General features: G+C 40.1%; 55 protein-coding genes (2 of these 55 running past the window's edge). 24 read left to right on the forward strand and 31 right to left on the reverse strand.

All coding sequences use genetic code 11. The annotated features are described in order from the left end of the window. Positions 1-495 carry the beginning of a hybrid sensor histidine kinase/response regulator gene (locus CH352_RS04315; protein ID WP_100705765.1) on the reverse strand. Its footprint begins 1,209 nt before the window's first position, so only the first 495 of its 1,704 coding nucleotides appear in the window; the start codon lies at positions 493-495; its stop codon lies beyond the left edge, outside the window. 101 nt (positions 496-596) lie between these two features. Then, positions 597-1,067, reverse strand: a complete 471-nt coding sequence (locus CH352_RS04320; RefSeq protein ID WP_100705764.1) for an LIC13081 family protein — start codon at positions 1,065-1,067, stop codon at positions 597-599. A 75-nt stretch (positions 1,068-1,142) separates the two neighbouring features. Here CH352_RS04320 and CH352_RS04325 point away from each other — a divergent pair, with 75 nt between their 5' ends. Then, positions 1,143-2,009 carry a pirin family protein gene (locus CH352_RS04325; protein WP_100705505.1) on the forward strand — a complete coding sequence of 289 codons (867 nt, stop codon included), beginning with the start codon at positions 1,143-1,145 and terminating at the stop codon, positions 2,007-2,009. A 10-nt stretch (positions 2,010-2,019) separates the two neighbouring features. After that, complete coding sequence (locus CH352_RS04330) at positions 2,020-3,258, forward strand: BaiN/RdsA family NAD(P)/FAD-dependent oxidoreductase (RefSeq protein ID WP_100705504.1); 1,239 nt, start codon at positions 2,020-2,022, stop codon at positions 3,256-3,258. Here the strand turns inward: CH352_RS04330 and CH352_RS04335 are convergent. The 7 genes from CH352_RS04335 to CH352_RS04365 all read right to left on the reverse strand — a co-directional run bounded on the left by CH352_RS04335 (position 3,255) and on the right by CH352_RS04365 (position 8,907). Then, the gene (locus tag CH352_RS04335; protein ID WP_100705503.1) at positions 3,255-3,596 is read right to left on the reverse strand and encodes a VOC family protein; all 342 of its coding nucleotides are present in this window, start codon (positions 3,594-3,596) and stop codon (positions 3,255-3,257) included. The two genes, CH352_RS04330 and CH352_RS04335, sit on opposite strands and share 4 nt — an antisense overlap. Next, a complete protein-coding gene (locus CH352_RS04340) occupies positions 3,593-3,874 on the reverse strand; it encodes a GNAT family N-acetyltransferase (RefSeq protein ID WP_100705502.1) in 282 nt (93 codons plus the stop codon). Before CH352_RS04340 ends, CH352_RS04335 begins: the two co-directional genes overlap by 4 nt. A 64-nt stretch (positions 3,875-3,938) precedes the next feature. Beyond that, the gene (locus CH352_RS04345; RefSeq protein WP_100705501.1) at positions 3,939-5,294 is read right to left on the reverse strand and encodes a sensor histidine kinase; all 1,356 of its coding nucleotides are present in this window, start codon (positions 5,292-5,294) and stop codon (positions 3,939-3,941) included. Between the two features lie 314 nt (positions 5,295-5,608). After that, positions 5,609-6,046, reverse strand: a complete 438-nt coding sequence (locus CH352_RS04350; protein WP_100705500.1) for a DoxX family protein — start codon at positions 6,044-6,046, stop codon at positions 5,609-5,611. A gap of 104 nt (positions 6,047-6,150) precedes the next feature. Beyond that, positions 6,151-6,600 carry a MarR family winged helix-turn-helix transcriptional regulator gene (locus CH352_RS04355; RefSeq protein ID WP_100705499.1) on the reverse strand — a complete coding sequence of 150 codons (450 nt, stop codon included), beginning with the start codon at positions 6,598-6,600 and terminating at the stop codon, positions 6,151-6,153. A gap of 83 nt (positions 6,601-6,683) precedes the next feature. Further along, the gene (locus CH352_RS04360; protein WP_100705498.1) at positions 6,684-7,505 is read right to left on the reverse strand and encodes an aldo/keto reductase; all 822 of its coding nucleotides are present in this window, start codon (positions 7,503-7,505) and stop codon (positions 6,684-6,686) included. A gap of 61 nt (positions 7,506-7,566) precedes the next feature. Next, complete coding sequence (locus CH352_RS04365) at positions 7,567-8,907, reverse strand: hypothetical protein (protein ID WP_100705497.1); 1,341 nt, start codon at positions 8,905-8,907, stop codon at positions 7,567-7,569. A 29-nt stretch (positions 8,908-8,936) separates the two neighbouring features. Between CH352_RS04365 and CH352_RS04370 the strand changes: the two genes are divergently transcribed. Next, positions 8,937-9,530 carry a DUF6962 family protein gene (locus CH352_RS04370; protein ID WP_100705496.1) on the forward strand — a complete coding sequence of 198 codons (594 nt, stop codon included), beginning with the start codon at positions 8,937-8,939 and terminating at the stop codon, positions 9,528-9,530. 52 nt (positions 9,531-9,582) lie between these two features. On the opposite strand, the gene CH352_RS04375 is transcribed toward CH352_RS04370, so the two are convergent. Both CH352_RS04375 and CH352_RS04380 read right to left on the reverse strand, forming a co-directional pair. Beyond that, complete coding sequence (locus CH352_RS04375) at positions 9,583-11,373, reverse strand: transglutaminase-like domain-containing protein (protein WP_100705763.1); 1,791 nt, start codon at positions 11,371-11,373, stop codon at positions 9,583-9,585. 39 nt (positions 11,374-11,412) lie between these two features. Continuing rightward, the gene (locus CH352_RS04380; RefSeq protein ID WP_100705495.1) at positions 11,413-12,300 is read right to left on the reverse strand and encodes an LIC_13029 family protein; all 888 of its coding nucleotides are present in this window, start codon (positions 12,298-12,300) and stop codon (positions 11,413-11,415) included. Positions 12,301-12,437: 137 nt separating this feature from the next. Here CH352_RS04380 and CH352_RS04385 point away from each other — a divergent pair, with 137 nt between their 5' ends. Beyond that, complete coding sequence (locus CH352_RS04385) at positions 12,438-13,460, forward strand: DUF2804 domain-containing protein (RefSeq protein WP_100705494.1); 1,023 nt, start codon at positions 12,438-12,440, stop codon at positions 13,458-13,460. Then, the gene (locus CH352_RS04390; protein WP_100705493.1) at positions 13,420-14,595 is read left to right on the forward strand and encodes an acyltransferase family protein; all 1,176 of its coding nucleotides are present in this window, start codon (positions 13,420-13,422) and stop codon (positions 14,593-14,595) included. The genes CH352_RS04385 and CH352_RS04390 overlap by 41 nt, the downstream gene beginning before the upstream one ends. Here CH352_RS04390 and CH352_RS04395 read toward each other — a convergent pair. Genes CH352_RS04395 through CH352_RS04415 form a run of 5 tightly spaced genes read right to left on the reverse strand, consistent with a single transcriptional unit; the run spans position 14,592 to position 20,040 of the window. Beyond that, on the reverse strand, positions 14,592-14,960 hold the full coding sequence (locus CH352_RS04395; RefSeq protein WP_100705492.1) for a response regulator: 369 nt from the start codon (positions 14,958-14,960) through the stop codon (positions 14,592-14,594). The genes CH352_RS04390 and CH352_RS04395 overlap by 4 nt on opposite strands. An 18-nt stretch (positions 14,961-14,978) precedes the next feature. Continuing rightward, entirely contained in the window at positions 14,979-16,025 is a 1,047-nt protein-coding gene (locus CH352_RS04400) for a protein-glutamate methylesterase/protein-glutamine glutaminase (protein ID WP_100705491.1), read from the reverse strand. A gap of 6 nt (positions 16,026-16,031) precedes the next feature. Beyond that, entirely contained in the window at positions 16,032-17,846 is a 1,815-nt protein-coding gene (locus CH352_RS04405; protein WP_100705490.1) for a chemotaxis protein CheA, read from the reverse strand. Between the two features lie 3 nt (positions 17,847-17,849). Then, positions 17,850-19,466 carry a methyl-accepting chemotaxis protein gene (locus CH352_RS19240; protein WP_100705489.1) on the reverse strand — a complete coding sequence of 539 codons (1,617 nt, stop codon included), beginning with the start codon at positions 19,464-19,466 and terminating at the stop codon, positions 17,850-17,852. A 43-nt stretch (positions 19,467-19,509) separates the two neighbouring features. Continuing rightward, a complete protein-coding gene (locus CH352_RS04415) occupies positions 19,510-20,040 on the reverse strand; it encodes a chemotaxis protein CheW (RefSeq protein ID WP_100705488.1) in 531 nt (176 codons plus the stop codon). A gap of 693 nt (positions 20,041-20,733) precedes the next feature. Between CH352_RS04415 and CH352_RS04420 the strand changes: the two genes are divergently transcribed. After that, positions 20,734-21,267, forward strand: coding sequence for a chemotaxis protein CheD (locus tag CH352_RS04420; RefSeq protein WP_243396222.1), 534 nt, complete (start codon positions 20,734-20,736; stop codon positions 21,265-21,267). A 59-nt stretch (positions 21,268-21,326) separates the two neighbouring features. Further along, on the forward strand, positions 21,327-22,535 hold the full coding sequence (locus CH352_RS04425) for a sensor histidine kinase (protein WP_100705487.1): 1,209 nt from the start codon (positions 21,327-21,329) through the stop codon (positions 22,533-22,535). A gap of 12 nt (positions 22,536-22,547) precedes the next feature. On the opposite strand, the gene CH352_RS04430 is transcribed toward CH352_RS04425, so the two are convergent. The 4 genes from CH352_RS04430 to CH352_RS04445 all read right to left on the reverse strand — a co-directional run bounded on the left by CH352_RS04430 (position 22,548) and on the right by CH352_RS04445 (position 28,806). Continuing rightward, positions 22,548-23,822, reverse strand: coding sequence for a hybrid sensor histidine kinase/response regulator (locus tag CH352_RS04430; RefSeq protein ID WP_100705486.1), 1,275 nt, complete (start codon positions 23,820-23,822; stop codon positions 22,548-22,550). Between the two features lie 347 nt (positions 23,823-24,169). After that, entirely contained in the window at positions 24,170-25,381 is a 1,212-nt protein-coding gene (locus CH352_RS04435; RefSeq protein WP_100705485.1) for an acetyl-CoA C-acetyltransferase, read from the reverse strand. A 113-nt stretch (positions 25,382-25,494) separates the two neighbouring features. Next, complete coding sequence (locus tag CH352_RS04440; protein ID WP_100705484.1) at positions 25,495-26,466, reverse strand: YheT family hydrolase; 972 nt, start codon at positions 26,464-26,466, stop codon at positions 25,495-25,497. A 42-nt stretch (positions 26,467-26,508) separates the two neighbouring features. Then, on the reverse strand, positions 26,509-28,806 hold the full coding sequence (locus CH352_RS04445) for a hybrid sensor histidine kinase/response regulator (RefSeq protein WP_100705483.1): 2,298 nt from the start codon (positions 28,804-28,806) through the stop codon (positions 26,509-26,511). 493 nt (positions 28,807-29,299) lie between these two features. On the opposite strand from CH352_RS04445, the gene CH352_RS04455 reads away from it, so the two are divergent. The 6 genes from CH352_RS04455 to CH352_RS04480 are packed head-to-tail and all read left to right on the forward strand — an operon-like array spanning position 29,300 to position 38,137. Further along, positions 29,300-30,862, forward strand: a complete 1,563-nt coding sequence (locus CH352_RS04455) for a TolC family protein (RefSeq protein WP_207766642.1) — start codon at positions 29,300-29,302, stop codon at positions 30,860-30,862. Beyond that, positions 30,859-34,158 carry an efflux RND transporter permease subunit gene (locus CH352_RS04460; RefSeq protein ID WP_100705480.1) on the forward strand — a complete coding sequence of 1,100 codons (3,300 nt, stop codon included), beginning with the start codon at positions 30,859-30,861 and terminating at the stop codon, positions 34,156-34,158. The genes CH352_RS04455 and CH352_RS04460 overlap by 4 nt, the downstream gene beginning before the upstream one ends. A gap of 5 nt (positions 34,159-34,163) precedes the next feature. Further along, positions 34,164-34,769, forward strand: coding sequence for a TetR/AcrR family transcriptional regulator (locus CH352_RS04465; protein WP_100705479.1), 606 nt, complete (start codon positions 34,164-34,166; stop codon positions 34,767-34,769). 34 nt (positions 34,770-34,803) lie between these two features. Beyond that, on the forward strand, positions 34,804-35,421 hold the full coding sequence (locus tag CH352_RS04470) for a TetR/AcrR family transcriptional regulator (RefSeq protein WP_100705478.1): 618 nt from the start codon (positions 34,804-34,806) through the stop codon (positions 35,419-35,421). 9 nt (positions 35,422-35,430) lie between these two features. Continuing rightward, the gene (locus CH352_RS04475) at positions 35,431-37,845 is read left to right on the forward strand and encodes a hypothetical protein (protein ID WP_100705477.1); all 2,415 of its coding nucleotides are present in this window, start codon (positions 35,431-35,433) and stop codon (positions 37,843-37,845) included. A 25-nt stretch (positions 37,846-37,870) separates the two neighbouring features. After that, a complete protein-coding gene (locus tag CH352_RS04480) occupies positions 37,871-38,137 on the forward strand; it encodes a hypothetical protein (protein ID WP_125169470.1) in 267 nt (88 codons plus the stop codon). Positions 38,138-38,141: 4 nt separating this feature from the next. On the opposite strand, the gene CH352_RS04485 is transcribed toward CH352_RS04480, so the two are convergent. The 4 genes from CH352_RS04485 to CH352_RS04500 form a co-directional block, all read right to left on the reverse strand. Then, the gene (locus tag CH352_RS04485) at positions 38,142-39,578 is read right to left on the reverse strand and encodes a DUF2079 domain-containing protein (protein WP_100705475.1); all 1,437 of its coding nucleotides are present in this window, start codon (positions 39,576-39,578) and stop codon (positions 38,142-38,144) included. Positions 39,579-39,653: 75 nt separating this feature from the next. Beyond that, the gene (gene leuA2 / locus CH352_RS04490) at positions 39,654-40,895 is read right to left on the reverse strand and encodes a 2-isopropylmalate synthase LeuA2 (protein ID WP_243396235.1); all 1,242 of its coding nucleotides are present in this window, start codon (positions 40,893-40,895) and stop codon (positions 39,654-39,656) included. A 365-nt stretch (positions 40,896-41,260) separates the two neighbouring features. Then, positions 41,261-41,872, reverse strand: a complete 612-nt coding sequence (locus CH352_RS04495; RefSeq protein WP_207766641.1) for a tetratricopeptide repeat protein — start codon at positions 41,870-41,872, stop codon at positions 41,261-41,263. After that, positions 41,820-42,635, reverse strand: coding sequence for a hypothetical protein (locus CH352_RS04500; protein WP_100705473.1), 816 nt, complete (start codon positions 42,633-42,635; stop codon positions 41,820-41,822). Before CH352_RS04500 ends, CH352_RS04495 begins: the two co-directional genes overlap by 53 nt. A 162-nt stretch (positions 42,636-42,797) precedes the next feature. Between CH352_RS04500 and CH352_RS04505 the strand changes: the two genes are divergently transcribed. From CH352_RS04505 to epsC, 4 genes are all read left to right on the forward strand, one after another. After that, the gene (locus CH352_RS04505; protein ID WP_100705472.1) at positions 42,798-43,400 is read left to right on the forward strand and encodes a hypothetical protein; all 603 of its coding nucleotides are present in this window, start codon (positions 42,798-42,800) and stop codon (positions 43,398-43,400) included. 61 nt (positions 43,401-43,461) lie between these two features. Next, positions 43,462-43,650, forward strand: a complete 189-nt coding sequence (locus CH352_RS04510; protein WP_100705471.1) for a hypothetical protein — start codon at positions 43,462-43,464, stop codon at positions 43,648-43,650. 8 nt (positions 43,651-43,658) lie between these two features. Further along, complete coding sequence (locus tag CH352_RS04515) at positions 43,659-44,060, forward strand: phage holin family protein (protein WP_100705470.1); 402 nt, start codon at positions 43,659-43,661, stop codon at positions 44,058-44,060. Between the two features lie 11 nt (positions 44,061-44,071). Then, positions 44,072-44,617, forward strand: coding sequence for a serine O-acetyltransferase EpsC (gene epsC, locus CH352_RS04520; RefSeq protein WP_100705469.1), 546 nt, complete (start codon positions 44,072-44,074; stop codon positions 44,615-44,617). Here epsC and CH352_RS04525 read toward each other — a convergent pair. Further along, positions 44,609-45,193: a TetR/AcrR family transcriptional regulator gene (locus CH352_RS04525; protein ID WP_100705468.1), complete on the reverse strand. Its 585-nt coding sequence runs from the start codon at positions 45,191-45,193 to the stop codon at positions 44,609-44,611. The two genes, epsC and CH352_RS04525, sit on opposite strands and share 9 nt — an antisense overlap. Positions 45,194-45,283: 90 nt before the next feature. Between CH352_RS04525 and CH352_RS04530 the strand changes: the two genes are divergently transcribed. From CH352_RS04530 to CH352_RS04540, 3 genes are all read left to right on the forward strand, one after another. Next, positions 45,284-46,306, forward strand: a complete 1,023-nt coding sequence (locus tag CH352_RS04530) for a zinc-dependent alcohol dehydrogenase (RefSeq protein WP_100705467.1) — start codon at positions 45,284-45,286, stop codon at positions 46,304-46,306. A 100-nt stretch (positions 46,307-46,406) separates the two neighbouring features. Beyond that, on the forward strand, positions 46,407-46,772 hold the full coding sequence (locus CH352_RS04535; protein WP_100705466.1) for a hypothetical protein: 366 nt from the start codon (positions 46,407-46,409) through the stop codon (positions 46,770-46,772). Then, positions 46,769-47,923: a hypothetical protein gene (locus tag CH352_RS04540; protein ID WP_100705465.1), complete on the forward strand. Its 1,155-nt coding sequence runs from the start codon at positions 46,769-46,771 to the stop codon at positions 47,921-47,923. Before CH352_RS04535 ends, CH352_RS04540 begins: the two co-directional genes overlap by 4 nt. A gap of 20 nt (positions 47,924-47,943) precedes the next feature. Here the strand turns inward: CH352_RS04540 and CH352_RS04545 are convergent, their stop codons facing one another. Further along, positions 47,944-48,642, reverse strand: coding sequence for a DsbA family protein (locus CH352_RS04545; RefSeq protein WP_100705464.1), 699 nt, complete (start codon positions 48,640-48,642; stop codon positions 47,944-47,946). Positions 48,643-48,700: 58 nt separating this feature from the next. Beyond that, positions 48,701-48,985, reverse strand: coding sequence for an LIC10816 family protein (locus tag CH352_RS04550; RefSeq protein WP_086448304.1), 285 nt, complete (start codon positions 48,983-48,985; stop codon positions 48,701-48,703). 373 nt (positions 48,986-49,358) lie between these two features. Between CH352_RS04550 and CH352_RS04555 the strand changes: the two genes are divergently transcribed. After that, positions 49,359-50,504 carry a M14 family metallopeptidase gene (locus CH352_RS04555; protein ID WP_100705463.1) on the forward strand — a complete coding sequence of 382 codons (1,146 nt, stop codon included), beginning with the start codon at positions 49,359-49,361 and terminating at the stop codon, positions 50,502-50,504. A gap of 35 nt (positions 50,505-50,539) precedes the next feature. On the opposite strand, the gene CH352_RS04560 is transcribed toward CH352_RS04555, so the two are convergent. Then, a complete protein-coding gene (locus CH352_RS04560; RefSeq protein WP_100705462.1) occupies positions 50,540-52,303 on the reverse strand; it encodes a GAF domain-containing SpoIIE family protein phosphatase in 1,764 nt (587 codons plus the stop codon). Between the two features lie 132 nt (positions 52,304-52,435). Here CH352_RS04560 and CH352_RS04565 point away from each other — a divergent pair, with 132 nt between their 5' ends. From CH352_RS04565 to CH352_RS04575, 3 genes are all read left to right on the forward strand, one after another. Then, entirely contained in the window at positions 52,436-53,671 is a 1,236-nt protein-coding gene (locus CH352_RS04565; protein WP_100705461.1) for a metallophosphoesterase, read from the forward strand. Positions 53,672-53,727: 56 nt separating this feature from the next. Then, positions 53,728-54,300 (forward strand): MORN repeat-containing protein, encoded by a 573-nt coding sequence (locus CH352_RS04570; RefSeq protein ID WP_100705460.1) that lies wholly within the window; start codon positions 53,728-53,730, stop codon positions 54,298-54,300. A 128-nt stretch (positions 54,301-54,428) separates the two neighbouring features. Continuing rightward, a complete protein-coding gene (locus CH352_RS04575) occupies positions 54,429-54,857 on the forward strand; it encodes a DoxX family protein (RefSeq protein WP_008595326.1) in 429 nt (142 codons plus the stop codon). 56 nt (positions 54,858-54,913) lie between these two features. On the opposite strand, the gene CH352_RS04580 is transcribed toward CH352_RS04575, so the two are convergent. The 3 genes in view from CH352_RS04580 to CH352_RS04590 are tightly spaced (each overlapping or abutting the next) and all read right to left on the reverse strand, a layout consistent with a single transcriptional unit that may run on beyond the window. Then, positions 54,914-55,999 (reverse strand): hemin-degrading factor, encoded by a 1,086-nt coding sequence (locus CH352_RS04580; protein WP_100705459.1) that lies wholly within the window; start codon positions 55,997-55,999, stop codon positions 54,914-54,916. After that, positions 55,986-56,843 (reverse strand): ATP-binding cassette domain-containing protein, encoded by an 858-nt coding sequence (locus tag CH352_RS04585; protein ID WP_100705458.1) that lies wholly within the window; start codon positions 56,841-56,843, stop codon positions 55,986-55,988. The genes CH352_RS04580 and CH352_RS04585 overlap by 14 nt, the downstream gene beginning before the upstream one ends. Then, a protein-coding gene (locus tag CH352_RS04590) for a FecCD family ABC transporter permease (protein ID WP_100705457.1) crosses the window boundary here: on the reverse strand, positions 56,840-57,671 show its 3' portion. It continues 287 nt past the right edge of the window; 832 of the gene's 1,119 nt are visible here — the last part of the coding sequence; the start codon falls outside the window, past its right edge; it ends in the stop codon at positions 56,840-56,842. The genes CH352_RS04585 and CH352_RS04590 overlap by 4 nt, the downstream gene beginning before the upstream one ends.

Genomic DNA, 57,671 nt, shown 5'->3' on the forward strand with positions numbered 1-57,671 from the left:
TAGTTCCATAAATGAAACTACTGAATTTGCCAATGCTTCTAAAGCTTGTATCTCAGCTTCAGTTAACGTTTTCGGCCGTGTATCTAATACGCATAATGTGCCTATAACATAACCATCGGGAGTTCTTAAGGGAGCACCTGCATAAAACCGAATATTCGGCTCGTTGATTACGAAAGGATTTTGCTGGAATCTAGGATCTTTTTGAGCGTCTTCTACAATTAAGGTCCTATTTTCGGAAAGTGCAAATTGACAAAAGGAACTTTGCCTGGGTGTTTCCTTATCTTCTATGCCCATTCTTGCCTTGAACCATTGTCTTTCCGAATCGATTAAGGAAATCAACGCCATGGGTGTCCCGCAAATGAGTGAGGCAGCTTTTATGATCCCGTCGTATTTTTCCTCAGGAGGAGTGTCTAGGATACTATAACGTTTTAATGCTTGTACCCTTTCTTCTTCATTTTCGGGTAAAGGAGCGACGCTATAAGGAAGATCTTCCATAATGAATACGATATTATTTAGGACTAAAAATAACGGGGCATATTCTCCCTTTTGAAAGTAAAAACACAAGGATTTATCTGCTTAGTAAATTATTTTCAAGATCAGTCATGTATCACCTGAAAATTACGAATTCCTAAGGTTTTGCCCTGAGAAAGGATTTCTTGTAGTTTTCGAATGTCCTTTCTTGTATTTTTGAACGCTTTGGAGAAGATCCAAGATCGAAAAATTTTGGAGAATCCTGATAACTCCATCCGACTTGTAAAAAGGATTTTAGTATCCGTATCCGAACCTTTAGGATCGGGATAAAAGGAGAAGGTTTCAGTCTGATCGGAAAATCTACTTTTGATCCGGAACACCAATCTACTTGGATACTTGGATTCTAAAATTTGGTATTCGAACTTATATGCGAAAAACCAAAACTTAGTTTTCACTTGAAAACCAGAAGTACTTTCATTTTTCTTAAAGGAGAGAATATTTTCAGACCAGTCAGGCAAACGTTCGAAATTAGAAACGTAATCGAACGCTCTACTCAAAGAAATCGGCACAGTAAAAGCAATAGTAGTCGTTGCCATGGAAACTTCTCTCATTCTTTAAAAAGAATTCCCTTAGGATCCTTTTTCGAGTCCAATGTAATATAGAGAGGAAATATGGGTTTTAGACGAATAACCGGAACAAGAATCGCCGAAAAAACTATCGAAGGTGGAGGATTTCCAGTCCGCAGACCGTTTCCAGTTCCGCAATTTTCTTATTGGGACCCGTTCTTACTTTTGGATGAAATGGGACCTGTAGTTTACGAACCAGGCAAAGCAATCGGTGCTCCGGATCATCCTCATAGAGGTTTCGAGACCGTTACGTATCTTCTATCCGGCGAAATGGAACATAGGGATTCCTGGGGACATGCTGGCAAATTGAAAGAAGGCGGCATTCAATGGATGACTGCAGGTGCAGGCCTTGTGCATTCAGAACTTCCTTCTGCTGATTTTCAGTCCAGAGGTGGAAGAATGCATGGATTCCAGATATGGGTTAATCTCCCAAGGGATAAAAAACTTATTTCTCCGAATTACCAGGAAATGGATTCATCCGAGCTTCCAGTCGCAGAAAAAGACGGAGTTTGGGCAAAGGTAATTGCAGGAGATCTTTGGGGAACCAATGCGATCATCCAAACTCAGACACCGATTGTATTCTTTCATTTGAAACTTTCTCCAGGTTCTTATGCAGAAGTTCCTGTGCCAAAAGATTATAATATTCTGGTATATCCATTCGTGGGCGAGGGCACAGTAATCGATACGGATGCTGAGCATGATCTGGTCGAGGGTGAGACAGTATTCTATCAAGGCGGAGAAGGTAGTATAGGCCTTAGAGCTCCTGAAAATTTTGCCTGGGAAGTCTTGATCCTGGGAGGGCAACCTCTGAAAGAACCTGTGGCACGTTATGGCCCTTTTGTGATGAGCACTCCTCAAGAAATTCAACAAGCCTTTGAGGATTATTCCGCAGGAAAAATGGGGACGATATAATTCCCCATTCATGGAAGAAGTCCAAACCAAAAAATTGGCAGTGATCGGCGGCGGAGCCGCCGGTTTTTTCGGAGCCGTCCAAACTAGAATTCTTTCCAAAGGAAGAATATCGGTACAACTGTACGAAAAATCTCCTAACGTATTATCCAAGGTGAAAATTTCAGGAGGAGGAAGATGTAATGTCACTCATTCCTGTTTTGATCCGGAAGAATTATCCAAACGTTATCCAAGAGGAGAGAAGGAGCTTAAAAGAGCCTTCGAGATCTTTCAGCCAAAGGATACGATCCGTTTTTTCGAATCCAGAGGAGTAAAATTAAAGGCAGAAAGTGACGGTAGGATGTTTCCTGTGACTGATAACTCCGAAACCATCATTGACTGTCTGCTGGAAGAGGCCAAAAAATCCGGAGTCAAAATTCGGACCAAAATTTCTATATTAGGAATTTATAAAAATGAAGATCCGAACGGTAAAAGATTCAGGATACAAACGGAAGAAGGAGAAGAATATTTCGATTTTGTTCTGATCGCAAGCGGATCTTCTCGTAAGGTCTGGGGATGGCTGGAAAATATGGGCCATACGATAGAATCTCCAGTCCCTTCTTTATTTACTTTTGAAATTTCGGATCCGTTATTGGATGGATTCCAAGGACTCACAGTCTCGGACGTAGAGATTATATTCAAAAATTCTAAACTAAAACAAAGAGGCCCCGTTCTATTTACTCATTGGGGATTAAGCGGTCCTGCGGTCTTAAAACTTTCCGCTTGGGCCGCTCGTGAATTATTCGATTCCGATTATAAAGCTGAATTATTAGTGGATTGGGTTCCTGATCTTTCCCGGCAAGAATTGAGAGAAATATTTTTGGAAAAGAAGAAGGATAGTCCTTCTAAAAAGCCGGGAAGTCGTTCCGAATTCGGTCTTCCATCCAGATTCTGGGAAAGAGTTTGGGAGAAATCCTGTGGTCTCGATAAAAGATGGTCTGAAATTTCTTCCAAAGAATTACACCAAGCGGAAGAGATCTTAAAAAGAACAGTATTGAAAGTTTCCGGTAAAGGAGTTTTCAAAGATGAATTCGTGACCTGCGGAGGAGTTCGTCGTAAGGAAGTGGATTTTTCTAAAATGGAAAGTAGACTTCATCCAGGGCTTTATTTTGCTGGAGAAGTTTTGGATATAGACGGGATCACTGGCGGGTTTAATTTCCAAAATGCTTGGACCACCTCTTTTATTGCGGCAAAAGCGTTAGCTACAACTTAATCCCAAGGTTCGGGATAAGAGCTAAATCCTATACGATTTCCATCCGGATCTTTGAAATATTTCGTATAATCCGTTTTTTCTATATAATAATTCCCGAATAAAGAATCTATTTTTTGACGTTCTTCTTTTTTAGCTGCGGAGAAGATGAGCGCATGAGGTGCCTTTGCGTTTTCTTCTTTTTCTATCATGATCCTAGTGGCTCCTGCCATAAACCAGGAAGACCTGAGTTTTCCATCCTGGTAAAAATGATCCTTTTCAAAGAACAAGCCCGGGATATTTATATAAAATTTTTTTAATGTTTCTGGATCTTGCGTGGAAATCGCTATATGATGGATCATTCCATAATTACCAGATCAGAATATTCGGGATGTCTTTTTAGATAGGTTTGCACAAAGGAACAGTTCGGAATGATCTTTTTTGTTTCTGCCCTTGCTGTTTTGAGGGCGGCTTCCGCGAGTTGGGACGCTATCCCTTTTCCTCTAAAATCGGTCGGAACAAATGTGTGATACAGATCCCAAACATGGGAACCGATCTCTCTGTAAACTAGATGAGCTTCTCTTCCGTCTTGTAGGATCAGGAACTTTTTGCCGGCCACATCGTGTTGGACTGAATTCATTTTGCCCTCTATGGATTCGACTCTCTTTAGGAAGGTTTAGTAGAGCCAAAACAATGGAATTCGATCAAGTTTTAAAAATCAAGCAAACAGAAGTCCCACCTACGTTTTTAAGATCCAGTTCTGCCTTGAGTTGGTTGCATAATGAACGAATGATCATTAGGCCTAAAGAAGATTCCTGGTCCTGTTTTTTAGAAGAAGTTTGTCCAAACCATTCTTGAATACCGGGCATTCCGACACCGTCATCTTTGACAGTAAGATGGACTTTATTTTCATTTACCTTTAGCTGAACGAAAATATTTCCTTTCGCCTCATTTGGGAATGCATGTTTGAGAGAGTTTGAGATCAGCTCCGTTACGATTAAACCGCAGGGAATTGCCTTCTCCATAGAAAGTCTGACTGGATCCATATCCGCTTCGAACCCGATACGATTTCCGGAAGGGAAATAAGAAGTAACCAGATGTCTTAAAAGAGAATCCAAATAGGTTTTCATATCTACATTCGCAAATTTGTCCTGTTTGTAGAGATGATCGTGGATCATCGCCATTGCAGTGATCCTGTTCTGTGCCTTGGATAAAATTTCAGAAGTGGTGGATTCCGCAGAATACATGTTTTGCAAGTTCAGCATTCCGGAAACGATCTGGAGATTGTTTTTGACCCTATGATGGATCTCATGAAGAAGTACTTCTTTTTCTCTTAGATTTTCTTCTAAAGTCCTTTCGATCTCTATTCTGGCAGCAATCTCCTTTTCTAAAGTACGTTTTGATTTGTATATATGAGCTTTTCTTAATCTAAGATTCGTAAGATATTCATGTCTTCTTTGAACACTTTCCTGTAATCCCCTCATTAAAATAGTCAAAGGAACACAGACTATCGTATTCGCGATCAGAAAGTTCAGGCCTACTACATATAATCTTTCCGGTGTCATATGCCAAGGAAGGCCTATATAAAATTGCACCCTGGATGCTATGAAGACCGCGATCATATTCGCAAAAAGTCCTAGTAGAGAAGGGGTGAGGCCGAAGAGGACTCCAGCGAGTACTGGAAAAGGAAATAACCAAAGTAATCCTCCTCCTTCCGGGCCTACGAATATCAAAAGAGAAAGTCCTAAACAATAATTCATCGTAAGGACCAAGGCTGCTTTGATTGAAAATTTTATTTTTTTAGCAAGTAGAAGAAAATAGACCAGCCCTAATGCGAATGAGTCTACCCATAAAACTTCCGTTTTGCCTTCCGTCCATGCAAGATAAACACTCGGGAAATACACTATGGTTCCGAGTATGGTCATAGCAAATAAGATAGAAGTTAAGATGAGTTCTCTCCAAAAGGAAAGTCCGGAAGAAACCGGAACTTTTGGAGTTAGATATCCTTGGATCGATTTGAAAATTCGATCGAGTTGACCGAATTTTTTTCCTTTTTCCATAGTTGTTATAAATAGACTACAAGAATCTATCAAAACAATGATACTCTAGTTCTAATAAAAAGCGGAATGGAATTTTAATTGTTTCTACTTTCATAATGAATTATGTAAGATCTTATTTTCTCTTCTTTAAGTAATAGCCTGAAATAAATTGAATACTAAACACTTATGATTAGTATTTTGTTTTTTCTGGGATCCGAATCGATTTTTAAAACAATTTTTCGTCGAGGAAATTGCACGTTATTCGACAGACTCAGATAAAAAAAAAGAGGCCCGAAGACCTCTCTGAAGTTGGTAGTTAGGTATAATGGTACGTTTTAGTTTTTGGAGATCGCTCCATCCAAGGAAAGTTTTCCTCCTCCCTTGATCACTAATGCTAAAGAGATCGCTACCATCAATAGATGGAATTCGAAACCTTCTCCCTTTTGGCTTCCCGCCCAGTTCATAAAGAAACCGTGTTCTGCATGAGGAAGTATTGCGACTGTCATCGCGACTCCAATTCCTGCTGCAGCAACTCTTGTAAGAAGACCTGAAAGTAATCCGATAGGTCCCAAAAATTCTGCGATGAATAAAAGTATTACCAAGAAACCTGGAAAGCCTGCGCCGGTTAAGTATGCATAAGTTCCGGAGAATCCATATCCACCGTACCAGCCTAGTACCTTTTGTGCTCCATGCGGAAACATCACGACCGCAAGGGTAATCCTTAGAATTAGGGAAGTTATATCCGCATCTGTTTTGAGAATTTTTTGAATCATGTTCACCTCCTAAATGATTCTTGTTTATATAGTCTATTGTCTAATAGTTTATTATTAAAGTAATGGGCCAAAAAATCCAAAAAACATAGATCCCTCCTTTCATATTACGCGGATTTGAGTCCGACAGTCTTGCAGATCTGTCCTAAATTTTTGAGTTCTTCGTCGCTGAGGCAGGACATCTTGTCCTTCAACTGCTCCAAATAATCAGGGAAAGAAGTTCCGATGAGTTCCTTTCCTTTGTCGGTAAGATTGATAATAAAATAACGTCTGTCTTCTTCGCTTCTGACTCTCACAACTAGACTTCTTTTTTCTAAGTTGTCTACGATCTGTGTGATGTTCCCTTCGCAGGAAAATATTTTTTGGCCAATCTCTTTTTGGCACATTGGGCCGAGATGATAAAGAGTTTCTAAACATCCGAATTGGCCGCTGGTCAGACTGAACTGGTTGAGGAATTTTTCCTCCATCGTGCGGATCGAGTCTGCACAACGACTCAATTTGATGTAGGCATCGAGCACCTTTACATCTCTAGGCTTTCCTTTATAATGAGTGGCCATAATACTTTAAGATTGAACTATTAATGTATAGACTGCCTGAAAAGAAAAAAGTCAACAAAAAAAGAAGTTAAACCTAAGTCTATTTACGCCCCAGTTGGGTCCCAGCAGGTTCGGAAGTTCTCATTCCAGGTTTCCATTTCCGCCAGATCCGATTCACTCAGTTTGAAATCGAATACTTGTGAATTCTCCAAGATCCTTTCTTTTTTGACTGATTTAGGAATGACCACTAGTCCTTTGTCGATTGCCCATCGGATCAAGATTTGGGCGGAAGTTTTCCCATACTTTGAAGCAAGCGCCATAAGTTTTGGGTCGGAAATTTTTTGTCCATGGGCAAGAGGGCTATACGCTTCCAAAACTATATTATTTTTTTTGCAAGTATTTAGAAGTTCGTTTTGATTTAAGAATGGATGGTATTCTACTTGATTCACAGTCGGAACAATCTCCGCGTATTGGAATAATTCTTGTAGATGAGGGATTGTATAGTTGCTAACTCCGATCGCGCGGATGGAGCCTTCTTTATAGGCTTTCTCCAATTCCTTCCAGGCCTGTTTCCTGGTCCCTGCCACCGGAAAATGGATCAGATATAGATCGATTGTATCTAATCCTAATGTTTTCAGGGATTCCTCTAAATACTTGCGTGGATTTCTTTGGTCGCTATTCCATAGTTTTGTAGTGATGAATAATTCTTTTCTGGGGATCCCACTCTTTTTGATCGCTTCTCCTACATCTGACTCATTTCCGTAAATTTTAGCGGTGTCTATATGTCTGTATCCGAATTCAAGTGCGTTCAGAACTGCATCCGTACATTCTTTTCCGGATCTTGTTTTCCAAACTCCCAGGCCGAATACAGGCATCTCCACTCCGTTATTGAGTTGGATGGATTGATTTAAGACTATATTTTGCATACTTGTTCTTAGACTCCTCTGCGCTTAGGTCGGATCTTTCTTCTCTCGAAACGGAGAGGTTTTATTTTTTAGGAGAAGGAACCAAATCCGAGAATGATAAAGATTCTTCTTTTAGGTTCAAAACGGATTCTAATACATTCTCCGCGTATACTAGGTCGCTATATCCGGGGCCTTTAGGTAGCCAAGAACCTAAGGTTATAATTCCTAAAAGTTCCGTATCTCCCGGGAGTTGTTTTCCGGAAAGATTGACTCCTTGGATATTATACAGAAAGTCCAAAAAAGATCTTTGTTTAGTTTCATTAGAAGATTTTAATGCAACACATAAGATTTGATTGTCCTTCTCCATTTGTATCGTGCGAACGTTTCTGATAGAAGAGAGAGGGAAACTTCTTTCCTTATACAATAAACTGCTTAAAATCGGGATCCTTGTTGAATAACGAAGTTTTAATTGGAGTGAATTTGCAATTACCTCCGTTTTCTTAAATAAGCTAAAGATGGTCATCACTGTGACGATCCCCAGGAAGAAAACGGAAAAAGGAATGAAGAAGATCAGAAAGATCAGATTTTCTGAATTTCCGAAGAAAGAATTTAGGATCGCAAACCATGCACCGTAAAATAAGGCCGGAACTAGGATCGTTATGAATGTTTTTCCTGCGGATTTAGGTTCTATGATTTCGATCTTAGTTCCTTGGTCTTTTGATCCTGTTTTGACCCATGGAGAAGGTTCTATCTGTTTCGGGTCTTGTTTATGAGGAATTTCCTTTGAATCTGGATCAGTAAGTTTCAGATCGGATCTATCCCAAACAGGGAGCGGAAGTGTCGTTTTGAAAAATTCTAATCCTTTTTTGAGAGAGTCCGGATCTCTGAAAGTTTCTAATAAGATACAACTTCCATCTTTATAAAGTAAGAAGATGTCCCAGTATTTCCAACTGCTATTTGTAGTACCGGAAGAATTGGATCTTTCCATTCTGAATAAGATCATATAAGAGATAAATTCAGAAAGAGGAAGTTCCACATCCGATTTGCCTGTTTCTCTTAATGATAGTAAGGACGTATTTGTTTGTATCTCTATCGTTTTTACTATATGAGATGCTTTTCTGTAACTTCTCATCGTAATGATGAAAATTGTAACGAGTGAAATACAGAAAAAGAATCCGAAACCTGGAAAGATCTTATCTTCTCCAGTTAGGAATAATACTCCGAAAAATAAGGAAGCAATACTTCCGAAAACGCCAAATGCCAAAATCCCAATAACGAATATACATCCGCTTGCGTAGGGATTTTTAATTTCCTTACGAATATTATCCGATCCAGAGATCCAAGAGTCCAAACTCATAATAAAAAGTCCTGAGAATAAAGAAGACTCTAGGAAAATCAATTTTAAAACGAATCCTTCTTGCATTTTGATTCGGATCGGATTCTTTGTTCGTCATGCAAATTAGTACTGCTATTTCTGATTTAGTATTGGCAATCTTCGCCATATGGGCCGGTCTTTCCGTCCAGTCTTCCTCTAAAGGAAACGTTTCTAAAAAAGGAGGAGCCTACGGTCTTTTTTTGATCGGGTTAGGTGCTCTTCTTGGAGTGATTTTCTTTTTAGGAGGAGATTGGATCAGCCCAATTTATAGACCTATCGTACATGTAGCTGGAGTGGTTGGAGTTCCTTGGGTCGGGATCGCATTTTTTAACGCAGGTTTCGGAAAGATAAACGGTAAAACTTGGAATCTTCTTAGCTTGATCCTTTTAGTTTTAGCCGTATTAAGTTATCTTTATCCTTTGGGTCTATATGCTACATTGATCGGGGCGATTGCATTGATCGCTGTTTTAGTAGTTTGTATCCAAAAATACAAAGGTTCACATAAAACAACTGCATTGTATGGGATTGCAGGAGCTTTGCTCTTCATACTGTCCGGACTTGTGATAGGAACTGTAGGAACGATTGCGGGATTTCCTAGAGTGGATCTATTTCATTATGGATTGGCTGCGGCTTCCTATTGTTTAGGATATTCTTTAAAAAGGATCGGATAATTCTAAAGGGCGCCGCAGGTGTAGTTTGCAACTGCGGCCTTTAATTCTTTTCTTATTCTACGATCCGCTCTTCAGATTTTTCTAATATACGATTTTTTACTGGATTCGATTTGGGATAAATCTCCTCTGTTCCTGGATCGGATTGGTTTGCGGATGATCTATGGGAGATTTCCGGAGTCAATTCTATGAAGATCGATCTACTCGCTCCGCCGGCAGGTTTCGTAAAATTAGCCAAAGTGTCTCCTCCTTTGATGATGGAGTGACTCGGCAGATTTAATACTGCAAATATTATATGTTTTGCATATGTTAGCCCTGCTCTTGTCCGAGGAGGAGCCAAAGGTTCCATCGGGATCCAACCGAAGGAAGGATGCCAAACTTCTGCAATTTTATGATTCAACTCCACTTTTTCTCCTACAGGGAGCCAGTTCCAAGCCATTCTAGCCGGTATTCCGGCGCTTCGTAGTAGTGAGATTTGAGCGTAACTATGTTCCGTGCAGGAACCATTTCCGTTTTGAAGAGCGATAGGTGCTGGATCGAATCTACCATCTTGCTTATACACCATATTCTTTCGGATGTATCTGTATACAGCTTGTATATATTCTTCCACATTCGAGCTGGAGGATTTGAGTTCATCTCGGATCCGAATAATTTCAGGATCTGAGATCTTATAGACGGAAGCGTCCTCCAAATATTGTTTCCATTCGTTCGGGGTCTTCCAATCGTCCCAAGAAGTTTTGAATTTGGTAAGTCCGGAATCTATATTATATCTTGCTAATTTAGCTGAATATACTGTTTCTTCCCAGGTTTGTCCGGAGCTTAATGCGGGGATGGGAATGATCAAAGTGCGATTGCTTTGTTTGTCTTCGGTCAATTTTCCGTTGGGATGGAATTTTTCCTCGCTCAATACTTGAGAAGAAGTTTCTTGAGGCGGGATGGCTACTGCAATCTCCGTTTCGGGAGAATTTTCCTTAGGAGTGATCTTTAAAACAAAACGTATCGTATCCTTGCTGGGTGAAAATCTATAACTTAAATTTTCTTTTAGGACAAAATTTTCCTGTTTCCCTAAATAGTAATCGTCTCCGATCCGTATTAGATTTTGATAAACTTCCGATTCCGGACTTAGGACTACTAGATCGTTTTTGAAACAGGAGAGTTTGCCTGCTTCTTTAGATTCCAAATGAACGGTGAAACTGTTTTTGATCTTATTCAAAATAGGATCATAAGAATGTAAATTTGTTCCGTCCTTGGAATGCCAAAAGAAGATCTCTTTTCCGGAACAATCGAATGCGAAAGAAACTTTGGGAAGAGGTAGATCCTTTTGTTCTAGTTCAGATCCTGATTCTTTATCGTAAAAAACGAGTTTATTCTCTCGGATCTCGAAAAGTTTTCCCTGGGCAAAACCGATGTTTCCCCAAAAGGCTCCTGTCTGAAAAAAAGGGATCCTTTTTTTAATTTCTAAGGAACCGTTCTGCAATACTATAATCTCTTTTTTAAGTCTGACATAAATTTGTCCTTCTTCCTTATCCCATGCAAGACCTCTGACAGTTTCCTTTAAGTCCAAACGATTTGCGGCCCCGGTCATAATATTTCTAATGAGCAAACCACCGGTGTTCTTTCCGTTCGTATCCGGAAAATTGGCGGGTAAATAAAGGTCTTCTCCAATTAGTAAACTTCCTTGGGAGGACTTGATCTTCTCCTCGGAAGCTAAGGGAGAAGGAGAAAATGTTTTTGGTTCTACGGCCTCCCATTTCATGGAAGAATAAGCGGATTCGGAAGCCAGTTCCATAACGAATAAACAGAAGAATGCGAGACCCGAGAGAAGAGGAACGCGTAAATAATCCATCCGTTTTTGGACGGATTTGGTCACTAAAATCAAACTGTTTTAAGCAGGGATTTGTTCGGAAACCTGGGTTACCCAGGAAGCATAATAGTTGGACAATGTACGGAGAAACATCAGATCCATATCATTCTCCGTTCCGATGGCGCGTAACGCGTTTGCGTATTGCGTCCTAAAATCGGTGAGAGGCGCAGTTTCTTGGATATAATTTCTCATAGACTGGGCTTGTTCAGGACCAAAGCCGTATTCTGTAGACCATTTATCGATCAGAGTCCCACAATTATACTTACGGGAAAGAAGGATCTGAGCCAAAATATTTCGGAACATATTCTCGATGGAAACTATTGTGATCTCTTTATGATTAATGGAAATCTCAGTGATGATCTCGTCCTTCTTGTCGATCACTGCTTTGGAAGTTCCCATCTTGTTGAAAAATTTAGAAAGATCGTTATAAGCTCTAAAATGTTTTAAGATCAGCTCTCTATCTTTTACATCCACAGTTCTTTGGTCTTCCGGATGACTCATCTCTTGAAGGATAGACTCTATCACTTGGAACATGATATCGAATGTGAACTGAGTGGATTTACCTAATAAATATCTGATCTCACTTTGAAATGCAGCATGAACGGAGGCAAAGAAAGCTTCTAACTTTTCAGGGTTAAGTACGGTGGAAGTTTTGAAAACAGAGATCATATCCCGAACGAACTTAGCTCTGTCTAGGATGGGAAATAGTTCCGGATGATTAGAATGAGTGCGGATGAAGGTCTCTTTTACTACTTTGACCGAACCTCCCCGAACTTCTTCACTTCTAAACAATACTCGATAGAGAAGAACTGAAATTTCCCGGGAAGTTTTTTTATCTTTCAGAGTTTTTAAGTCAGAAGCTTCGAGAATTTCTCTGCTTCCTGCTGGCTTGCTCTGGATTTCTCCCATGAATGGTTATGCCGATATTCCCGAACGATTGTTAGGTCGATCTTGCTATGAAAAAGTTAATTGTAAAGCAGATTTGGTTGATGAGGTAGAAATCCCATTGATTTTTCAACTAAGCGTTCGAAAATCGAGCCAAATCTATGCAAAAAATTATCGGACCCGAAAATCAAGTGCACTATGGAGTTTGGGATGAGCCGATCGAATTCAATCATCACGATTTTACTCTTTTGGATTTCTTCGGGAAAGAGATTAAAGGGCTTAAAAAGAAGTTCGCGTTCCATTCTTTCAATTATCTAGGGATCATGATGGAAGACTGCTTGGTCGGGATTGCGGCCGTGAGTCTTGGATATGCGTATAACGTGTTTGCTTATCTGTATAAATTCGATCAGGGCAAAGTCTACGAATTCGATGTAAAAGGACCCGACTTGGGTCTTGCTTTAAAATTTCCAGCCAATCCGGATGAATATGAAATTTCTTTCAAAAAGGGAAAGTCTTTCCTGAATATCCGAAAGTCTCACTCGGAAGGTAAACTTCTACTTGATGCGAACTTTGGAAATAAATTGGAAATCTCGGGAGAATTTCCGTATTCTTTAATCACTCATAATCCTCTTAGAGTTCTGAATCCTTCCGAGCCAAGTCGTTGGACATTTACCGAAAAATGTTCTCCTTTGATCCCCGATCGTATCAGTGTAAAATATGAGAATAAGGAACTGGTCCAAGATCCTTCCAGGACCACTATGGTTTATGATTGGTCCGGAGGTTATTTGAGAAGGGAGACAAATTGGTATTGGGCAGCATTCTCCTCCGTTCTCCCGGATAGGACAAAGATAGGGGCTAATTTTGCCGCTTTAGTAAACGAAAGTTTTTTTCCGGAGAATGCGTACTGGATCGATTCTGAAAGGCAAAGAGTCAGCAGATGTATATTCGATTTTTCTCATAAAGATCCTTATAAACCTTGGAGACTTTGGGATGAGGATGGACGTATCCGTTTGGAGTTCGAACCAAAGGGAGAAAGAAGAGAAAAAGTAAATCTCATCTGGACCAAATTGTATTTTAGACAATTTGTAGGAAAATTTTCAGGAAGTTTTAGGCCGGAAAAGGGAAGGGAAGTCCAGATAAAAGATGTTTGGGGCTTCACTGAATTCCATAGGTCTCTTTGGTAGTATTCACAACTTGAAATCCGAAAATCCGAATCGTATCTTATCCATAGATCTTTTGAGAGGTTTGACTGTCGCCGGGATGATCCTCGTGAACAATCCGGGCACCTGGTCTAATATGTACTGGCCTCTTAAACATGCAAAATGGGACGGATGTACACCTACGGATCTGGTGTTTCCTTTTTTTCTTTTTGTGGTCGGTGCTTCTATTCCTTTCTCTGTATCCAATGGAACACAAGAATTTTCTAAAATACTAAAACGTGCGGCAATTCTGATCTTCCTAGGATTGTTTTTAAATTTTTTCGGAGAATGGAGTTTTTCCAATCTTAGATTCCCTGGAGTTTTGCAAAGAATAGGATTCGCATACTTTTTTGGAGCGATCGTATATCGTGAGAAAAATCTAAAATTCAGGATCTTTCTATTTTTAACCCTACTGATCTCGTATTGGTATTTGCAGGAATTTGTTCCTCCTCCTGGAGCCGCAGAACCAAGTATGAAAGAAGGAAAAGACTGGGGAGCCTGGTTGGACAGAGAAGCTTTCGGTCAAGCTCATCTATGGAGATTCGGAAAGGTCTGGGATCCGGAAGGACTCTTAACTTCCTTTACATCTATAGGATCGGTGTTCTGCGGAATTTTTACGGGAGAATTTATAAAAGTATCATTGGAGAAGAAAGAATCTCTTCTTTCTATTTCCGGGAAAATAGCGTTAGGCGCGCTTTCGGTATTACTTGTGGGCGGAGTTTGGGGAATCTACTATCCCATTAATAAAAGTTTATGGACCGGGACTTATTCTCTTTGGACCGCAGGTTGGGCCTTGCTTATTATTTCCTTATTTTTAGTCTTAGAAAAGTTTGATAGATCCGAGTTTAAAGCCTTGCAAAATTTTCTTCTTCCTTTCGGAAAGAACGCTTTGCTTGTGTTTTTTGGCTCTGGGATATTTGCCAGAAGTTTGAATATAATCATGGTCTCTTCTCCGGAAGGGAAAAAAATCCCATTGAAAAATCTGATCTATCTAGAATATTATAAAAGCTGGATAGATTCTCCGGAGTTGAGTTCTTTTTTATATTCTATAACTGTCCTGGTCTTATGGTTTTTGGCCCTTTTTATTTTAGATAAAAAAAGACTGTATTGGAAAATTTAAGGACCGATCAGGTGTTTTACTGCGGCGAGAAGATCCTCGTCGTTAAAAGGTTTGATCATCCATCCTTTCGCGCCTGCATCTTTCCCTTGTGATTTCATTGCGTCACTAGACTCAGTAGTAAGAATGAGTATTTTCATACTTTTTCCTTTTTCCGTTCTTAAAACTTCTTTAGTGAGTTCTATTCCGGTCCTGCCTGGCATATTCACATCGAAGATACCTATATCGAAAGGACCTTCCGATTCTATTTTAGTCAGAGCTTCATCAGGTCCTGCGGCCTTGCATACGGAATAACCTTCTTCCGTAAGAGTGAAATCTAAAAGTTTTAAAACCGTGGGAGCGTCATCTACGCAGAGTATCTTAGTCATTTTCTACCTTACCTTTGATTAATTATAACTGTTTGCCGTTCCAAAACATAGTTCTGAAATTTTTTCCGGGATATTATCAAGAGAGATCTGCTCTTTCACAGCACCCATCTCGTATGCTTCTCTTGGCATTCCGTATACTACGGATGTAGATTCGTCTTGTCCGAATGTCATTGCACCTTTTTCGGAAAGTGCCTTGAGTCCCTTAGCGCCGTCTTTCCCCATCCCAGTGAGGAGAAATGCTGCACAATAAGAGGCTAAAGGAGATTTTGAAATTGAATGAAATAATACGTCTACGGAAGGTCTATGACCTGTGACCTTCTCCCCTTTATGTATTCGAATATTATAATGTGGAGGATTTCCTAATTCCATATGATGATCTCCTCTGGCTACATATACGTTCCCTTTCGAAATACTTTGGCCTTCTTGTGCTTCTTGGATCTTTAAAGGAGAAACAGAATCCAATCTTTCCGCGAACATTCCCGTAAAATATTCGGGCATATGTTGCACTATTAGAATAGGAGGGAGTTCTCCGGGAAGATTCCGAAGCAAATATTCTATTGCTTGTGTTCCTCCTGTAGAAGCTCCGATAGCGATTAATTTGATCTTAGAAATCGTGGAACTAGTTTTGTTACTTGTTTGAGAGGTTTTTTGTTTTCGATTTAGAATATCGGAAACATTTGTTTTAGCACAGGCTCGGATCTTATTCTTAAGTTCCAATACCATTCTAAGAAAATCCTCTTCACTTCCGTCCGCTTTTTGAACGAAGTCCAAGGCTCCTGCTTGTAATGAATCTAACGTAACTTTTGCCCCGGCTTCCGTAAAAGAACTGAGCATGATGACTGGGATTGGAAATTTAGGCATCAACCATTGCAGGAATTCTATTCCGCTAATATCCGGCATTTCCACATCTAATGTGATTACGTCCGGCTTCGCTTTTAGAATTTCTTTCATCGCCTCAGTCGCCGTGGAAGATCCTACTACTGTGAATCTAGGGTCCTCTTGCAATTGTGAGGCGATTATCTCACGGACAATCCGGTTATCGTCTATGATATAAACCCTTATCATTCTAACTTAGGCCATTTTTTCCAAACTTAGATTTGAGTTTTCCCCGGTAGACGCGGAAGTGGTCCCGTGGAATTTTTCGAATAAGAATTTAGTATCTAAGATCAAACTTACTCTTCCATTCCCTAATATCGTAAATCCGTTCACCCCTTGGGCTTTTTGGATAGAGGAAGAAAGTGGCTTGATCACAATATTCTGATTTCCTAATACTTCGTCCACGAGTATCCCAAGGAATCTGTCCTCATTCTCCAGAATGATCAGAACCGGATTTTTACTTTTGTATTCTAACTTCTCTCTCAGACCGAGTAGATCATTGATCCGGATCACAGGTATATAGATCCCTCTTAAGTCCAAAACCTCTTGGTCTTTATATGGATGGATCAATTTCTGGTCTTTTAGACTTACTAATTCGCTGATTTCTATCGTAGGTAGAGTAAGATAAGTTCCACCCACTTCAAAAACGGTTCCTTCAATAATCCCTAAAGTAAGTGGAATTCTTAAAATGAAAGTGCTACCTTCTCCTTTTTTGGAACGCACTTCTACTTTACCGTTCAATTTTTTGATATTTTGAAGAACGATATCCATTCCGACACCTCTGCCGGAAATATCGGTGAGTCTTTCTGCAGTGGAAAATCCTGGAGTGAATATGAGTTGGAAAACTTCTTTATCACTCATCTCGTCCGGATTTCCTTTTAGGATCCCTTTTTCTCTGGCCTTGTTGATGATCTTTTCCCGATCAAGGCCTCTTCCGTCATCCGCTACTAGGATCCAAACTTCGTTTGCAGATTGCCTTGCTTGTAAACGGATGATTCCTTTATCTTTTTTACCAAGCTCGGCTCTTTCTTCCGGAGATTCTAAACCGTGATCAATAGAATTTCTTAATAGATGGATGATCGGATCTTGTATGATCTCTACTACAGACTTATCTACTTCAGTATCTTCTCCGCCGATCTTGAAATCTAATTTTTTCTGAGAACGTTTTTGTAAATCTCTTACCAAACGATTCATTTTTTGGAAGGTAGAAGAGAGAGGCACCATTCTCATGGATAATGTAACTTCTTGCAGATCTCTTACGATCTTGTGCAGGTGTCTCGCTGCTGAGCGAAAGCCTTCTAATCTTAATCCTTCCAATTCAGGGTGATGGATCACGTTAGATTCTGCTATTACCAATTCTCCCATGAAATCCATGAGCTGATCCAGCTTATCCGTAGTGATACGGATATCTTTCTTTTTCTCCACGACTTGGGCTTCTTGTATCACTGGGTTAATATTGGTAGAAGTAGCCGGAATATTCTCTACGATCGCAGGCTTAGTCTCTTCTTCGAAAAATCCGAACCCTTTTGGAGCAGAAGGAGCAGCTTCTTCAAAAAATCCGAATTTATTCTCTGGGGTAGTTTTTTCTATTTCGGAACCTCTGGAAATTCGATCCAATTGTTCTTTTAGTTTGTTCCGGATGATCTCAGTTTCTTGTTCGAAACCGGAATCAGTTCTTTCTTCTTCCACACGATCGAATATCCTACGAAGAAGGTCCAAAGTCTCCATCAGATCGTCACTGAAATCGAACTCAGTAACTTTATCCTGATTTCTTAATATATCTAGAAGTGTTTCACCCAGGTGAGTGATCTTTACCACGGTCTCTAGTTTTAATAAACCGGAAGAACCTTTGAGAGTATGGAAAAAACGGAAAGCTTTGTTTAAAGTCTCTGGATTTCCCTGTCCCACGGTTTCAATCTCTTCTTCTAATGTTAGAAGAGAAGTTTCCGCAGAGTCGATCAGGTCCCGAGCTTCCGAAATGAATTCCGAAAGAAGATGTTCTCGATCCATATTTTATACTTTGATTTCGCCGGAATTTTCTTCTGAGCCGGAAGAGTTTTCGGACTGGTTAGTTGCCTCGGACTCTTCTTCTATCATAGGAAGGAAATTTTTTCCATTGGAAGTCTTCTTGGGATCTCTTTTTGCATTTCCAAATTGAGAAGCTGCATGTTTCAGATCGAAATGAGGAGCATGAAAATGTGATTTGACCGGTTGATTGACAACGGAAGTTTCTCTATTCTGCTTTTTGGATCTTGTTTTGGAAGCGGTTAATACTTCTTCTCTGATCTTGATCAGAGTCCCCATGACTGTCAAAAGCGCTTCCGCTTGGTCGTTCAATTCTTTTGCAGTGGACGCTAACTCTTCGGACGACGCAGCATTCTCTTGGGTAGCTTGGTCTAATTGGACCATCGCAGTATTGATCTGAGTGATACCTCTTGCTTGTTCATCGGAAGAAACTGAAATTTCTTGGATCAGCTTCGCAGTATTCTCTATACTCGGAACGATCTCTTCTATAAGTTTTCCCGCATCTTCCGCACGTTCTACTGAGTCTCTAGAAAGTCCGTTGATCTCTTGAGCTGCTATCTGGCTTCTTTCCGCTAACTTCCTTACTTCATCTGCGACTACTGCAAATCCTTTTCCATGTTTGCCAGCTCTTGCCGCTTCAATCGCAGCATTTAACGCTAGTAAGTTGGTTTGGTAGGCGATCTCTTCGATAATATTAATTTTACCTGAGATCTTTTTCATTGCATTTAAAGTTTCGAGTACGGATTTTCTTCCCTTATTGGCGTCTTTAGAAGAAGATTCCGCCATGGCGTTGGTTTCTTTTGCGTTATGTGAGTTTTGCTCTATTGTAGAAGACATCTCTTCTACAGCAGCAGTGGTTTCTTCCAAACTTGCCGCTTGTTCGTTGGAGGATTGGCTCAAAGAGAATGCAGTTGCAGAAACCTGAGCTGCTGCAGAGGAAACCGAACCTACTACCTCTAATGCAGTATTTAAGGCCTTATTGACCGAAACTGTGATCCAAATGGCGGAGCTTACTGCAATCAGGGAAGAAAGAATAGGAATAAGGATCATTAAGAAGGTGGTTTCCGCATACAACTCGTCTGTGCTCTTGTTTGCGTCATCTAGTTCCTTTTGGGCACGATCGATCATCTGGTTCAGAAAACCTTCCATTTTGTCCAAATGAGCCCTTAATTGTACTTGGGAGATCTGTCTAGCTTCTACGTTTTTATTCACGAATGCGAGATCTAAAACTTTTTTCAGAGTAGCTCTATAATCTTTTTCTACTATACGGAACTCCTCCATATTTCTTTTGCCTGCTTCTTGGAGAAGAGGGTAAACATCCGTTCCTAATTGTGGTAAAAGAGCTAAATTCGTTTCCGTTTCACCGATATATTTTTTCATGTCATCTTCTTCGGTGGAAAGTATGGTGTTCTTTTCCGCCCGAGTGACCTTGAGTATGGCCGTCCGCATCGCGAGAAGCATCGTGGCTTTTTTAGCGGAAACATTGACCGCCTTAGTAACAACATTATTAAAAGTATTCAAACGATACACTGCAAATCCTGCTACGAATATCAATAGAACGACTACGGTTGAGAATCCTATGGTTAATTTTGCTTTGACGCTCATTCTTCTATCCTTACTATATTATAAATTTCTTTTGTTTGGTTGTTCAGGCTGGAGTTCCATTTTCAGGAAGTTTGTCATGTAGGACTTCCAACTCGTCGTCTCTCAGAAGTTTACGAACATCGAGTAGGATTTTGACTGAATCTTCTACTTTTCCGAACGAGGCGATAAAACGATTTGCCTCTCCATCCCCCATCTTTGGGGCGGGCTCGGTGTTTTCGGAAGGAATACTTACCACTTCGCGGACAGTATCCACGATAAGTCCTAGGCTTTCTCCTTCTATGTTTAAGATGATTACGCAGGTCTTTTCGGTATATGGAATGGATTCCATATGAAATCTTAGCCTAACGTCGATTAGTGGGACGACTTTACCTCGGAGGTTGGTTACTCCTTTTATAAAGGCGGGCATATCGGGAACTTCCGTTATAGGCTGCATCCCGATTATCTCTATGATATATTTAATCTCTAGTCCGTATTCTCTATCGGCCAGTGAAAAGACTAAATATTTATTCTCTAGTGTGTCTTCATCATCCGCTTCGTCTTCTTCTAGAAGAAGATCTATTTCGTTTTCTGCCATATTTCTCCTCGATATTCTTCTTCGAATAATCTAAATATTCGAATGGAATTTGTTTTGTTTGTCTCGAATTCAACATAGCCCATCGATTTTAACACAAAGATCGCGAGCAGACATACTAAAATAATTTTGTTCAATAGATTCTTAGAACTTTAAATTATGTCGGATTATTTGCGAAGTTTCCAGGCTTAATCTTTTATGAATAATACAAGATCAGAATTTCGTCTTAAACCGATCTTTTACGTTTTATATTTTGTAAAAACTAAACCGGTAAGACGTTCGATGGATAAAAAAATAATCCTAAAATATTTCTATTCTTTTTTAATTCCTGGCTTCTAAATTTTTGATGAGACGAACTTACTTTAAAAAAAACAGAAAAGACTTTAAGATCTTATAAAAAATTTCAGAACTCACTTAGGAAACTAGAGCTAAAGGATTACTCTGATTATTTTTTTGGAACAATTTTATTGATCGCTTATTCAAGTTGTAGAAGATCCGATTTCGTATTTCAAGAAAACGTAAATAGATTTTCTGAAATTTCCTTTGGAATTTTCAGAAAAATATAATTTCTCTTTCTTCCTAATGAAGCGTTGTTACATTAGGTTGATTTGCGAAGTTGCATTAGAGTATACTATAGCATGGGTGGATTGTTTGGAATCGAATCGAGTTATTGTAGAAGAGAAAAAAATTCCATCGATGTTTGTTAATGTAGGAGAATATTTATTTTCACAAACTCCAGTCGCGATGAAGACCCTCTTAGGTTCTTGCGTATCCGTATGTCTATTTGATCCATTCAATAGATTCGGCGGGATGAATCATATACTTCTTCCCGGAAAATCAAACGTAGATGATTCAGCGAGATTCGGGATCAATGCAATGGAATTATTGATCAATGAATTCGTGAAGAAAGGAAGTCCCAGAAGCCGTTTGCAGGCAAAGATTATCGGTGGGGGCAAAGTCCTAAGTTTAGGACCTAAAAGTGTTCCTATTGGCGAAAGGAACGTAGAGTTTGTGAAAGAATTTCTGAGATCGGAAGAAATTTCTGTTTCCGGAGAAGAAACCGGAGGCCAATATTATAGAAATCTACGCTTTTTCACTCATACTTTCGAAGTGTTTGTAAAACGTGTACAAATCGATCTAGAGAAAAATATGATCGAGAAAAACGAAGCAGCTTATTTGGACAAAATACGGGAGAATATGCGGAAAAAAACGCCGATTACTTTCTTTTAATTTCGAACGAAGACCTAAAACGTTCGGAAATAATTATCGACGCCGCCTAGGAGAAACGATTGAATTCCCTCGTACGCAATTTATTATCACCTGCTATTCTTACCGAAGAAAACGGCAAAATTATAGAATCAAATGACAAGTTTGCCGAGCTGATCGGCAAAGAGTTGGATGCTACTTTTGATTATCATGATTGGATCCATCCTGTCGATAGAGAACACGAGATTTCTTTATGGGAAAAAGATCCGAACCTAAAACATTATGAAATGGTAAAACGTCTGAAAAACACGGACGAGATCTATTTAGCGTACCATACGGTCACTTCCAGGACAACGAACGGAAGTTTGTTAACTCTATTCTTACCTATGGAGAATAAACTTCCTTCTGACTTTAAAAATATCTCCATTCATCCGACCGGTGAAAGCGTGAAGAAGGCAGAGATAGAAATTTATCGAAAAGCATTGGAACTATTCGATTGGAAACAGTCCCTCAAGGATAGATATTCTTCCACTGCTTGGATGGATTCGGCGATCAAACAGATTAATATCACTTTAATGCAAGGAACCGGTGTAGGAAGTTTAATGACTGTACTTTCTATGATACTTTCCAAAGCTAAGAGGAAAGAAGGAGCAGAATTTGTAGAAATACGCTCTAATCTTTTTGATCTTCTGCAGGACGGAGTTGCAAGCGCTTCTAGGTTTACGAATTTTTTATCTTCTGCACAGGCTCTTTTTGAAGAGAGTGAAACTCCGGATGAAATAGGAACAGTTGCAGAATTTGTAGATGTATTAAGAGAGGTGATAGATGAGATTAGTCCTTCAGTCGCTCTCAAGGATCAAAAGATCCTAGTATCAGATAATTTGCATATTCTCTCCAATCGTTTAAGATTTAAGAAACCATGGATCTCTACGATTGCTAAAGAGGTTTTAATTAATGCTTTAAAGTATTCTCCGGACAAATCTAATGTTCTAATTCTAGTTCTTCGGATCGGAGATGAGTTGCAATTTAAGGTGATCAATGATCCTCCTTTTTCAGGTTATTTGCAGGAATTCCATGAGGATCTTGTATTCGAACCTTTTTATAGAGGTGTCAAGTTCATGGACGAACGCTTCGATCAAGAGCAATTTGGAATGGGCCTTGGGCTTCCAGTTGTTAAGAAGCTGGTAGAGTTGCAGAATGGAAAAGTGCATCTGCAGACGATGAACCTGAATTTGGACGATACCAGAAAAGAAGGGATCTGTCTTACAATGCGTTTTCCAGTCATAGAGTAGGAGATTGATCTTCTAACCCTTCTGAGAAAGTGGTAAATCCATTTCCATTAGGACCATTGTTTCTTCTTCCTCTTCCAAAAAGCTTGTTACGTTGAACGTGGAAATTTTGCCTTCATGGTTTGAAACTATTTTTTCAACCAGGGGCAAACCTAATCCATAATCTAAAGTAGGAATGTCTTCGTGTACATATTTTGTCAGCCTTGCAAAAGGTTGGAATACGAACTCGGATTCTTCGTTTGGAATTCCTTTTTTACTTCCTCCTTCTATCTTTGGTGAATTTAAAATGGAGATCAGAAGTTTTCTTTTCTTTAGAGTGAATAGTACATAGATCGTCGTTTCTGGTTCGGAAAATTTGATTGCGTTCAGTAATAGTTCTCCCACTGCTTTTTTAAAACTTTCTTCGTGAATACCTACGATCGCTCTCGAGCTTATATACTTGTCTTCGCAGATCTTTATATGTAATCTTTTGAATCTTGCTAATTCATATACGTTTTGTATCTCATTCCTGAATAGATTGTGTATTTGAGAAACGGAATATTCCTCTTTTATCTGCGGGTTATGAATGAAATAATCCATCTCGTTAAAAATTTCTATAATCCTATTTGCCGTTTCCGCATTGGATAACAATAGATCTATCAGGGTAGCAGGGACTTCATAATGAGTACCATTCTGCTTTGCTTTTTTACGTATCAGTCCGATCGCAGAAACCAATGCCCCGAAGCCGGATCCTTGACTTAAAGAAGTCCTAATATTCGATATCAGATAAGCGCTTTTTGTCTGTAAATCTTTTCGGATCAGATCCTTGCGAAAGGAATTCCAATCTAGGTCTCCTTGTATCTTGTTAAATCTTTCCGTTTCTAGATTATCCTGTAGTTGATCCAATTCCCAATTTTCTTTTATATTTTTGAGAGTTTCCGCGATCTCTTTGGGAGAAGTTTCACTAATATCGATACAGTCGAAAGCTCCTAATCGCAATGCCTTGACAATAGTTTTAGTGTCGGGATTATCCAAGCCCAAGATAAACGAAGGAGGTCTTTTTGCTATGGAGAACTTTCGGGTTAATGTTTCGAATTGAGAAATATTCAACTCCGAATAAACAATCCCGAAATCTCTATCGATTTGCAGATCCTCTAATCGAGGAAGATGAAAAACGGTAAGACCTATATCTTCACAAATTTTGGAGATCAGGTCCGTTCTACTAGGATCGGTCCCAACTAACAAAATATTCTTTTTAGTACGGCTTTCCGATTGCCGAACTCCATTTTTTTCTATTCCAGCGTTCGTCATAGACGAGCTCCATCCAAAAGCATTCCCGAATATTCGGAAAATATCTATGTAATATATTTTTAATGAGCCATAACTCTAGAGTAACGCAGGAAATTGAAATATTAAATTTTATGACTTTTGTATACTAAGATGTCAAAAATGAAAAAAATGTTTTTCTAAATTATAAGTATCGGATATTGCAAATTATTGCATCATAAAATTTAAATATACTAACACTTTTGGAGTATATTATAATTTACGACTAGACAAAACGTGTTATATGGATCAAAACTTGGAGAGAGTGTGTATAAATAAAAACGCCGCTTTCGGAAGAAAGGCGGCGCTTTTAAAACGTGGAAAGTTAGAAATTAGATTCTTTCGATTACGGTCGCAATCCCCATTCCCCCGCCTATGCAGAGTGTAATGAGTGCGTAACGTTTATTTCTTCTTTCTAATTCGTCCAAGGCGGTTCCGAGAAGAATTGCCCCAGTTGCCCCAAGAGGGTGTCCTAAAGCGATTGCTCCCCCGTTTACGTTGATCTTCTCTAGAGGGATCCCGAGGGTTTTTTGGGTGTAGAGCACAACAGAAGCGAATGCTTCATTGATTTCCCAAAGATCGATATCTTCTACTTTTAGACCTGCCATATGGAGCGCTTTTTTGGACGCAGAAACGGGTCCTGTCAACATGATGGTCGGATCTTCTCCTGTAGCCACAGTCGATAGGATTTTCGCTCTCGGCTTTAACCCGTATTTTTTGATCCCTTCATCGTTAGCAATCAGAACGGAAGCTGCACCATCCACAATCCCGGAAGAGTTTCCTAGAGTATGGATATGGTTGATCTTTCCGACATCGGGATAGGATCTAAGAGCGATCGCATCTAGTTCCTTTTCGCCTACAGTTTTGAAAACTGCACCTAAACCGGAAAGGAATGCATAGTCTGATTCGATACGAGGGTTTTCATCTGTATCCACTACAGTTCCGTCTTCTAGCTTAACTGGAATAATAGATTTTTTGAATGCACCATCTTTGATCGCTTTATCAGCTTTTAACTGAGAAGATTCTGCGAACTTGTCCGCTTCTTCTCTGCTGATATTATATTTGGTTGCGATCAAGTCTGCAGAAATTCCCTGAGGAACAAGATTATAATGTTTTTGTATATTAGGATTTCCTATATTAAAATCTCTGTCTCCTAAATCCGCCCCCATTTTTACGCGGCTCATGGATTCTACTCCACCGCCTAAACCTACCGCCATTGCTCCTGACTGAACATGGTTTGCGATATTGTTTACTGCTTGTAATCCGGATCCGCAGAAACGGTTTACAGTATATCCCGGAACGGAATTTGGCCATTGTGCAGCCATGACCGCGTAACGGGCGATACATGCAGCTTGGTCATCCACTTGGGAAACGCAGCCTAAAACAACTTCTTCTACGATTTCTGGTTTTAATCCGTTTCTTTCTTGGATGGCTAGTAGAGTAGAGGCGGAAAGTTCTTGCGGGTGAACCGATGCAAGCGTTCCTCTTTTTTTACCTTTCCCTCTTGGGGTACGGACCGCATCGATAACGTATGCGTTGGACATAGTATTTCTCCTATAACGAAAGCCGTTCGGTTATTCTTGAACTTTTGTTCAAAAACGAAATATGCTTCCAGCTTGAGTTTAGAAGAAAGGAGGGAAAAGCAAGCTACTTCTTCTTATTCAAATATAACTTTGTCGAAGACCCTAAAATACCAGCAGTCTCCTTTTAAGTTTTCATAAAATCCGTTATGGCCACCGTACTTTTGGATAAAGATCTTAAGCTTGGAACTTTTCGGGATCTCTTTGAATTCGTCGGGACGTATAATTGGATCATCTGCGGATGTAACTATAGTCAGATCCACTTTTAGTTTTTCAAAATCCTTTGGGCCCAATGTATAAGAATTAAAATAATCATCCGAGTCTTTGAACTCTGCGGAAGACGCTACGATCCTATCTGTCATTTCCATAACCGTTTTCCCTTCCATGATATTTGTATAAGGATGTAGATCCGGAAAGTGTACGTTCTTTTTAGCCAAAGATTGTCTCCATTTATCCAAGAAATATTTTCCTAAGATCAGTTTGGAATCCATCATTTCAGTCGCAGACTTTGGATGAAGTGGGGGACTAACGGCAATGCAATGTTTTAAATTAGGGATACTTTGTTTATTCCTGGAATGCTCTCTTGCCACTCGGATCGTAAAATTCCCTCCCATTGAAAATCCGCCTAAGTATACCGGAAGTTTATGTCCGAATTCCTTTGCTACTTTACGGATTGCTTCATAGGTTTCTCGTATTAAACTTCCGTTAAATGGTTCCGGGTTTAAATGATGAGTATTCCCATGATCTCTTAAATTCAATCGAAAGATAGAAATTCCCTTATCATAAAATCTTCTGGAAGTCCTTTGGATATAATTTGAATCCATACTTCCTTCCCAACCGTGTATCAGCACGAGCAGGGCTTTATTTTGTGGAGACTTAGAATAATGACCTAATAAACGAACTCCTTTACCTGCATCTATGACTACAGGAGAAGCTGCCTTGTCCATAGGATGATCAGGAGTATTCTGCCTCATTAAAGAAGCTAAAACTGTTTGTACAAAAGGATGTCTGAGATGAATCGGAGGTTTGAAGGGACGAATAGTCTCCATGCCGACATTTTTTCGGATCAGGTTTTGTTAGACAAGCATTCGTCAAAGAAAATCGGTAAGAACTTTATACAATTGTTTTGGTTGGAATGGTTTGCCGATAAAACCTTCTATTCCATGTTGCGCGCATTTTTTATACGCTTCGGAAAAGGAACTAGCAGTGACTGCAACAATAGGAGTTTTTGCATTAGAGGAATTTAAAGCATGTATTGCGTCTGCAGTATGATATCCGTCCATCTCCGGCATTTGCAGATCTAATAGGATGAGATCGTATTTCTTTTCGTTAGTATCTAAAAGTTTTAATGCTTCTTTACCGCTTAAAGCAGAGTCGGATTGTATCCCGGTTTTACTCAGATGTTTGGCAAGGATCTTCACATTGATCTCATTATCATCTACGATTAGGACCGAATTCGAGGAGAATTTAGGAACAGTTTCGGATTGGATCTGTGCAGGATTGAGAGGAGTTTCTGCTTCTTTTTTTAAAGGAAGAATGATGGAAAATTCAGAACCATGCCCAGGTTCGGAATTCAGTCGAACATCACCTTTCATTTTAGAAGTCAGTCTTTTAACTATATACAGCCCAAGTCCCACACCTTTGTATTTACGAGTGTCTGCCAAATCTTCTTGGTGAAATGCGTCGAATATCCTTTGTCTTGCTTCTTCTTTAATTCCTATACCAGTGTCTTTTACTTTGAACAGGATGGAAGCTTCTCCTTCTAAATCCAAGGAGAGCGTAATGGAGCCTTTGTCCGTAAACTTGATTGAGTTTGTGATTAGGTTCAATAGCACCTGTTCGATCCTAGTCCTGTCTCCTACGATCACTCTAGGAAATTTTTCAGAGATGAATATTTTGAACTCAATATTCTTTTCGAAAGCTTTAGGTTCTACTAATATACGTATAAAATCGAGAAATGTTTTGACCTCGAAAGCTTCTTCCTTGATCTCCATTTTTGCGGAATCAACGGTGATCACTTGTAATAGGTCATCTATCAATCGGGATAGAATTTCCGTTGAATCGGAGAGATCCTTTAGATATTCCTTTTGTTCTAGATCTAATTTGGAACTTGCAAGAAGGGTCGTCATTCCGAAAATTCCGTTCAAAGGGGTTCTCATTTCGTGAGAGATCATTCCTAAAAATTCGGACTTTGCTCTGTCTGCCTGTTCCGCTTTTTCTTTCGCCTTTTCCAACGCGATCTCGGATTGTTTTGCAGCGGAAATATCCGTATGAGTTCCTACAATACGTGTAGGTTCTCCATTCTCATCTTTGATGATAAGCGCTCTAGAACGAACAAATATATATTCTCCTCCTTTCGTTTTGAATCTTAAGACCTTATCGAATCTTTCCGTTTCTTCGGATCGATGTCTTTGGAACGCAGAAAGTGCAATCCTCAAATCCTTAGGATGTACCAATTTTCTCCAAACCTGGATATCGTTTGAGGCGATCTCTTCATTCGTATAACCAAGCATCGTTTTCCATCTTTCGGAGAGAAAAAGTTGTTCGGTCTTCACATTGTAGTCCCAGTATCCGTCATTGGATGCAAGATATGTGAACTCCAATTGTTCTTTTTGTATCCTAAGTTGATTCTCTACGTTCCGAATTTCTGTGATATTCTTATTACTTATTAGGAGGCCTTCATATACCCGGCTGATATGAAGAAGATAAAATCCTAGATCCCCCTTAGCATCTTTGATCTCATATTCTTTTTTTTCTGCCTGTTGCGTGAGATAAACTTTCTTAAAGAGATCGAACATTCCTATGTCCACGTTTTGAGGAAATACGCTGTATAAATTTTTGCCGATCGAGATCTCTTTAGGCATTCCCATCTCCGCTTCCGCGGCAGGGTTTAAATCTTTATATAAAAAATCTATAATGGATCCTTTATCATCGAAAACCGGCTCTAAATAATAAATTGCGTCCTCGTTCCTATACGCCGCTTCTCTAAAAATATCTTTTTCTTTGATCTCTTGGTTGAGGTCTTTTGCGATTGAAATGATCCAATCGTCTTGATGGCAGAGCATAGTGGAGTCAAAATACCTTCCGGAAAGTACGGATTGACGGATCCCTCTCCATTCGGAGCCCGCTTTGCAGATGGATTCCATAAATGCTGCAAACTCAGGCTTAACTTCATTTACGTCGGATCTTAGCTGTGTGAAATTCCTTCCTATAATGAAGTCCTTCTCCATTTGCAAAAGTTTAGCGCCTTGCTCGTTGCAATAATGGAGTTTTATATCTTTGATCTTACTATTTTCGTCTCGAAGAAGTTCGTTCACATATATGGAAGTCCCGTCTGAATTTTCGAAAAATTTAATAAATGTAAGAATGTCTGACGGGATCTCGTTCATCTTCGTGCTAAGGACTATTACATCATTATAGGACGGTGAAAAAGGCCCGGAATTTCCGGAAAGAAAACGGTAAATCCTAAACGAGTAAACGCAGGTTTATTATCCGAAAGAAGCGAGTTGAAAAGGATTTTTTGAGGAGGAGAAGTAGGAAAATTCTCCCGTTAGCAAACTTAATCCTCGGGCCCTGAGTTTGAGACCTCTTTTTCGGGCTTTTGAGAAGTAAGTTTCCAAATTTCTGATCTTGCAGGAAGGGTTTCTAAGGCTTCCGCCTCATTTTGCCTGGATTCCAACTTTTTACATAGGTCTTGAAAGGGGTGACGAAGGGAAGAAGCTCCACGTATGCTCATATCCAAATTGTCCAATAATGAGACTCAGTATCAATAAAATCTTTTCCTTTCGAAAATTTTTCTATTGACATAGGAAACAATAAAAATATATTTTGTTTCCTATGTATGGAAACAAAATATACTATAAATGTTTCCTTTTGGATGTTATGCAAGAAAAACAGAATCAGGCAGCCTTTCGTGGTATTACTTACTTAGGTATTTTTCTAAGTGCACTTTCTATCTTTGGAGATACTCGGGACGATCTGGAGAAGGAAGGAGTCTGGACCACTACCTCTCTTATCCGTTACTCCTTGGAGAATTCAGTCCAGGCAAAGATGAGCCGACTGGACTTAGAGAACTCCGAGTATGATTGGGAAAAGGAGAACGGTAAATATAATTTTGTCGGAACTTTAACCGCTAATACTCAAAAGACGAATAACTTACCTCTTCCCCAATATACTCTGCAAGGTCGAGAGATCACAAGTAACACTATCTCCGCAGGTTTATCAAAAGTTTTTAATACAGGAACCACCGCGGGTTTAACAGTATCGGATAACCGTTACGAAACGGATGCGGGGAAAAGACCGGAACAACAAGGAACAATCGCTCAACAATTCGCGCAGCCAAGTCTTCACTTTGCAAATCTTGGTTTCACACTTAAACAGGAATTACTGAAGAATATTTTCGGATACCAACAAAGAAGATCCTTAGAGATCAGCAGGAGAAGTTCCGCGGTCAGAAAATTGGACGCGATGAACACTCTCTCTAGATCCGTGGTCCAGTCCTTACTCGCTTTTTGGAATTTATCCTTAGCGGACGAAAATCTTAAAACTGCAGAGCTGCTCGTTAAAAGTGTGAGGAATGTAAAAGATATCACTACTTCCAAGGTTCGTATGGGAGTAGCGGAAGATTACGAGTCCGGACAATGGAACGCACTTTTGATCTCCGCAGAAAATCAACACAGACAGGCAAAATTGGAGAAAGATAGGGTCCGTAGAGATTTACTCGTTTCTCTTGGAAAAGATCCGGAAACTAAAGTGAACTTCTCCTTAGTTCTAGACGATTCTCTTCCTTCTTTAGGCGCAGAAGATTCAGAAACGGAAGAAGCCTTCCACCATCGGTACGATTTCAAAAGTATCGCTTTACAAAAACAGAATGCGGGGACCGCGCTTGAGATCTCTAAAAACGGATTATTGCCTTCTCTTTATGTGAGTGGAACTTACAATTCTAGAGAATACGATCGTAATTTCCCCCAGAGTTTTGATGGAATAGGTGCCGGTAGATTTACCCAAAATTCCGCAGAGATCAAAATGGATTATCCTCTTGGAAATGATACAGCGAGAGCGGAATATAAAAATTCTTTAACACAAAGTAGGAAGATGGATCTTCTTTTGGAGCAAACAAAAGAGCAGGTTAAAACTGACGTAAGGCAAGGGCTGCAAAAGATCAACACTACTCATGAGATCCTCGAAGAATCAAAAAAGAATCTCTTTCAAGCGGAGAAGTTTTACTCGGGCATTCTGCCCAGATATAGATACGGAAGAGCCACATCCGTAAACGTTAAGAATGCATTGGACCTGGTAGCTCAGGCTAGATACGGACTGATGCAAGCAAAAGTGAATTATAACTCGGCGCTAGTACAATACGAGCTCTCTAAAGGGACTCTGTTCCGCAAATACGGAATGGATGCCGAAGAAGTTCTGAACCAAAATACCGGAGACCAAAAATGAATTTTGCAGAGTTATCGATCAAACGACCGATATTTATTACCTGTACGGTTCTCATCATTCTTGTTTCGGGATATCTTTCCCTGAACAAGTTGGGTGTGGACCTTTTTCCTAACGTAACGATTCCGGTAGTCACAGTGACTGTGCCTTATCCTGGAGCGGCGCCCAACGAGATCGAAACTCTGATCGCAAAACCGGTGGAAGACGAACTTTCTACTATCTCCGGAGTGAAAAGGATCCGTTCTACTTGTAGCGAAGGTTCCGGAACTATCATCTTGGAGTTTACCTTAGAGACCGACGTGAAATACGCGGAACAGCAGGTAAGAGATAAGGTCTCTGCGGTAAAACCTAAATTGCCGAACGATATTAAAGAGCCTATCATCAGAAGGATAGATCCTGCGGACCAGCCGATCATCATTCTTGCATTGAATGCAAACTTGAGTGAAGCACAGATCTACGATATCGCTAACGAAGAGATCAAACAGAATCTTTTAACCGCTAAGGACGTGGGAAATATCACGATCTATGGCGGACGTAAAAGAGAGATCCACGTTGCTCTTGATCGCCAAAAATTAAAACAACATATGATCCCTGCTTCTGTGGTTTCCAATCGTTTGGCTTCCGGTGGAACGAATATCCCTGCAGGTAAAGTGAGTAAGGCAGATTCAGAATTGGTTTATAGAACCATCAATGAATTCAAGTCTCCTCAAGAGATCCGAGACACTCCTATTTCCTTATTCGGGAACGAGGTTCCTGTTAAGATAGGACAATTGGGAGAAGTAGTGGATACCCTTGAGGACGAAAGCACTCGTGCATACTTCAACGGTAAGAAGGCAGTCTTCTTGTTGGTATTCAAACAATCGGGTTCTAACACAGTTGCTGTCGCTCAAGAAGTAAAAAAAAGGATCGATGATCTAAACAAGGAACTCGCTAGAAGAGAAGGTGGTGCAGTTCTTTCTATTGCGAACGATAACTCCATTCAGATCGACGATAATATATACGACGTTAAAGAAACAATCATCATAGGAATAGCACTCACGATCGTAGTAGTTCTGTTGTTTTTAGGGAGTGTGAGATCCACGATCATCACAGGACTTGCATTACCTAACTCACTTTTAGGTGCGTTCATTTTAATGGCCGTTGCAGGATTTACAGTAAACGTAATGACGCTCCTTGCATTGAGCTTGGCAGTCGGACTTCTCATAGACGATGCGATCGTGGTTCGGGAAAATATTTTCCGGCATAGGGAGATGGGTAAAACCGCAAGAGAAGCTTCCACAGAAGGAACAAAAGAAGTAACGTTAGCGGTAATCGCAACCACTATGACTGTGATCGCGGTATTCTTGCCTATCGCGTTCGTAAGCGGAGTAGTGGGACAGTTCTTAAGAGAATTCGGACTAACAGTATGTTTTGCTCTTTTGATCTCTCTTTATGACGCTCTTACAATCGCTCCAATGTTATCCGCTTATTTTGGTGGAAAAATTTCAGGATCACATGCACAAGCAGGTCATGGACATTCTTCACAAGAATTCTTAAGCGTTTCTACAGAAGGAAAGAAAAAGAAGAAGAATGGAGCGACCACAACTTTAGAAGAGATTGCATTCTCCAAGATAAGAGCTCAAGAGGCTCCAAAAGGAATTGTTTCCAAAGTATTCTCTACTTTGTTCGAGCTCTTAAAGTTTGTATTCGGAGTTTTAGGTAGAATTCTTTCTCCTATAGAGAAAGGACTGGATTCAGTCTTATCCGGATTTAACGTATTCCAAACTTGGTTGGAAAATATTTACGCAAGCGTTTTGAAATTCACCTTAAAACGTCCCGTGTTTATTTTGAGTGGGGCAGTTTTGATCTTCGTTGCCAGCTTAATGCTGACCAAGTATATTCCGAAAACATTCTTACCTGCGCAAGACCAAGGAAAATTCCAAGTCACCTTGGACATGCCTCCTGGCACTTCCGTACAAAAAATGGCGGAGATCGCCCAGGAAGCGTATAAAGAGATCTCTTCTCATAAAGAAGTAAAATTGGTAGCTATGTTCAATACGAATAGGACTACTACAATGTTCGTGGAAATGATCCCGGCGAAAGAAAGGAAGATGAACACTTCTCAGTTCAAGGACCTTCTTCGTAAAGAATTGGAATCCTTCTCATACGCAAACCCGATCGTAAAGGATGTGGATAACGTGGGTGGAGGACAAAGACCTTTCACTCTGGTTGTAAGCGGACAAAACGGAAAAGTAGTGGAAGAATATTCCAGAAAACTTTTCGAAAAATTAAGAGAATCTAAAGCACTTCTGGATGTGGATACAAGTTACAGAGCAGGTGCTCCCGAATTCAGAGTTGTGCCTGACCGCAATAGAGAAGTTTTACTCGGAATTCCAGGAACTGTCATCGGAACAGAATTGAGAACCTTGGTAGAAGGCACTACTCCTGCGGTTTATCGAGAGAACGGAGTGGAATACGATATTCGTGTTCGATTGAAAGAAGGGCAGAGAGATTTGAAGGATAATTTCTACAATTCTTTCGTTCCTAACTTCAACAACATGATGATCCCGATCCAAAACGTTGCAAAAGCGGAAGAGACCACAGGTCTTGCAACTATCAACCGTATGAACAGAAACCAATCTGTGGAGATCTATGCGGACGTAAATCCGGATGGACCAGGTATGGGTGGAGCAATGGAAGAAGTAACTAAACTTACTCAAACAGAAATGCCTCTTCCTCCTGGAGTTCGTATCGGATACACAGGACAGGCTGAGAACTTTAAGGAGATGGGAACTTCTCTTGGGATCGCTATGGGACTTGGGGTGTTATTCATCTACATGGTTCTTGCTTCCTTGTATGAAAGTTTTATCACACCGATCGCGATCATGCTGGTTCTTCCTTTGGCACTTTGCGGTGCGTTCATCGCTTTATTCTTAACCCAAAAGTCCTTGGATATATTCTCCATGATCGGGCTAATTATGCTCATCGGGGTGGCTACTAAGAACTCGATCTTGCTCGTGGACTTCACGAACCAGCTCATACAAAGAGGTGTGGAAATGAAAGAAGCGATTATAGAGGCGGGAAGAGAACGTCTTCGCCCGATCCTAATGACCTCATTCGCTTTGATAGCGGGTATGGCCCCTATTGCGATCGGATTGAACGAAGCATCCAAGCAAAGAACAAGTATGGGGGTCGCGATCATCGGTGGATTGATCTCTTCAACCATACTTACGTTAGTAGTGGTTCCGGCTGCATTCTCCTATATAGAAAAACTTAATAGCTTGGTCCGTAGAAACTCTCCGGATCCGGATGCGCGATAATTATCATGAACTTCGCCGAGAAAAAAAATAGGCTCCGAGTATTACTCGGGGCATCTCGGGTCTTTCAGAGGAAAGGTTATGCGAAAACTAGAATGGAGGACTTTGTAGAAGAGTCCAAAATCGGAAAAAAAACCTTATACGAATATTATTCGAACAAAGAAGAAGTTTTAAAAGCTACTGCAGACTATCGCCAAACTAGGGCTGCCTTTAAACTTAAAAGAATTCGAAATAATGAGGCTCTGGACTTCTCTAAACGATTTGTGAAGATGAGAAAAGAGTTATTGGATGTTTGTAGGCCCAGCCATTTCGCATTATGGAAGGAATTGCAGGATCAAATTCCGGAAATATGGAGAATGGTGAAGGCCAAAAGGGTCCAATTAATAGACACTGAAATAGAAAGCTTATTGGAAGAGGGGAAAAAATTAGGAGAATTCAGAGCGGACTTGAGGCCCGACTTGTTCATCATGGCATTAATTGCCTGTTCAGATGCTATTTACAAGTGGGAGCAAAGCCCGACCGAGCGTCGGGATGATATATCCGAACTGGACAATATTTTTCTTTATGGCATAATACGCAGAGGAAAAGAGACGTTAAAATCGTCTTTAGATTGAAAAATCGTTTCCTAAGCGAAAGGGGGATAATAAAGTGCACAGCGCCGTGGAACAAGAACTAACCCAAGAGAAGGACGAAGTCCGTCAGAGAATATTCGAAAAATCGTTCGAGCTATTTTTGCGATACGGTTTTGCGAAAACTCGAATGGAAGAGATCGCCCGAACTCTTAGGATCAGTCGTAAAACACTTTATAAACACTTCGCCAATAAACATGAATTGTTAAAAGAAGTGATGACTGATAAACATCTCAGAATTCACGGCAGAATAGAAGGGATCTTCCAAGACCCGGAAAAATCCATTAAAGAAAAAATCCAGTCAATGAGAGGTTGTCTATCCTCCGAAATCCCTCACGGAATGAACGAATTTCTAAGAGAGATCCGTGACCAAGCTCCCGACATTTGGAAACAAATCCAGTCCCTAAAAGAAAAAAATATAAACAGGACAATGAGGAAGATGATCGAGACCGGCATCAAGAACGGTGAAATTCGTTCCGATGTAAATCCGGATATCGTGCTTCTCATCCACTCAGCAGCTTCCGAAGCAATGTTCGACCCGAACTTTTTAGCGCAGACTCCATATTCTATCCGAGATCTGGTCCAAGAGTTGGATAATATTATCTTTTACGGGATCGTAAAAAGAGACGATATCTAAAGTAGGCAAGTGATCGTATTCTTTTTCTTTCTAAGCTTTTTCTTTTCAGTCGTAGTCTATTTTCTATTCTTATCTCGTTATAAGGAGTTAGGAAAGCTTGGGCTTGCAGTCGTATCTATTTCATTAGTCTTACTTTGGATTGGCCTAACTGCCTTTCTGTTGGTTGCTTTTGGACTCTATCGTTTCGATAGAGTAATATATTCTATCATATTTTTTGCAAGCATTGGCCTAATTGCTTATCTAAAACTTAGATCACAAGAATTGCAGGAGAAGTTTTCCGTTTTGGAAATCGGAAAAAAAGAGCTTTTACTTCTTCTGATCTTCTCCCTCTTCTCATTTTATCTTTATGCCGGTTTTTCCACACAATATATAGATGGAGGAAGAGATCAGGGGCAATATACAATTTTCGGATATGTGATCGCAAAGACCGGCGGTTTTAATCTGGATATACCTGATTCTGCATTGATCCGTAATATTTTCGGAGATTCTGTCTTACTCGATTATCAAGCTGGATCCTTGGATCCAAGAGAATCGATTGAGCGAAGAGTCCCTGCTTTTTTTCATCTCTTACCAGCATATCTAGCAGTCGGTTATGATCTATTTGGGATGTTCGGATTGCTCGGAATAAATTCGGTTTTCGGATTTCTTTCTATTTTTCTCTTTTATTTAATTCTAAGAAGACTTTCCGATCCGTTAGTTGCAGGGGCAGCTACGGTTTTATACGTTTTAAATGTATCACAATTGTGGAATGTTCGAACAACATTATCTGAACCTATTTCTCAATTTTTGATATTGCTCACTGCCTACTTATTGCAAACATTCTTTAAGACTAAGAATAGTTTTCTTATGTCGGCCATAGGCGCGGTTTTTGGGATCAGCTGTCTTCTTCGGATTGACGGCTTTACTTATTTTCCATTATTAGCTTTTTATTCCGCATATTTGTTATTAGCTTCCCCCAAACACTTTAAGAATTTTCTATTCTTTTTTGTTTCATTCTCTGTTGTAAGCATCATTGCAGCGATATACTCATATTATCGTTCTCTACGGTATATACAAGCGCATTGGGAATTCGTAAAGTTTATGGTTATCGGTTTTGGTTTTTCTGTAGGATTTATTTTTGCAGAAATAGTTATATGGAAGAATGCGCCCGTAGTTTTACAGTATCTAAGAGTCTGGTTAAAGGAGAAGAAGAAGTTTCTGCGTATTCTTACATGGCTATTTTTTATCGCTTTGATTGGATTTGCTTGTTTCATTCGACCAAATTTCGTAAATGAGTTGAACAACTCTACATTATCTCAGTATAGAGCAGTAAATTCCCTTCTGACCTTCTTTTGGTATGTTCCATTTTGGTTGTTCATCTTCCTTCCTTTCGCATTTGATCTTTTCTTATTTCGAAGGAAGGGAATTCGAACTTCTTTTTTATTCTTTGCAGGTTCTCTATTATTGTTTTTATATTTATTAGATCCGAAAATTGCCCCTGATCATTTTTGGGCCACTAGGAGATGGGTCATTATTTCTATTCCGTTCGCGATTTTGGGTTCTTTCTTGGGGATCCGATCGGTTCCGGTCTTAGACAAGAAATGGAAAACTTCGGTCCTAATTTTAGGATTCCTATCTGGACTTGCTTATACTATCTGGAGGTCGAATTTGATTTTGTTTCGACCAATGATGGAATCTTATTTGGAAGGTTATAGTCAATTCTCCAAAGTAATGCCAATCGACGAAAGTGTATACTTTACTACTAAAAGATCAATCGCAAGTCCGCTGCGTTATATTTATGGCAGAAATATTTTCATAGTCAAAGATTCTTTGGAATTTCTGAAAAAGGTTCCGGAACTTCTGAAATTGGGAAAAAAGGTCTACATCATACAGAATGGAGATTTTTCAGGTTACAAAGATAGTTTAAAATTCTATAAAGTAGCAAATCTAGATTTAAGAGGACGATTTCCTATCGAATCAGTACAAAGGTTTCCCGAATTTCTATATCATAAAAACTTGAATCTCCAAGTTTTCAGGATCGAAATATCGGATAAAATTTCTTTTAACGGACCGATCGAAATGGAATGGAATCCGGCCGAAGGAGGATTTCTATCTAAAGTCGGCAAGATAGAAGAAGACGGAACAATTTCAGCAACAAGGCACCGCGGTCCTCTTGTTTACGGTCCATACCTTACCTTACCGAGTGGAAAATATGAGCTACAATTTATCGGAAAAAACCTACAGAATGCGGAGTTCGATGTTGTATGTAAGCATGGTTCAGATCGGTTATTAGAAATTCAAAAAGGTGATAGGGATAGTATTCAAACTTTATTATTTGAAGTGAAACGTCCTATTGTGGATGATTTGGAATTCAGAGTATTTGTAGAAGGAAAATCAGGAGTCCGAATCGAAAAGATTTCCTTGAAAAGAATTTTTGAAAAATGAAAATGTAGGAAATAAAGGAGAATTTATGCGTTACATTTTGGTGTTTTCTATATTAGCTTTTTTCACTTTCGGGGTGTTTGCAGGAGATAGAGATAAAGGAGATTCCTGCACGAGTGATATCCAATGCGGATTCGGATTACAATGTACAGGCGGGGTTTGTACTAAAAAACCAGAATTCGACCACGGGAGCAGTGGAAAATCAGGAAAACAATGCAATCATGATGGAGATTGTATCGGATCTGGAAAATGTGTATCCGGTTCCTTTGGAAAAAAATACTGCAGCGGTAACTAACTCATTAAGGCGCTATCTTCCGCCATACAAGTATTCTAGATCCGTAATCTTCTTTTCGATATAATTGATTCTTATCGAAATAAAGGATCATTTCGCTAACTGATTTGCTAGCAGATACTAATTCTTCTTCTGGGCTACGCAGAACGATCAAGTCCGGATACCATTGTCCGGACTCGATTTTTTTCCAATCATGGTAAGGCATCTTAATGTCGTTTCCACAAAACAAGTACGCAGCATAAGAAAAGGAAGCGAAAACCTTTTCTTCACATCCGGACCTTAAACGAACTAAGGTGAAAGTATCACGGATCGAATTTAAGGTATTGGCTTTCCCTCTCTTTATCAGTTTGGCGACCGTAGGTCCGCGACCACTATAATTCCCGGGGAAAAGTAAAAGGAAGATCGATATTAGGATAAGCCCGATCGTGGGAAGAAGTATCCATCTTCTATCTTTTCCAAACTTGGTAAGTCGATCGGAAAAGTTTGAGATCGCGAAAGGAATCGAATAATAAAATAGTAATATAGCTGGAAGCCCAAAATAAAAAGAAAGAAATGCTCTATCCAAGGATATAGAAGACATCCAGAGCCCTGCCACGACAACTCCTGGAAGAATTCTCCAACCGGAAAAAATCGGTAAACATAATACGCTTACAAATAGATATTTGAATTGTCCGGAAATTAGCAGCTTGAGGTAAGAAAAAGGATTCTGGAATAGATCGATCAAGAGCTCAGATTTACTTTTTCCCCATTTATCGGAGAAATGTGATACTTTATCCGGAAAATATGTCGGGGTAAACCAGGCTAGCACGATCCCTACATATAGTAATATTATAAAAAAATAGAGTGCTAATGTTTTTCCTCGGACTCTTCTAAATAGTAGAGAAGTTGCTCCTATTGCATAGATCCAGGCGTCTTCTTTGACCATCAATGCAAGTAAAAGAAAGGGAAGAGAGATTAAAAAAGAACCTCGATTCGCATAAAGTAAAAAACCCGAAAAGAGAGGGATCCATAGATTCTCAAAATGAGGATAAAGATGTGCATGAGTTACATATGGGTTGAGCAGAAATGTTAGACTTAAAACCCAGGAATATTCAAACTCCGGCATTATTTCTGAAAAATAACGCTCCAGCAATACGATACCGAAGGATATGCTAAAACATTGCAGAATTAGCCATAACTCTAGATAAGGAAAGAAATGGAAAAGAAAGGAAAGTAAACCGAGTATGTAGGAGTTATGTTCTTGGAGAAATGGAACGCCAAATTCATAAGACCAAAAATATCCGACTGATTTTGGAGTTGCAAGTGCATATAAGATCGATCCTGAATCATGCCATTCGATTTGAAGGGTTATATATTGGATTCCGGAAAGTGTTATTAAATAGATTAGAGAAACTAAGAATAAAATCCAGGACTTTCTTTCGGTTCCGTATCTGAGAAGATTCATAGGAAAATTACGAACCAATTTCCGTCAGCTAAAACCGATTGAAAATACTTATTTTTATTCTTCCGGATTCCCAAGTTAATCTATAGAAATTTTTTTTCGATCCGACACTTCTAAACTCCGAAGATTTTTCAATTCCATCTTAATCTCCTCGATCGACAATTCTCCTCCTCCAGAATTTTCGGAGATGGATTTCAAGATAGGCTGCAATTTAGATGCTTCTTCCTTAGAAACCGAGATCCCTGATTGCATTAGGATTTCATAAATTGCGGATTTACCTGATTGGCTTGTAAAAGCGATCCTATCTCCTTCAGGTCTTCCGATCAAGTTTGCATCAAAAGCACGATATGCTCCCTTCTTCATGTCTTTTGTTTTGGAAACTCCATCCTGGTGGATCCCACTTCGATGAGCAACCACATCTTCTCCGATCAAAGGAGCTTTTTCCGGGATAGGAATTCCAGACATGCGAGAAACGATCCGAGACGTCTCATAAATCGTTTGAAGATCTAAGTCCACTTTGACTCCACAATTATGAAGGGCGATCGCAACTTCGTAAGTGTTTGTGTTCCCGGCTCTTTCGCCCAAACCGTTTAATGCGGTTTCCAATTGAGTGGCTCCTGCAAAAAAACTTTCTACAGTAGTGGCGGTCGCCATTCCCAAATCATTATGAGTATGGACTGAGATTTTACTTCCCCCCGGCAAGGACTCCGCAACTTTTCGGACCATTGCGACGAACAAATAAGGTCTGTATCTTTCGACAGTATTCGGAAGATTAACCACATCTGCACCTGCATCTAAAGCCGCTTGGAAAGCTTCCACAGCAAAGTCCATATTCTCCAATGAATCCCCGAAATGTTCTCCGGAGAATTGTACTTCTCCGAAATTTCCCGCCAATTTTCGTGCGTATGAAACTGATCGTATTATATTTTCCTTAACTTCTTTTTCGGAAATTCCCAAAACATTCCGTATCGTAAAATCGCTGATCGGATAAACAATATGAATTCGTGGGCGAGGAGCTTTTCGGATCGCTTCCCAAGAAAGATCTATCTCCTTCTCCACTGCTCTGGAAAGACTGGAGATTGCAACATTCTCCGGGGCTAAAGAAGAAAGATAAGAGCATGCTTCGAAGTCTTGTTTGCTTGCGGATGCAAATCCAACTTCTATCCCTTGCACTCCCAACTTTACAAGTCTCTTAAATATGATCTCTTTTTCTTCTAGGTTCCAAGGTTTGCGTAAGGCTTGGTTACCATCTCTCAATGTAACGTCCATGAAGAATGGAGATACAAGAGGAGTTTTCAAACCCTGGCCGGGAATGATCATTTCTTGGATAGAAGGATATTGTGTCGCGGCGATCGCGTCTGATTTTTGTTCCATTGGGCTCTCTCTTTTTCCGGCCTCATGCGAGAGATTTTGCCGGGAATAGCCCTAAAACAAAAAAACCCGCTCAGAGGCGGGTTTTTGCACACGCAAGTTTCCGTCCTCTCAACTCCAAAGAAGGAGTAAGAGGAGACCGAGCATATTAGCTTGGAAGAAATTTTGCGCCATACTTACCTTTAGACTCGGCAAATTGCAAAAAGAAGTCAAGAAAAAAATTGGGCGACTCTTCGCTTCGCGAAGCCGCGCTACTACGGGCTGCGCTAGCGCTGCGGTCCTTCGGACTAAACCCTGCGTATCGCTGTCGCGGGTTATAGATCTTCTTCTTTTTTTAGAAAACTCCAGATACCACCCTGCTCGAATTGTTTCTCTTCCAATAATTGTTTAAGTTGAAGATATTCTTTTTTGACCTGGTCCGGTATACCGACGATCTCTAATTTACGGAAAGTTTCTCTGGCTTCTTCGAAACGGTTTGTCCTTACATAACAAATCGCTAATGCGTATAGAGTAGGGGAATCGGCGAGATCCGATTCGGGAAGATCTTTGAGCAGATCCAATGCACGATCGAATTTAGAAGCACCTGTATAAACCGCGGCTAAATTCTTTTTGGCGAATACATCATTATCATCCAGTTCCAATGCTTTGGAAAGATGGAATTCTGCTTTAGGCTTGTCTTTTTTGCGGGCAAATAAGACTCCAAGTCCGACCCAGGCTTGGACATGCGCAGGTTCCAAGCGAATACATTCTTGTAATGCGGATTCTGCGGGGGCCATCTCGCCCAATTGAGAAAGGCACATTCCTAAATGAAAGAATGCGTTAGGATTATTCGGCTCCGACTCAGTCCAAGAGATCAATATGGACTTAGCTGAATTAGAGTCCCCTTTTTTCAGATAGTCCAATGCGGTTTTCAGTCTTGGATCCATTCTTTTTCCATTTCTTTTCTTCCTTATGGATACGACTATCTTTTTCCTCTTTAGTTTCTCTATGGCAATGTTGGGAAGAAGCTCTCCATTCCCATTCGGCGTTGATCTTGAGCCATTCCTTGTCTATCTGGTATTTTTCCATAAGAGTATCCAATAAGCGAACATCTTCCCAATCGTCGGCATTCACAAAATGGTTGGATTCCTTCATAAATTCCTTTTTCCAACGGGAAACGAATTCATCCAAATGATCTTCTTTAAAATCTTCTAAACTATCTTCAGAGTTAGCACATTCATTGATCAGGAATTCCACATGTTTTTTTCTGATCTTTGCTTCTGAAGTTTCGGTAACTCTTTGGTATGTTACGTATATGGTTCCTAATATTAAAGTGGTCTCGAAAGCAAATGGAACAGGAGTGATTGCAGCAATAGCAAGAACTCCTCCTAATTTTCTTATTATAGAACTACTGTCCTTTTTGAGTTCCGATTTATATAAGGAAACTTCTTTGATCCGTTCGGTATATTTTTGTTTTTGAGGGCTTATAAATTCTGAGTCGAATCTTTCCAAATCCGTAAATGCTTCTTTGTATTTTGTCTTAAGACTTAGGTCTGTTCTGTATACGTTACCCTCTTCATTCGTGTAAAAGAGAGAATATTGATGCTCTCTTGATATCAGGGATTTATCTCCTCTCGGAAAAGAAGAACAAGAGTAGACAGATAATAGAATTAGGATCTGTATTCGTTTGGAAAATCTGGGTTTTGGCATTGGCGCTTATTTTATATCCTGCCCAAATTCAGAGTCGGACATAGGAAATAAATTTCTAAACCTTGTTTTGTTTGTAACCTTTGCTGATTTGTATTCGTCAAGCTTTGATTTTCGCTGGACAGAAATTCTTTCCGAGGCCAGCATAGAAGCGCTGAACATTTTATGAATTCATTCTCTAAATATTCCATTACATTTTTTGTATCTGTTCTTTCAATACTCGCATCCTGTTCCGGAGTGGAAAAGAAAAATCCGGAAGTTCAGTTGCCTTCTTCCGGAGAGCAAAGATCCGAAATGCCTGTACTCGTCCAATTCGAAGATGATTTGGAATACGATGTAAAGACTTTGATGGCGACATTTGCTACAGGAGTTGAAGGTAAGGATAGAAGATTAGATAGAGAATACGCTAAATTTCCAATCTTAGTTGGGACCGGTGCCAGATCCAAAGAATTGGAATTAGAAGGCACAGTCACGAGAAGAGTTTCCTGGAGCAAATCCGAAAGAAAGGAAGTGCTTATCTCCATCGAGGGAAACAAACTCACTCATAACTGCGGCTTGGGGATCACTGATAAAACCGGACCATTCTCCGACTCTGGCAAAAAGCCGTTCAGATCCGTTCGGTTGTTTTTCCAAAGCACTGGAGTTAGAGATACTCCTCGCACTGGATTTGCTTGGGTTATAGGGCTTGGGACTTATTTGCTCTATCCTTTGATCTATACCGGATTCGTGGTCGAAAAGTTGGATTGTGGATTGGTTATAGAAGGTTAGATCATAATTTTGCTTTTCTAATTCGTCTAATAGGAAGAATATAACAGAAAGGAAGAAGAATATGCCTTACATGGCTGTCGGATCTCGACAAATTTTATATTCCGATTCTTCGGCTCCTGCCTTGGTAGGAGACGAGCCCAGAGAGGTAGCTTCCGTTTCGGACAACGCCGTAGTGCAACCACAAACAGTGGTGGTTCCTCCAGGTGGATTGCCTCCTCATTTGGGACAGTTCCTAGATTCTACAGTTTAAGGACATAGATGTACAGACTTCTTTTTTCCGTTTTACTCCAATCCTTGGTAGTAGTATTCGTTTTTCCTCTGATCGATTCGGGTTTTCGTGTCAGCAATAATGTTTGGGACGTAATAGTAATCGTTCTATTCTTCGGCTTTTTAAATTTCCTTTTAAGATGGTTTCTGGTGCTGGTCACTTTCGGTGTTGGATATCTGGTCTATCTTTTGACCTTGGGCATTGCAGGCCTTGTAGTAAATGCGATCGTTCTATCCTGGGTCGCAAATATATTTCCGGATAAAATATTCGTTCCCGGTTTTTGGGCAGCTTTCTGGGGAGGAGCCATTCTGACCTTGGCAAACTATGTAGCCAAAAGAGAAAGTAAGGAAGAATATTCCGGATCGGAACGTAAAAAGAAAAAATCCTATTAACAATTTTACGAATGATTCGAGAGATCCAAGCAATATTTAAGAACGACCCCGCAGCCAGGGGATTGGAATTTATACTCTACCCTGGATTGCATTCCATTCTATTGCATAAGTATATTGCATATCCTTTATATAAGATAAGATTAAAGTTCTTGGCCAGATTTGTTTCTCAGTTCAATCGTTTTCTAACGGGAATCGAGATCCATCCGGGCGCAAAGATCGGCAGCGGGCTATTCATTGATCACGGAATGGGGATCGTAATAGGCGGGACCGCGGAGATAGGAGACGATTGTATTCTGTTTCATGGAGTCACCTTGGGCGGAACCGGAAACCACCAAGGAAAACGTCATCCTACTATAGGAAATAATGTGCTTATCGGAGCTAGAGCTACGGTTTTAGGCCCTGTCCATGTAGGCAATAATGTTAAGATAGGCGCAGAAGCTGTAATCATCGATCATGATATTCCGAATGATTGCACCGTGGTGGGTGCTCCCGGAAAGATCGTAAGATTAAAAGGGAAGAAGGTTAAGATCTCCCTTAAAAAAACAAACCTAGCTTAGATTTGAAAGCATCTCCTCTTCTAATTCATTAAAATATTTGGGATCTTGGGTCATCACATAAAATTGTGAATTTCCTTGAAATAGTTTTAAGAATAGTTCCGCCTTCTTTCTGGAATCGAAATTTGATGGAAGGATAGAAGTTTTCTTATTCTTTTCAAAATAATTTTCCAAACAAGAGATCCAAGATCCTAGTATACTAGAACTTCTCTCCGCAAGATCCAGTTCCGGTTTATCTAAACTTCCCATAAATCGAGCGAGAGGGCATCCGAAATATTTTCCGGACTTGACCTGTTTTTTTAAAAGAGCCATCCATCTATGTACAAACTCTTCTGGAGTTTCCGATTTTTCCATGAGTCTTTCCCAACCTAGTTGAAAATCCCTGCCTTGACGCTCTAAGTATTCTTTTCCCAGGTCTTCTTTGGTTTGGAAATATCTGTAAAAGCTTGCCTTATGTGATTCAGATTCATCGATGACCTGGTTGATAGAGGTTCCGGCGTATCCTTGTGAATACATCAGGCGAACAGCAGTCGATGCTATTCTTTCGAAGGGACCCAGTTCCGGTTTTCGTTTGCTCATCCGACTAAAATAAAATGATAGACTAATCGGTCTATTCTATTTCTATAGGGACGATTGCGGATAGACTAATTGGTCTATTGGAGGAAAACCATGCAACAATTGCTATTTTCTAAAAGAAATAGGGTAGAATGGGAAGAAGTCCCGGATCCTAAACTTTCCGGGCCGAACCAAGCATTGGTCCGTCCCCTGGCAGTTGCCAGATGCGATTTGGATCTTCCCATTTTAAGAGGACAAACATTATTCCGTCCTCCCTTTCCATTAGGCCATGAATTTGTGGGAGAAATACTCGAAACAAGCGAAGAGCTATTATCTCTCTTTCCAAAGGGAACTCGTGTTGCAGTTCCATTCCAAATTTCCTGCGGACATTGTTCGAATTGTGAAAGTGGTCTTACTAAAAGTTGCAGCACTGTTCCCCATACAAGTGCTTATGGAATGGGAAAAGGTGCGAAAGAATTTGGCGGAGCGATATCAGATTCGGTTTTGGTCCCTTATGCAAAAGAAATGCTGATCCCATTTTCTAATAAAACCGATCCTGCCGCGATCGCAAGTATCAGCGATAATATTGTAGAAGCATGGAAGTTAGTAGGGATACATCTCAAACAAAATAAGAATAGATCCGTGTTAGTGCTCGGAGGTTTTGCTTCCAGTATCGGATTGTATACAGCTGCTCTTGCAAAACATATGGGTGCTGCGGATCTTATATACGTAGACACAGATAAAAAACGTCTGGAAATCGCCGAATCTTATGGAGTGAAAGTGGAGCAGGTGACTTCTTTCCCTAAAAGTTTTGGCAAGTTTGATATTGTGGCAGATGCAAACGGAACTGCAGAAGGTTGGGATTGTGGTCTTAGATCTCTCGGAATAGAAGGAGAATTTGGATCCGCTTCTATTTTTTGGACCAATAGTATTCCGATCCCTTATTTAGAATTATATAATAATGGAGCCACAATTCGTTTGGGAAGGGTGAGATCCAGAGAATGGATCCCTGAAATTTTGAGATTAGTAGAAGAAGAAGGTTTCGATCCTTCTAAGGTCACCACACGTAAGGCGTCTTGGTCCGAAGCTGCGGATGCTTTCTTGGAAGAGGAGACTAAGTTGATCGTTGTCAGATAACGTACATTGGCATTAAAGGACGAGGAAACTCGTCCTTATTTTTTAAAAAACGGTAGACAATCTTTATTTCCTTCTGTCTTCTTTTTAGCCAACCTCCTCCATGAAAAAGACGGCTATTTTAATTCTAATAGTTTCTATCTGTTTTTCGAATTGCGCTTCTTTTCGCAAAGAGAATCGGATACTCACTACTTACTTGGATGAAAAAGTGGATCCCCAATCTGCTCCTGCAAAAATTGCGTTAGCTCCCGTTTTTATTCCAGTAGGATTAACTTCTTTGGTCCTGGATGTTTTTATAATCCATCCTATTACAGTAATACCGGACGCGATAGAAGATACATATAAAGTAGTGTGGAAGGATCCTTCCGGAGGGGTAGTTTTCCAAGCGGTTGTATTTTTGCCTAAAGTTGCGATCAGTCCCTTAGTCTTTTTAGTATCCTTTCTGGGCAGAAGCGGTTTCGATATATGAGAGCCTCTTGGTTTCCTAAGGTACTTGCAATTTTTTTAATATTCATTCTCGGATTTTCCAATTGTGCGGTATTTAATCGCAATAATACGCCGTTAGTCGTAAAGGTAGAAGAAAATTTAGTCCCGGAGGATACAGGCAAAAAAATTATAGCTGCCCCCATCTTTATTCCACTCGGACTGGTTGCCGGCGTTCTGGATCTTTTTATAGTCCATCCTATCATCAGAATTCCAGATGCTTTCAATGATACTATTTCTCTTTTATGGACTCCGAGAGGAAATGGGTATGTCACGAATATGGGGTTTTTACCAATATCAATCGTATTAACTCCTATTGTATTTACTTTGGATTTGCTTGCTCGGAGTTCTTTCGATATCAACGGTAACGTGGATCGGTCCAGGATCGAATCGAACCCAGTTCCTAAAAAGACTGTTTACGAGGCTTTAGAATCCGGAGACAGAGCTACCATTCTGGCATTATTAAAGATCCCGGTCCATAATTGGCCTCCTGAATTGAGTCAGAAGGTAATCGAAAAATTTCGCACGGATCCAGAGATCGTTTATCTGTCTTTGATCCGTATGGCAGATAGCATATCTGTAAAGGATGGATTAAAATATGATTCTTATCTAATTACCTTTTTGAATAGAGACCTAGAAGTGGATCGGGCTCTTGGCAGATATTTCGTGAGATCTGGTTCTTTATCGGGAACTTCTGCTATAGTTTCTATTTTAGCTTCCGAAAAAGTTTCCAAAGAAACGGAAGATGTTTATATTAGTACTCTTTTACACTCAGGTAAAGCAGATCCGGTTGTGGACCTGGTGAATTTATATTTAAAGACCACTGATAAGAAGAAAAAGATCATTTATGAATTTGAAACTAAGATCCGTTACGGCTACACTAGTTATGCCAAAGAAAAAGAATATGAATCTGGGTTTATTCGCTTATTGAATAAGGACCCAGGGCTGGATGAGGTCTTACTGAATTATTATGTTAGGATCAAGTCGTCTGTAGGCAGCGAGGCGATGACCAAATTATTGGTCTCAGGACAACTTCCTAAAGTTAGTTTAAAAAAATATATCAGTACAATTTTAGAAATAGGTAAAGAAAAAGACATACAGATCATTTTAGAAAAGTTTCCTACTAGTGGGAAATAATCTAAAAATACTATTTCGGATCAAAAAATCCCTATCGATCTGAAATAATCCCCTAAAAGTCCATCCACTTCATCAAAGGAAGAATATCCTTTGGTTAAGATCCCTCTGTCCAAACCATCAGAAAACACCAAACAAGGAAATCCAGTTACGCCTAATATATATCCATAATTGAAATCATTTCTAGTTTCTAAGAGAGTCTCTTCTCGATAATACAATTCTTTGAATTCATCCAAAGGGAGAGAAAGTTCGGAAGCAATCTCCGCGTATGTTTCGAAATTATTTGGATCTTTTCCTTTAGAATGAAAACTTTCCAGCAACTTATCTAAAAAGGCAAAAGATAAACTAGGATTGATCCTTTGTGCTGTGATTACCGCTCTTGAGCCCGGTTCGGAATCGTATTTTATATTTCGATTTTGGAGTATATCATGGTGGAAATTTCTTTTGGAGATCCGTTCCACTTCCTTCCATAAGTATTTCAGTTTTTCGGTAACATCTTCATTGAAGTCTTCTACATCGGGTCCGTATTTTAATCCGCCGAGTACTAACGTGAATTCTATCTTGTCGGAGTATTTTTCCCTGATCTTTTCGAAAACAGGGGAAAAACCGTAACACCAGGCACAAACCGGATCGGCTACATATAGGATGGAGTGTTTGGTATCCGGGCGTTTGAATTCTAGGCTCACAGATTCCAGAGATAATTCTTCTTTTATCTTTTCCAACTAAAAAAGGCGGGAACATGTCCCGCCTTCTTTTCCTTTTCAATTAGGAGGATTCTTTTTAGATTTCGTTCGGGTGTTTTACGTAGTAGAGCGATAGCCATACTACCCCGAAAAGTACCCCCGCGTAAGCTAGGATCGCAGTTGCGATGTCAATCATAGGAAGAACTGCTGCTATAGGTGTAACTTTAGTCGCAGTAATCTTCGTAGCTTCACCAAGAATTAGGAAGAGACCTCCCAATCCGATTAGGTGATAACGATTCATCGCATCCTTGGATACTCGGGCAAACCGGGCAAACACAGGGACAGCCAAAAGCGCCAATGCGAAGATGGTCACTGTATCCATGTTCATACCTCCTTAAGGTACTAGGTTAGACCGATGAGGAGGTTCACACATTTCACTATAGTTAAAAAATTATTTTAAAAAAATATCATGTAATATAACAAGCGATTGATAACAAGTTTGGAGTTATAGTTCTTAAGGGTTAAATCATATTTTCATTCTGTTTATCACGGAAGTGATAGATTCAAGTAACGCGCATTACTTTATGTTTAGAATATTATAATTATTTAATAAATAGAGCATTTTTGTTTGAGCGCGGGGAGCCATGCGAAGGGGATAGTTAGAGTCAGCGGACCTTCTTCTTTTCATCGAATCGTAATCTAAAGGTAAAATTTTTTTTGGACCTGAAAACGGCGTTAAGTATGTTCGTAATTCAGTGGACGTATTATCGTACTATCTGGAAACCTACGAGGCCTGTAGAAAGGCATTCTTATCCTATAAAAAACAGTTAAAATCAAAATTTGCTCGTTTCAACTATGAATGTCTGGAGATCCCAAAAGACGGGGGAGAGCTGGATATTTATTGTTTGGGAGAAAAGAAAAAGCCTGCAAAACGTCTAGTCATTATGAGCTCGGGAATTCACGGAGTGGAAGGATTTGCCGGTTCTGCATTCCAGCGTAGATGGATTGAGGAATTTCTACTAGATGAAAAAGGTACTTATAAACTTCCTAAGAATTCTGATTTTCTCATTTTACATGGGATCAATGCACATGGCTTCAAAAATTTTCTAAGAGTAAATGAAAGGAATGTGGATTTAAACCGTAACTTTGCTTTAAAAAGGGAAAAGTTACACAAGAAGTTCAAAAATAAAAAGTATAGAAAGATCCAAAGTTTCTTAAATCCAGGCTCCGAGTTCGGTAATTTTCTATTCGAGTATATATTCTTCGTTATTCGATTTTTAGGAGTGGTCATCCGCTTTGGAGCCAAATATGTTTTGGATGCTGCAGTAAACGGCCAATATGAATTTCCAAAAGGTATCTATTACGGCGGCAGAAAGCCTGAGCCTGTTGTCCGAGTTCTAAGAAAATATTTCAAAAAAGTCTTAAAACCATATGATCGTATTTTGATCCTGGACTTCCATACAGGTTATGGAGAGAAGAATGGACTTAGCCTAATGCATAATGCGGAAAGTGGTTCTAAGACGGATAAAAATCTTAATAAGGTTTTCGGAGATTTTGGCCTTCTTTTAAACGAAGGAGAAGAGGACTTCTATCGGACCTCCGGCGATTTTACGGATTTCTTCGGTAAAATTCTAACAAAGGAAAAGGATCTATTCCCGATCACTGTCGAATTAGGAACTTTCGGGAACCTGAATGTGATGGGTGCTATCCGTGGAAGTTTTTTAATGATCAGTGAGAATCGTATCCGATTCCACGGTTCGAAATCCGAGATAGAAGCGGATAAGGTAAGAGAAGAATTTAAGCAAATGTTCTATCCGAACCGAGAAGATTGGAGATTAGCCGCAATGGATCATGTTTTCGGAATTGTTCCGGAAGCGATTACTAGATTTTCTAAGTTATAAATATAGTATCGATTTGTAGATCTCGAGCGGTAACCTTAAACTCTGTCTACGATCAAGAGAGTAACATCGTCTTCGAAATCCGATCTATGGCAATAGGTCCTACATTCTTTGATCAAACTTTCCGCTGCTTCTGCAGAATGGGATTGAGAGTGATTGCGAACTGCTAGAGTAAGCAAGTCTTCACTATACCTTCTGGTCCTATCCGAGTTGGAATGTTCGGTGAGTCCATCAGTGTATAATACCAATCTGTCTTGAGGTTGGAAAGCGGTTACATATTCTTCGAAGAATAGATCCGGGATCACTCCGACTAGTTTTCCTTTTGTTTCTAAATGTAAGGAACTTCCTTCCGATCTTCTGTATAGGATCGGAGGATTATGGCCTGCATTAGTGTAGGACATTGTATTTGTGCCGGTATGGATGATCGCATAAAAAGCGGTTAGGAAATTTCCGGCTAATTTATTATACAATGCATAGTTGAGCGCTGTAAAAAATTTGGATGGGCTTCCTAATGTTTCCGCATCGAATGTGCTTACAACAGTATGGATTACTGTGGCCACGACCGAAGCAGAAAGTCCGTGGCCGGAAACGTCAGCGATCAAAACAGCACTGCGGTTCTCATCTAACTTTAGAATATTATAAAAATCTCCACCTACGTTGTCATACGGAATATGTTGCACTCCGAATTCCAAGCCGCCCACGTAAGGAAGACTAGAAGGAAGTATCTTATGCATTACTTCCCTGGCACGTTTAAGTTCTCTATCCGTATCTAGGACTTTATGGAATAGATTTGCGTTTTTGATCGTAACACTGAGTCTATTTGCGATCGCACCTAACATTTCTAAATCTGCATGTGTGAATGCAAATCCGGAATACTTATTGTTTACGCTGATAACTCCTAATAATTCTCCCCGGAAAAGTAATGGAGCAGAGATGAGCGAGTTTGCTTCAAATTTATATTTAGCACTTTTATCGTATCTTGGATCTTCCTCTAGGTTCTGGATGAGTAGACTTTGTTTTTCTTTGGCAACCCAGCCTGAAATTCCTTCTCCGTAGGGGACTTGTATATTATGGATGGCCTCTTCCGGGATTCCTCTTGCGGCTAGGACCCGTAACACTTCCAATGTTGGGTCCGCTAAGTAGATTGTTCCTGCTTTCGCTTCTAAGAATTCGAGTACTTTGTCTAGAAGCCAATTTCCTAATTCGCTGATACTCTTTTCTGCGACTGTTAATTTTTCGAATTCGTAAAGTAGTCGCAGCTCCAACACTCTCTTCTTTAGAGTTTCATGGGCTTGTGCGTTTTTGATTGCGATTGCAGCCATTTCGGAAAGTGAATTAAGCACTTCGAGATCCGAACTTTCAAAACTTCTGTTTTGAGATTTATTTAGGATCTCTAAGGTTCCGATTACCTTATCCGCGATGTATAAAGGAACACATGCGAGTGACCTGGTTCTGAATCCAGTTTTTTGGTCCAAGGCAGGATTGAATCTCGGATCCGTATAAGCATCCTCAAGTATGATTGCTTTCTTTTCTTTGGCCACCCAGCCCGCGATCCCTTGTCCGGGTTCCAGCCTTGCGTATTTTTGGATGATCTCTCCTTTTTCGCCCAAGGCAACTTCACAGTATAAAAATCCGTCCTTCTCTTCTAAGAGAAATAGGGAACTTGCTTCCGCTTCCAACAGATCTTTGGAATACAGCATGATCAAAGGTAGAAGTTGGTAAAGGTCTAGATTGGCGTTTAGGATCGTACTCGTATTCAGTAGGCTTTTGTATTTTCTGGCTTCCGAGTCAATAGTGGACATAGATGGGGCAAGACTCTCATGGATCGGCGAGTAAGTCAACGGATTGTCGTTTTCTGCCGGAACAAAATGTGAGAAAGACGTTTTTTAGAGGAACTCCCACCCTTTTTTTCGGTCGGATATATGAGTCTGGGTATGGAGTTGGATTTGCAAAGGTTAGTGATTTTTCTCAGTGTTTTTACCGTAATTCTTTTGATGGGTTATTCTTATGCGACCAGCCGTTTGATCGCACCTTTCGAACTAGAAACTTTTCAAAAGGTTTCTCTCTGGATTGGGGTGGTTTTTCTGGTCCTTCTTACCCCTAGCGCTTACCTTTTAAGTTTATTTTTTAGAGAAAGCCGCTGGCAGAAGTTCTGGGCTTACTCCGCTTTTACTACTTTGGGATTTGCGACTATCCTTGTTTCCTTCGTCGTCTTCAAGGACCTGGGAAACTTGGTTTGGAAAGGCGTTATTTTTCTTTCGGACCTTCTTCAAGCAAAAAGTATTTCTGTCGCATCAGCCGAAACGGAGGCATTATTAGGGTCGGAAAGATTCGGAAGAGGGGATTTTTTAGCTAGGATCTCTTCTTTTACACTTTTGGGAATAGCAGGAGGCTTAACAGCTTTCGGATTTTACCAGGCTAAAAAAACTCCCACTGTCAAACATGTAAGGATCAAGGTGAAAGATCTGCCTGACGGTTTGAACGGTTTTAAGATTGCGCAACTTTCCGATATTCATATCGGACCTACCATCAAAGGAAACTTTTTAGAAGGTGTAGTTTCTAAGACAAATTCTTTGGAACCGGATCTCGTTGCCATCACTGGAGATTTGGTGGATGGAACGGTGAATATGTTAAAACATCATGTTTCTCCCCTGAAGGATCTGGAATCCAAGTACGGTACATTCTTCGTAACTGGAAACCATGAGTATTATTCAGGAGTCATTGCTTGGATCAGAGAATTAGAAGATCTCGGGATTAATGTATTATTAAATCAGAATAAACTAATAGATCATAATGGTGCAAAAATTGCCGTTGCCGGTGTGACAGACTATAAGGCACATACGGTAATCCCTGGTCATAGAACAGATCCTAAACAGGCTTCTCTCGGAATTGAAGATGCTCATTATAAGGTCTTACTCGCTCACCAACCTAATTCGATTTTCGAAGCTGCTAAGGCGGGTTACGATCTTCAACTCTCCGGTCATACTCACGGTGGTCAGTATTTTCCTGGAAACTTGTTCATCCATCTATTCCAAAAGTTTGTGGCAGGCCTTAGTAAATGGGAAGATACTCAACTTTATGTGAGTAGAGGGACAGGATACTGGGGACCTCCATTGAGAATAGGAGCTCCTTCCGAGATCACTCTGCTTGTTTTGGAAAAACAGTCTTAGAACTTTATTGACATTCTGATCTTCCCGGGCTCTCTGTAGGGAATCCGGGATCCAGAATGATCAAAAAAATTTGCAGTTCGATTGCCTTATCCGTATTCTTATTTTCCAGCTACTTCTTCTTTTCCGATTGTTCCAAACCGAAACCAAAGTCCAACCCAGAGATCGAAAGATTAAAACCCAAAAAGAAAGCGGATGATAGGGACCAGGATTCTGATGTTTCTTCAAGAGAATATTTCGACGAGGATGCTGACGGCAAACCTATCGAAAGAAAACCGGAGCCAGCTCCTGCAGTAAGTTTAAGATCTTTTGCAAGCGGTTCTTCCGGATGTAAAAAAGGAAATTGTAAGAACGGAGAAGGTGTCTATGTTTACGATACAAAAGACGTTTACTCTGGCAGATTTTCAGGAGAGATGAGAGAAGGTTGGGGGACCTTAGCATATTCAGACGGAGACAGATACGAAGGTAACTGGTCTGAAGATAGAAAATCGGGTGCGGGACGTTATGTGTTTCGAGATGGTTCTGTTTTTACCGGATCCTTTACTGCAGAAGGCAACGGGAACGGAAAGTATACAAAAGCAGGCAGAACTGCCCGATGCAGATTAGAGAATAGAAAGTTATTCTGTAAATAATCCTTTCGGATGAGTTTAAACAAATATTAATAAACGATTGTTCGATTATATTAGAACTCTTTTTTGCAAGAGATCTTGCATTTCAAAAAAAGAGAGTTAGAATGTTCCATCGCAGGACGGAGGTCCGTATGGAAAGATGGCATGATTGGTTAGAGACTCATCGGGATTGGTGGATCGATATGGTCCGCGTATATTTGGGCGGGGTTCTGGTGTATAAGGGATTAGCATTTCTTGCGGATACGGATGCGCTCATCCGACTCATGGAATTGAATAATGCTCCTTATGCTTCTACATTACTAGCTCATTATATAGTAATTGCTCATATTTGTGGTGGTGTGCTGCTGATGGTAGGACTTCTTACTAGATTTTCCGCGATTTTACAATTGCCTGTACTAGTCGGGGCCGTTTTGTTCATCCATGCAAGAGAAGGTTTTGTGTCCGCAGGATCAAATCTGCCTTATGCATCTATGATCCTACTTTTACTTTTACACTTTTCTTTGTACGGATCCGGCCGTATCTCGGCGGATTTTTATATAGAAACACATAAGAGTGTTTAAAGAAAACTTCGTTAACTCTTTCTAATATTCCGAAAGAGTTAACGATTGTTCTATATTTAGACCGGTTCTGATACCTTGTTCAATAGACCTATCCAATCGGTTCTTTCCGGTTGTCCCGGTTTTCTTTTCCCGAAAAACTGAACGATCAATTCTCCCTCAGCATCATATACTTCCATAGAATGGATTGCTCCGTCTTTGGAAGGTTTATCCACTATAAAAACCTTAGAGATCAGATCAGATCTTAAGTGAAGATTGAATTCCGGATCCAGAACATTCCACCAATATTCTAAAACCTTAATGTTGGTGACTTCTCCCGTATGAATTTGGATAGATCCGGGGTTTCCTACAAAAACCATGATCGGAGTCCTGTCCAAGGAAGCCATTTCCAACATTCTCAGTACTGCTTTGGGTTCTACGAACTTAGTGAATTTTCCGTTTGCGATCTCCATGGATTGGATCCTGGAGACGCCATGTTTTTTTAATAGAGGGAAAAACTCGTGAGTGTCTTCTAATTTTCCCCAGTCGTTTAAGAATTCTTCTTTGGTTTCGGAGCTAATCTCTTTTTTTTCTGATGTCGCAGTTTCTTTTTTGTTCTCGGAAGAGAATAAAGGGGAGAAGTCCGGAGATCCGTTTTTGAATTCTGATCTTAATTTTTCCCAAGCAGATATGTTTGATCTGTCCGTAAGAAAAAGTTTGAACATCGCTTCTCCATTTTCACTGAAAAATTGGAATGATCTTTGCGTGGAATCCTGTTTAGGTTCTTCTACAGCAAATCCGAATTTCCAAACTCCAGGAAAAAGTCTGAGATCAATATCTGCTCCGACTACTAGGATATGACCGGGACCGGAACTTACTTTTTCGAATATTCCTTTTCTTTCATGTACGCAAGCTTCGTTACGAGTGAGGACCATTACATGGCCCAATTCTCCGAATTTTGCGAATAATTCTCCCCAATTAGCTTGTAGGGAAGAAACTTGAGGGAATCCTTCCGTCTTGGAAATTTCGGAGGCGGCCAGTAGTCCACCTTCCGAAGTTTTCAGTTTGGAGGCGATCTCTCTCATTCTAAGGCGAGGTTGTGTTTCTTTGATCTGCTTCCAATCTTTGACGATATTCTCGATTTCTAACGATTCAGCGATGGACATTTTCTTTGGCTCCTTTAGCATCTAATGTATTTGGTAAGGTGTTGATTGTGTTTGGTTCTGCGGGACCGAGTGGGATGAGGTAATGTCCTCCTTCCGGGAAAGGGACTTTTTGGGTTCTTAATAAGAAATGTTCTAAGACAAAGTCCTCATCCAGAATGTTCTCAGGAACTCCATCCGCTAGTATTTTACCTTCTTTTAATACTGCGATCCGATCCGCATATCTCAGGGCAAGGTTCAGGTCGTGAAGAATGCAGAGGACTCCTCTTCCTTCTTTACTAAGTTGTTTCGCTTTTTCTAATAAAGAGTGTATTCTGTTCGGATCTAAAGAGGCTCCCGGTTCGTCCAGAAGAACATAACTTTCTCTTTGCGTGGGTTCCTTGTCTTGAACTAAGACTCTTGCCATCTGGGTTCTTTGTTTTTCTCCCCCAGAAAGTTTATTATATGTTTGGAATCTTTCTCTTTTACCTAGATGCACCGCACGAAATGCATCTTCAGTGATTTGATCCTCTAACGGTTTAGGAACTCTTAATTTAGAGCAGGACCTTCCCATTCGAACGATCTCATCCGCGATAAATGGAAAATGGATCTCTGATTCTTGGGAGAGAACACTTCTTCGCATCGCCAAATCTTCCGAATCATATTCGGACAAAGGGATCCCATCCAATAGCACCAATCCTTTGTCTGGAGACATTTCTCCTGAGAATAATTTCAATAATGTGGATTTTCCTGCTCCGTTCGGACCGAGCACGATCAAGAGCTCTCCGGGATACAAGCTTAAGTTGACCCCCGATAATAAGAACCTTCCTCCTCTGGATAAGGAAATATCTGATAGTACTAGGCTCATCTAAATTCTCCTTCTCTACGTTTCGCTTGTAAGATCAAAAATAAGAAGAATGGACCACCTATTCCGGCGGCAATAATACCGATCGGGAGTTCGGAAGGGAATGCGATAGTTCGTGCAGTTAAGTCTGCGATTGCAAGAAGAAGTGCTCCTCCGAATAAAGAAGCAGGTAATAACGTTCTATGCCCTGGCCCTAAAACCATTCTTAAAATATGAGGAACGATTAAACCTACGAATGCTATATTTCCACAGATTGAAATACTTACGCCTACTAACAGACTTGCTAGAACGATTGTAAGATTTCGGATCCTTCTCACCTTAAAACCTATATGAAAAGCTTCCGCTTCTCCCAATGCTAATGCATCCAAACCTCTCGCTAATACGGGAAAGAAAAGGACAACGATCAGAAGAACCAAACCTAATAGATAAATTTTATGCCAGCTCGCGACTGCCATGCTTCCCAAACTCCAGAAGGTTAGGTTCCTAAGTTGAGTATCATCCGCTAGATAAGATAAAAATCCTAAGAGAGAAACTACAGTTGCATTTACTGCAATTCCGGCGAGTACCAAAACTAAAGAGAATCCTCCTCCTTCTCTTTTGGAAACTACATGCAAGAAGAAGGAAACTGAAAGTGCTCCGGCAAAGGCGCATAACTGTAGTAGAAAACTTTCTTTTCCTCTCAGTTCAGCAGGGAAGAATGTTAGGATTTTTTCGGAGAATACGATCCAAGTGGAAGCAGCTAATGCGGCTCCAGGGCTTACTCCAATAAATCCTGGTTCAACTAACGGATTTCGGAATAATCCCTGTATACAAACTCCCGCAGAAGCAAGA

The organism is Leptospira hartskeerlii (assembly GCF_002811475.1).
In the GTDB taxonomy this organism is placed as follows: domain Bacteria; phylum Spirochaetota; class Leptospiria; order Leptospirales; family Leptospiraceae; genus Leptospira_B; species Leptospira_B hartskeerlii.

What these genes read in the sequence shown, in the direction of transcription:
- CH352_RS04320 (WP_100705764.1), bottom strand. Translation starts at nt 1,067, where the DNA reads ATGGCAACGACTACTATTGCTTTTACTGTGCCGATTTCTTTGAGTAGA.
- CH352_RS04325 (WP_100705505.1), top strand. Translation starts at nt 1,143, where the DNA reads ATGGGTTTTAGACGAATAACCGGAACAAGAATCGCCGAAAAAACTATC.
- CH352_RS04330 (WP_100705504.1), top strand. Translation starts at nt 2,020, where the DNA reads ATGGAAGAAGTCCAAACCAAAAAATTGGCAGTGATCGGCGGCGGAGCC.
- CH352_RS04335 (WP_100705503.1), bottom strand. Translation starts at nt 3,596, where the DNA reads ATGATCCATCATATAGCGATTTCCACGCAAGATCCAGAAACATTAAAA.
- CH352_RS04340 (WP_100705502.1), bottom strand. Translation starts at nt 3,874, where the DNA reads ATGAATTCAGTCCAACACGATGTGGCCGGCAAAAAGTTCCTGATCCTA.
- CH352_RS04345 (WP_100705501.1), bottom strand. Translation starts at nt 5,294, where the DNA reads ATGGAAAAAGGAAAAAAATTCGGTCAACTCGATCGAATTTTCAAATCG.
- CH352_RS04350 (WP_100705500.1), bottom strand. Translation starts at nt 6,046, where the DNA reads ATGATTCAAAAAATTCTCAAAACAGATGCGGATATAACTTCCCTAATT.
- CH352_RS04355 (WP_100705499.1), bottom strand. Translation starts at nt 6,600, where the DNA reads ATGGCCACTCATTATAAAGGAAAGCCTAGAGATGTAAAGGTGCTCGAT.
- CH352_RS04360 (WP_100705498.1), bottom strand. Translation starts at nt 7,505, where the DNA reads ATGCAAAATATAGTCTTAAATCAATCCATCCAACTCAATAACGGAGTG.
- CH352_RS04365 (WP_100705497.1), bottom strand. Translation starts at nt 8,907, where the DNA reads ATGCAAGAAGGATTCGTTTTAAAATTGATTTTCCTAGAGTCTTCTTTA.
- CH352_RS04370 (WP_100705496.1), top strand. Translation starts at nt 8,937, where the DNA reads ATGCAAATTAGTACTGCTATTTCTGATTTAGTATTGGCAATCTTCGCC.
- CH352_RS04375 (WP_100705763.1), bottom strand. Translation starts at nt 11,373, where the DNA reads ATGGATTATTTACGCGTTCCTCTTCTCTCGGGTCTCGCATTCTTCTGT.
- CH352_RS04380 (WP_100705495.1), bottom strand. Translation starts at nt 12,300, where the DNA reads ATGGGAGAAATCCAGAGCAAGCCAGCAGGAAGCAGAGAAATTCTCGAA.
- CH352_RS04385 (WP_100705494.1), top strand. Translation starts at nt 12,438, where the DNA reads ATGCAAAAAATTATCGGACCCGAAAATCAAGTGCACTATGGAGTTTGG.
- CH352_RS04390 (WP_100705493.1), top strand. Translation starts at nt 13,420, where the DNA reads ATGTTTGGGGCTTCACTGAATTCCATAGGTCTCTTTGGTAGTATTCAC.
- CH352_RS04395 (WP_100705492.1), bottom strand. Translation starts at nt 14,960, where the DNA reads ATGACTAAGATACTCTGCGTAGATGACGCTCCCACGGTTTTAAAACTT.
- CH352_RS04400 (WP_100705491.1), bottom strand. Translation starts at nt 16,025, where the DNA reads ATGATAAGGGTTTATATCATAGACGATAACCGGATTGTCCGTGAGATA.
- CH352_RS04405 (WP_100705490.1), bottom strand. Translation starts at nt 17,846, where the DNA reads ATGGATCGAGAACATCTTCTTTCGGAATTCATTTCGGAAGCTCGGGAC.
- CH352_RS19240 (WP_100705489.1), bottom strand. Translation starts at nt 19,466, where the DNA reads ATGAGCGTCAAAGCAAAATTAACCATAGGATTCTCAACCGTAGTCGTT.
- CH352_RS04415 (WP_100705488.1), bottom strand. Translation starts at nt 20,040, where the DNA reads ATGGCAGAAAACGAAATAGATCTTCTTCTAGAAGAAGACGAAGCGGAT.
- CH352_RS04420 (WP_243396222.1), top strand. Translation starts at nt 20,734, where the DNA reads ATGTTTGTTAATGTAGGAGAATATTTATTTTCACAAACTCCAGTCGCG.
- CH352_RS04430 (WP_100705486.1), bottom strand. Translation starts at nt 23,822, where the DNA reads ATGACGAACGCTGGAATAGAAAAAAATGGAGTTCGGCAATCGGAAAGC.
- CH352_RS04435 (WP_100705485.1), bottom strand. Translation starts at nt 25,381, where the DNA reads ATGTCCAACGCATACGTTATCGATGCGGTCCGTACCCCAAGAGGGAAA.
- CH352_RS04440 (WP_100705484.1), bottom strand. Translation starts at nt 26,466, where the DNA reads ATGGAGACTATTCGTCCCTTCAAACCTCCGATTCATCTCAGACATCCT.
- CH352_RS04445 (WP_100705483.1), bottom strand. Translation starts at nt 28,806, where the DNA reads ATGAACGAGATCCCGTCAGACATTCTTACATTTATTAAATTTTTCGAA.
- CH352_RS04455 (WP_207766642.1), top strand. Translation starts at nt 29,300, where the DNA reads ATGCAAGAAAAACAGAATCAGGCAGCCTTTCGTGGTATTACTTACTTA.
- CH352_RS04460 (WP_100705480.1), top strand. Translation starts at nt 30,859, where the DNA reads ATGAATTTTGCAGAGTTATCGATCAAACGACCGATATTTATTACCTGT.
- CH352_RS04465 (WP_100705479.1), top strand. Translation starts at nt 34,164, where the DNA reads ATGAACTTCGCCGAGAAAAAAAATAGGCTCCGAGTATTACTCGGGGCA.
- CH352_RS04480 (WP_125169470.1), top strand. Translation starts at nt 37,871, where the DNA reads ATGCGTTACATTTTGGTGTTTTCTATATTAGCTTTTTTCACTTTCGGG.
- CH352_RS04485 (WP_100705475.1), bottom strand. Translation starts at nt 39,578, where the DNA reads ATGAATCTTCTCAGATACGGAACCGAAAGAAAGTCCTGGATTTTATTC.
- leuA2 (WP_243396235.1), bottom strand. Translation starts at nt 40,895, where the DNA reads ATGATCATTCCCGGCCAGGGTTTGAAAACTCCTCTTGTATCTCCATTC.
- CH352_RS04495 (WP_207766641.1), bottom strand. Translation starts at nt 41,872, where the DNA reads ATGGATCCAAGACTGAAAACCGCATTGGACTATCTGAAAAAAGGGGAC.
- CH352_RS04500 (WP_100705473.1), bottom strand. Translation starts at nt 42,635, where the DNA reads ATGCCAAAACCCAGATTTTCCAAACGAATACAGATCCTAATTCTATTA.
- CH352_RS04505 (WP_100705472.1), top strand. Translation starts at nt 42,798, where the DNA reads ATGAATTCATTCTCTAAATATTCCATTACATTTTTTGTATCTGTTCTT.
- CH352_RS04510 (WP_100705471.1), top strand. Translation starts at nt 43,462, where the DNA reads ATGCCTTACATGGCTGTCGGATCTCGACAAATTTTATATTCCGATTCT.
- CH352_RS04515 (WP_100705470.1), top strand. Translation starts at nt 43,659, where the DNA reads ATGTACAGACTTCTTTTTTCCGTTTTACTCCAATCCTTGGTAGTAGTA.
- epsC (WP_100705469.1), top strand. Translation starts at nt 44,072, where the DNA reads ATGATTCGAGAGATCCAAGCAATATTTAAGAACGACCCCGCAGCCAGG.
- CH352_RS04525 (WP_100705468.1), bottom strand. Translation starts at nt 45,193, where the DNA reads ATGAGCAAACGAAAACCGGAACTGGGTCCCTTCGAAAGAATAGCATCG.
- CH352_RS04530 (WP_100705467.1), top strand. Translation starts at nt 45,284, where the DNA reads ATGCAACAATTGCTATTTTCTAAAAGAAATAGGGTAGAATGGGAAGAA.
- CH352_RS04535 (WP_100705466.1), top strand. Translation starts at nt 46,407, where the DNA reads ATGAAAAAGACGGCTATTTTAATTCTAATAGTTTCTATCTGTTTTTCG.
- CH352_RS04540 (WP_100705465.1), top strand. Translation starts at nt 46,769, where the DNA reads ATGAGAGCCTCTTGGTTTCCTAAGGTACTTGCAATTTTTTTAATATTC.
- CH352_RS04550 (WP_086448304.1), bottom strand. Translation starts at nt 48,985, where the DNA reads ATGGATACAGTGACCATCTTCGCATTGGCGCTTTTGGCTGTCCCTGTG.
- CH352_RS04560 (WP_100705462.1), bottom strand. Translation starts at nt 52,303, where the DNA reads ATGTCCACTATTGACTCGGAAGCCAGAAAATACAAAAGCCTACTGAAT.
- CH352_RS04565 (WP_100705461.1), top strand. Translation starts at nt 52,436, where the DNA reads ATGGAGTTGGATTTGCAAAGGTTAGTGATTTTTCTCAGTGTTTTTACC.
- CH352_RS04570 (WP_100705460.1), top strand. Translation starts at nt 53,728, where the DNA reads ATGATCAAAAAAATTTGCAGTTCGATTGCCTTATCCGTATTCTTATTT.
- CH352_RS04575 (WP_008595326.1), top strand. Translation starts at nt 54,429, where the DNA reads ATGGAAAGATGGCATGATTGGTTAGAGACTCATCGGGATTGGTGGATC.
- CH352_RS04580 (WP_100705459.1), bottom strand. Translation starts at nt 55,999, where the DNA reads ATGTCCATCGCTGAATCGTTAGAAATCGAGAATATCGTCAAAGATTGG.
- CH352_RS04585 (WP_100705458.1), bottom strand. Translation starts at nt 56,843, where the DNA reads ATGAGCCTAGTACTATCAGATATTTCCTTATCCAGAGGAGGAAGGTTC.